The following is a 57671-nucleotide window of genomic DNA, read 5'->3' as shown; positions in this document are numbered from 1 at the left end:
GTAGTTGATCAGGTCCTGGTGGACCTGGGCCACGCCCAGCGGGCCGCTGAAGGCATTGCCCTTGCCACTGCCGTCATCGGCCGGCGGTTTGTCGGAAATGATCCGTGCCGACACGATCTGCGCGCCCGGCGCGATGCCGCCCGGCCAGGACCCTACCGCCGCACCGGCAGCAAGGCTGGCGACGGCAGTGCCATGCCCGACCACGTCGTCGACGCCAAGGTTGTTCTTGGCCGGATCAATGTAATTGAGGTTGGCGAGCACCCGGCCGTTCAGGGCCACCGCATTGCGCTGCACGCCCGAATCGACGATGCCGATGCGTACCCCCTGTCCGGTCAGGCCGGCGGCCTGTGCGGCGCGCGCGTTGGTGACTGACAGATGCGCATCGAAGGCCGGCTCCTGCGGCTTGGCCGGCGGTGGCGTGGTGGGAGGCGGCGTGGTCGGCGGCGGAGGCGTGGTCGGCGGCGGATCGACGCGCACGTTGCTGCCGCCCCCACCGCCACCACAGGCCGTCAGCGCCACCGCCAGCGCGGTTCCCAGGGCAGACCTCACCATCATCGTGCGTTCCATCGATTCCTTCCCATGAACGTTGTCCTGCCTTCATCCCGGCAGGTGCGCGGCCGCGCCCAGCGGCGGCCCTCCCCGACCCTCTATACTTGGGCCGACCCCCACGCAGTCTGCCGGGAAACCGGGGCGCATCCAACGGCCCCTGGTCTCCTTTCCGAACATTGCTTACGCATCAACGAGATTGCCATGTCCAACATCGTCATCGCCGCCGCCAAGCGCACCGCCATCGGCTCCTTCCTCGGTCAGTTCAACGGCGTGCCGACCCCCACCCTCGGCGCGGCCGCCATCGCCGCCGCCCTGGAGCAGTCGGGCGTCCCGGCCAGCGACGTTTCTGAAGTACTGATGGGCTGCGTGCTGCCGGCCAACCTCGGCCAGGCGCCGGCCCGCCAGGCGGCGATCGCCGCCGGCATCCCGCTGTCAACCGGTGCCACCACGCTGAACAAGGTGTGCGGCTCGGGCATGAAGACCATCATGCTTGGCCATGACCTGATCAAGGCCGGTTCGGCCCGCATCGTGGTCGCCGGCGGCATGGAATCGATGTCCAACGCCCCGCACATGCTGCCGAACTCGCGTACCGGCAACCGCTTCGGCAACTTCCAGGCGGTCGACCACATGGCCCACGACGGCCTGGTCAACGCCTACGACGGCAAGGCCATGGGCGAATTCGCCGAGTGCGCCGTGGACAAGTACCAGTTCAGCCGCGAAGAGCAGGACGCCTACGCCATCGAATCGGTCAAGCGTGCCCAGGCCGCGCAGGCCAACGGTGCATTCGCCGATGAAATCGTCGCGGTGAAGGTCGCCACCCGCAAGGGTGAGGTCGAAGTCACCACCGACGAGCAGCCCGGCCGCTCGGACATTGCCAAGATCCCGACCCTGCGCCCGGCCTTCAAGAAGGACGGCAGCGTCACCGCCGCCAGTTCCTCCAGTATCTCCGACGGCGCCGCCGCAGTGGTCCTGCTGACCGAGGAAGATGCGGCCGCACGCGGCATCACCCCGCTGGCGCGCATCGTCGGCCATGCCACCCATTCGCAGGAACCGGAGTGGTTCACCACCGCGCCGATCGGCGCACTGCACACGTTGCTGGAGAAGACCGGCTGGTCGCTGGACCAGGTCGACCTGTTCGAAATCAACGAAGCCTTCGCCGTGGTGGCGATGGCGCCGATGCGCGAACTGGGCATTCCGCATGACAAGCTCAACGTGAATGGCGGTGCCTGCGCACTGGGCCATCCGATCGGCGCCTCCGGTGCACGTCTGGTGGTGACCCTGGTCAACGCCCTGCGCACGCGCGGTGGCAAGCGCGGCATTGCCACCCTGTGCATCGGTGGCGGCGAAGCAACCGCAATCGCCATCGAATTGATTTAAAAAGATTTAACGATGGTTTCGCAAAAATGAATGCGGGATCGCTTGACACCCAATCTTGGCTTGTCATCATGTTGTCGGCGCGCAGCATGCGCGTTGCCTAATTCTAACGACGAGGATTTACACAATGAGCATCAACAAGCTGCTGGTCGCGATGTCCCTGGCTCTGGCCCTGGCCGCCTGCTCGAAGCAGGAAGCTGCCCAGGACGCCGCTGCTTCGGCCAACGAAGCCGCCACCGAAGCCCAGGCTGCTGCCGACCAGGCCGCCGCTGCTGGCGCCCAGACCGCCGACGCTGCCCAGCAGGCCGCTGACACCGCCGCCACCGCTGCTGACGCTTCGGTTGACGCTGCTGCCCAGGCTGGCGCTGCTGCCACCGACGCCGCTGCCGGCGCCGCTGCTGACGCTGCCAAGGCTGCTGAAGGCACCGCTGAGAAGGCCAAGGACGCTGCTGAAGAAGCCAAGAAGTAATAACTTCTTTCTTCACGCTGTTCTGGAAAAGCCGCTGGTTCGCCAGCGGCTTTTTCTTTTGTCGAATGCGCGCGACTGAGTCGCTGCATCGCGACCCCGTCTTCACAACGGCATGAATAGGCTGGCGTCCCCATCCATTGCAGTACCGGAGACCGCCATGAAGATTCGTCCGATCACCACCACCCTGCTGGCCGCCTCCCTGCTGCTGGCCCTAGCCGCCTGCAAGGGCCCGGAAGCCGAACAGGCCAAGCAGGACGCGCAGCAGGCCGCCGACAGCGCTGGCGCTGCCGCCCGTGACGCCGTGGACAAGGCCGCCGAAGCCACCCGCGACGCCGCCGACAAGACCGCTGCCGCCTCCGAGCAGGCCGCTGCCGATACCCAGCAGGCGCTGGACAAGGCTGCAGACGCCACTGCCAACGCTGCCGACAAGGCCAAGGACGCGGCAACCGACGCCGCCGCACATGCCAGCGACGCCACCGCCAACGCCGCACAGAAGGTCGCCGACAAGGCCCGCGATGTCGCCAATGACGCCAAGGCGACCGCCGCCAAGGAAGAAGCCAAGCACTAAGCCCTACCGGCAGCCGAGCATGGCCTCGGCGCTACAGGAAAAGCCGCGGCACTGCCGCGGCTTTTCTGCTTTTCGCTTTTCGCCTTTTCTGTTGATTCCGTGGTGTGCGCCCACGGAAATTGTCCGCGGCCGCGCGGGTGGGTTGCGCAGGGGCGTGAGCCGCATGGATGCGGCGATCGAGCTTACATGGACGTACTTGCAGCGCCCCCTGCGCAACCCACCCGCGCGGCCCGCTCACGACGCAGACTCCGCGCCGCCCACCACGAGGGGCTCCGCCGTTCGCCGCCTCCTACGGCAGCGCGCGCGCCAGCATCGCCGTCAGCTCCAACCCCGCCGGCAGCGTCCCGAACGCCAGGCCGTGCTCCCCTTCCAGCCGGCTACGCACGAACGCCTCCGCCATCGGGCTGCGCGCACGCAGCAGCACTGCCGCCTGCAGCAGCAGCGCAGTACGCTCGCAGAACAGCCGCGCCTGCGATTCTTCCGGTGGCGGCGCCGATGCCCAGCGCTGCAATGCCGCTGCGTAGCGCGCATCACGGTCAGCCACCGCCGCCAGCTCATCGCGCAGCACCGCCAGCGCTTCCGGCTCACGGGCCAGCGCGCGCAGCACGTCCAGGCACTGGATGTTGCCGCTGCCCTCCCAGATCGAATTCAACGGTGCCTGCCGGTACAGCCGCGGCAGCATCGACTCCTCCACGTAGCCCGCCCCACCCAGGCATTCCTGCGCTTCATTGACGAATGCCGGCGCACGCTTGCACAGCCAGTACTTCCCGAGCGCCGTCCCCACCCGTGCCAACGCAGCTTCGTTGGCGTCCACACCGGCATGATCCACCGCGCGTGCGATGCGCATCGACAGCACCGTGGCCGCCTCCGACTCCAGCGCCAGGTCGGCGAGCACGTTGGTCATCAACGGGTGTTCGACCAGCAGCTTGCCGAAGGTGCGGCGATGGCGTGCATGGTGCAGTGCCTGCGCCAATGCCATGCGCATTTCCGCCGCTGCACCCAGCATGCAGTCCAGGCGGGTCATCATCACCATGCCGATGATGGTGGCCACGCCGCGCCCCTCTTCGCCTACGCGCCATGCCTGCGCGCCGCAGAACTCGACCTCGCTGGAGGCGTTGGCCCAATCGCCGAGCTTGTCCTTCAGCCGCATCAGCCGGAACGCATTGCGGTCACCATCGGCCAGCCGGCGCGGCATCAACAGGCAGGTCAGGCCTCCCGGCGCTTGTGCCAACACCAGGAAGCCGTCGCACATCGGTGCGGAGAAAAACCACTTGTGGCCGACCAGCCGATAGCGTTCGCCATCGATCGGTTCGGCACGCGTGCTGTTGGCCCGCACATCGGAACCGCCCTGCTTTTCGGTCATGCCCATACCCAGGGTGATGCCGGCCTTGTCCGCCACCGGTACATCGCGCGGGTCATAGACCGGTGCGGCGGCCTTGCGTGTCCACGCTGCGAGATGCGGTTGAGACTGCAGCACCGCCACCGCGGCATGGGTCATGGTCAATGGGCAGCTGGTACCGGCCTCCGCCTGGTGGTGCAGGTAGCTCAGCGCCGCACGCGCGACGTGTGCGCCGGGCTGCGGCTCGTGCCAGGACAATCCAGCGACACCGTGCGATTTCGCCGTTCCCATCAACTGGTGATAGGCCGGATGGAACTCCACCGTATCGATGCGATGGCCCTGCGCGTCATGCGTGCGCAGGCGCGGGCGATCACGGTTGGCGTCGAAGCCGATCCGGTACAGCTCATCACCGGCCAGCGCGCCGTACACCGCCAGCCGTGGCGCGAAGCTGGCGGCCCCTTCGCGTTGCACGGCGTCCATCAACGCCACGTCGTCGGTCCACAGCTGGTGGCCGGCAAACGGCGGCGGCTGGTTGAGCACCACGTGGGTTTCATAGGGCGCGCTGCTGCTGAAGCTGGGTCCACTCATCCGGTCCATCCTGGCGGCAAGAGGTGTGCGGTTCGATTGTGCCGCATCGCCTGCCAAGCCCGCGTTCAGGCCGGTTCTCACCCCGTGCACGAGCGGCAGGCCACAGTGATCGCATGGCAGTCAACGACGATCTGGTGGTGCTGCGCCCGGAAGGGCTGTACTGCGCCGCCGGCGATTTCCACATCGATCCCTGGCGACCGGTAGCGCGCGCGGTCATCACCCATGGTCATGGCGATCACGCGCGCCCAGGCATGGGCGAATACCACTGCAGCGACGGCAGCCTGCCGATCCTGCGCTGGCGTCTTGGCGATGTGCCGTTGCAGGCGCATGCGGAGGGCGTACCGTTCCGCCTGGGCCAGGTGCAGGTATCCCTGCATCCGGCCGGTCACGTCCTCGGCTCTTCGCAGGTGCGCATCGACGACGGGCGGCAGGTCTGGGTGGCCTCCGGCGACTACAAGCGCCAGCCTGATCCAACCTGTGCGCCATTTGAAGTAGTGCCCTGCGATACCTTCATCACCGAAGCCACCTTCGCCCTGCCGATCTACCGCTGGCCGGACACCCCGGCGGTCGCTGCGGAGATCGTGGCGTGGCGCAGCGAGTGCGAACAACGCGGCGAGGCCGCGATCCTGCTGTGCTACGCACTGGGCAAGGCGCAGCGGGTGCTGGCCGAGCTGCTGCCGCTGGATGATCGCCCGGCGTGGCTGCACGGCGCCATCGCCAATGGCGTCGCGGTCTACCGGCAGGCCGGCGTGCCGATGCTGGAGACGCTCACCGTCGCCGAACAGGGCCGTCAGCCCGATGCCGCCGGCCAGCTGATCCTCGCACCACCCTCGGCCGCCGGCACACCGTGGATGCGCCGCTTCGGCCGCCACCAGCTGGGCTTTGCCTCGGGCTGGATGCAGCTGCGCGGCAACCGGCGTCGCCGCAACGTCGATCGTGGCTTCGTCATTTCCGATCACGCCGATTGGCCTGCGCTGCTGCAGACCATTGAACAGACCGGTGCGCAGCGGGTGATCGCCACCCATGGCAATACCGATGCGTTGATTCCCTTCCTGCGTGAGCGCGGCGTGGCGGCCGAAGCCTTCCGTACCGATTTCGGGAGCGAGGAATGAAGGCCTTCGCAGCGCTCTACCAGCGCTTGGACCGCAGCACCGCCACGCTGGACAAGCGTGCCGCACTGGTCGACTACTTCCGCCAGGCGCGCGCGCACGACGCTGCATGGGCGCTGTACCTGCTCAGCGGTGGCAAGGTGGGCGGCGCACGCCGCAGGATCGCTGCCAGCGGCGAACTGCGCGCCTGGATTGCCGAAGAATCCGGCTTGCCCCCGTGGTTGGTGGAAGACAGCTATGCGCAGGTGGGCGACCTGGCCGAAACGCTGACCCTGCTGCTGGACGATCCATCCCAGCCGGCCGCCGACCGCCCGTTGGCTGATTGGATCGAACAGCATCTGCTGGCCGTGGCCAACCAACCCGAAGCAGTACGCCACGCGGCGATAGTCACCGGCTGGCAGCAGCTGTGCAGCAGCGAACGCCTGGTGTTCAACAAGCTGCTGACCGGCGCCCTGCGCGTTGGCGTCTCGCAGCGACTGGTGCAGCAGGCACTGGCCGAATGGTCCGGCCTGGACATCGCACGCATCGCCCAGCGCATGCTCGGCGAGTGGGTACCCTCGCCCGGGCTGCTGGCTCAGCTGCTGTCACCGGACGAGCTGCCATCCGACCGCCAGCAGCCCTACCCGTTCTTCCTCGCCTCCCCCCTGGAAGGCGGCCCTGCCGAACGCCTCGGCCCGATCGATGACTGGCTTCTGGAATGGAAATGGGATGGCATCCGCCTGCAGCTGCTGCGTCGGCATGGCGAAGTCGCGCTGTGGTCACGCGGCGAGGAACGGCTGGATGGCCGCTTCCCCGAAATCGAGCAGGCAGCGATGGCGCTGCCGGAGGGCTGCGTGCTGGACGGCGAATTGCTGGCCTGGGACGAGAGCACCGAGCTGCCGCGCGCCTTCACCGCGCTGCAGACCCGCATCCAGCGCCGCAAGCCTGGTGCGGCCACCCTGCGCAACACGCCGGTGCGCGTGCTCGCCTATGACCTGCTTGAACTCGATGGCGTGGACCTGCGCGAGCGTCCGTTGCGGGAACGGCGTGTACGGCTCGCCGCGGTCATCGGCGCCCTGGATGATGCGCGGATCCAGCTGTCACCCGACGTTGCCGCCGACGACTGGCTGCAGGCGGCGGCGATGCGCGACGCAGCACGCGAACGCGGTGTGGAAGGACTGATGCTGAAACGGCGCGCCTCGCCCTACCAGGCCGGGCGACGCCGCGGTGACTGGTGGAAATGGAAGGTCGATCCGCTCACGATCGATGCGGTGCTCTTGTATGCACAGGCCGGCCATGGGCGACGCAGCACCCTGTATACCGACTACACCTTCGGCGTCTGGGACGGCGACACGCTGGTACCGGTGGCCAAGGCCTACTCGGGCCTCGACGACAAGGAGATCCTCGCGCTTGATCGCTGGATCCGCGCCAACACCCGCGAGCGCTTCGGTCCGGTGCGCAGCGTACGCGCCGAACAGGTCTTCGAACTGGGCTTCGAGGCGGTCAATCGCAGCAGCCGACACAAGTCCGGCATCGCCGTGCGCTTTCCACGCATCCTGCGCTGGCGCCACGACAAGCCGGCCAGCGAGGCCGACCAGCTGGCCACCCTGCAGGCGCTGGCGCGATGAACCGCAGCCAGGCACTGCGCCGGCTGGAAGACTGGTTCGCGTCGAAAGGCTGGCGCTCACTGCCGTTCCAGCGCGCGATGTGGCGGCACTATCTCGCCGGCGGCTCCGGGTTGCTGCACACACCGACCGGCAGCGGCAAGACACTGGCCATGTTCGGCGGCCCGCTGCTGCAGGCCATGATCGCCCCACCGCCCTCATCCCGCCGCGCCAGCGCGGTACGCCCGCTGCAGGTGCTGTGGGTGACGCCCCTGCGCGCGTTGGCCAGCGACACCGCGCGCGCACTGCAGGCGGTGATCGACGGGCTGGGACTGGGCTGGCGTGTCGGCCTGCGCAGTGGTGATGCCAGCAACCGCGAACGACGACAGGCGCGCGAGGGGCGCATCGACGTACTGGTCACGACGCCGGAATCACTGGCGCTGCTGCTGAGCTATCCGGATACGCTGCCGCGCATGCGCCAGCTGCGTTGCGTGGTGGTGGACGAGTGGCACGAGTTGTTGGGCAACAAGCGCGGCGTCCTGCTGCAGTTGAATCTTGCGGTGTTGCGCGATGCTGCACCTGCATTGCAGTTGTGGGGGCTGTCGGCCACGCTGGGCAATCTGCAGGAGGCGCGCGACGTGCTGCTACCCGGGCAACCGGATGCGCCGATCATGCAGGGCGTACGCCCGCGCGCAATCAGCGTGCGCAGCCTGCTGCCGGCCCCCGGCCAACGTTTCCCATGGGCCGGGCATCTCGGCCTGGCGCAGCTGCCACGCGTGCTGGAAGAACTGATGCAGGCGCGCAGCAGCCTGCTGTTCACCAATACGCGAGCACAGGCCGAGTTGTGGCACCAGGCACTGGCGGCGGTCTGGCCGGAAGACCCGGCTACGCTGGCGCTGCATCACGGCTCGCTGGATCCGGCGCTGCGCCAGCAGGTGGAAGACGGCCTGCGCGCGGGGGCGTTGCGCTGCGTGGTTGCCACCTCCAGCCTCGACCTCGGCGTGGACTTCCCCGAGGTTGAACAGGTGCTGCAGCTGGGCAGCCCGAAGGGCGTGGCGCGCCTGCGCCAACGCGCGGGACGTGCGCGTCACCGCCCGGGTGCCAGCGGTTCCATCCTGTGCGTGCCCAGCCATGCACTGGAGCTGGCCGAGTACGCCGCGGTGCGCCGTGCATTGGCCGAAGGCGTGGTCGAAGCGCGCAGGCCGCCGACGCTGTCACTGGATGTGCTGGCCCAGCATGCGGTCAGCCGCGCGCTGGCCGGTGGCTTCGACAGCGATGCGCTGCTGGCGCAGGTACGGCGTACCCATGCCTTCACGTCGCTCGGCGAAGACCAATGGCAGGCCGTGCTCACGTTCATCGTGCAGGGCGGCGAGGCCCTGGCCCAGTACCCCGATTTCCACAAGGTCGTGCGTGATGCCGATGGCCGGTACCGCATGCACGACCGTCGCCAGGCGCTGCGACATCGGCTGTCGATCGGCACCATCAGCAGCGATGGCAGCGTGCGCGTGCAGTTCCTGCGCGGTGGCGGGCTCGGCGCAGTCGAGGAGCAGTTCGCCAGCCGACTGCGCCGTGGTGATCGCTTCCAGTTTGCCGGGCGCCTGCTGGAACTGGTGCAGCTGCGTGACATGACCGCCTTCGTGCGACTGGCGCGTGGACGCGGCAACGGCGTCGTGCCGCGCTGGCAGGGCGGCCAGCTGCCGTTGTCAACGGCGCTCGGCCGCGAACTGGAGTGGGTCCTGTCCGGTGCCGACGACAGCGCGGAATCACGCTGGCTGGCTCCGCTGTTGGCTCTGCAGGAACAGGTGTCCGCACGCCCCGGGCCGGACCATCTGCTGGTGGAAGACGTGCGGCGCCGCGACGGCCAGTTCCTGTTCGTCTATCCGTTTGCCGGCCGCCACGTTCACGAGGCACTGGCCGCGCTGCTGGCGCTGCGGCTCACGCGCCGGCAGCGCAACAGCATCGGCTATGCAGTGAACGACCACGGCCTGGTGCTGGCCCCGGCGCAGACGGTCGATCTGGAGGCGCAGCAGTGGCGGGGGCTGTTCACTGCTGATCAACTGCTCGACGATCTGCGTGCGGCGGTGAACCTGGGCGAGCTGGCGCGACGCCAGTTCCGAGGCATCGCTCGCGTCGCCGGGCTGCTGGTTCCGAGCCTGCCCGGTGGCATGCCGCGTTCGCTGCGCCAGCTGCAGGCCTCGGCCGGCCTGCTGTACGACGTACTGCGCGAGCATGATCGCGACCATCTGCTGCTGGCGTTGGCCGAGCACGAGGCCCTGCACGACAACCTGGACCTTCCCGGACTGCAGCAGGTACTGGAACGGATCGGCACGCAGTCGCTGTCGGTGCAGCGCCCTGCATCGCTCACGCCGCTGGGCTTTCCACTGTGGGCAGAGCGGCTGCGCGGGCAGTTCAGCAACGAAGACTGGCGCACCCGCGTGCAGCGCGCCGCACTACAGCTGGAACGCCGCCATGGCCGATGAACTGCCGCTGCTGCTGGCCAGCGAGCCGCTGACGCTGCTTGGCTCGCGTGCGCTGTACTGGCCCGCACGGCAGGCACTGCTGATCGCTGACCTGCACCTGGGCAAGGCCGATGTGTTCCGCCGTTCCGGCATCGCGCTGCCCGGTGGCGGCACCCGCGGCGACCTGCAGCGCCTGCAGTCACTGCTGGATGCGCACACCTCTCGCGAACTCTGGATCCTGGGCGACATCCTGCATGGGCCGGTCCATCGCGCCGCGTGGTACCAGCAGTGGCTGGCATGGCGCGAACGCAATGCCACGTTGGATGTGCATGTGCTGCGCGGCAATCACGACCGGCAGCTACCGCATGCGCAGCTGCAGGTACAGATCCACGATGAGGTACGACTGCCGCCGTTCCTGCTTCGCCATGAGCCGATGCCCGATGCGGCATTGCACGTGATCGCAGGTCATCTGCATCCGCAGATCGCCTTGCCACCGTTGCGGCGACGCTTCCCTGCATTCTGGTTGCGCGAGCGCACGATGATCCTGCCGGCGTTCTCCACGTTCACCGCTGGAATCGTGCCTGCACCTGCCCACGGCGAGCGGATGATCGCGTGTGTGGAGGGGGGCCTGGTGGAACTGCCCGTGCGTTGAATCAGGCCGGGCGGACGCCCAGCACCGGCATCAGGCGGAAGTCGGGCGAGTCATCGTCACGCCGCCGCGGCAGGGCCTGGATGGCCACCAGCATTTCCTGCGCACAGGCCCGGATGCGTGCGTGATGCTCGGGCGATGCATGACTGATCAGGCTGCCGACATGGAATTCGAATACGTCCTCCAGTACGTCGGGCTGGTCCTCGTGCAGCATCTGCAGCAGACCGCGCAGCTTGCAGATTTCCGATTCCAGCTCCTCGACCGCGAACAACATGGCGTCCTCCTCTTCAACTTCAGCGGCTCATCCGGGCCGCAGCAGGCCGCAACGGCGGCGCCACCCGGGCCACGCGCGATGTTGATCACGGAAAGGAAAACGGGCGACGCGGCTGTCGCGTGCTCCCCTCTTCTCGCATATCCGCAGTGAGGCAACCGTTAATTCACGTGACGGCGAGCTTCACGCACCGGCAGTTGCGGTGATGATGCGGGTCGGTTCGGCGGTCGTCGCCAACGCGTCGATGAAGGCCGGATCCAGTGCCAGCGAGCCGAACCAGCCGTGCTGCGTGCCACTGAGCACGCGCAGCATGTGGCCACGACCACCCGGCAGGCGCCCCATCGGCCCGAGCAGTACATCACGTGCCTTCGCCCATGCATCACGATCGGACTGGAACAACGGCGTCAGCCAGCGGCTCCAGCGCTGATAGACCGCCACATGCGCGCGTCGCTGCGCCTGGTAGACCTGCAGCGCGACCGTGCTGCCGCCATAGGTGCGCACCGCATCGCGCAGCGCCAGCGCATCCAACAGCGCCATGTTCACCCCCTGCCCCAGCTGCGGGCTCATCGCATGCGCGGCATCACCGGCCAGTACCATGCGGCCCTGATGCCAACGCGTCATCACTGCGTCGCGATAGATCGCGCGCGCCATCTGGCCGGGGTCGCGCAGATGGGCGAAGCGTGCAGCGGCCTGCGGCCACAGCGCGTGCAGCTCCTCCAACCAGGCTGGCATGCCATCGCTCTGCCAACGCTCGAAGTCGGAACGTGGCAGGCTCCAGAAGAAACTCAGGCGCGGCGTGTCATCACCGGGGCGCGTGCCGACGGGCAGCAGCCCGATCATCTTGCGCGCGGCCACGTAACGCTGCCGCAGCTCCTGCACGTGCGGCCAGTCCTCGGCCGGCAGCAGGCACCACAGCGCCCCCCAGGGATACACACGGTCCAGCCCGGCACCACCGGCGATGGTGCCGCGCAGCGTCGATGCGGCGCCATCGGCGGCCACCACCAGGTCGAACGGGCCATGCGTGCGCCCATCGCTGTCGCGCAGACGGCCGTGTTCGGCATCCACCTCGGTAATGGTGGTACCGGCATGCAGCTGGCCCTCGCCTGCGCGCGCCTCGTCCAGCAGCGAGAACAACGCGCCACGCTGCATGCCAAGGCCGTGAAGACGCGCATCCAGGCCGTCGTAGCGCATGTCCATCACCGCGCGCTCGCACGGCGTATCGCCATACAGGCGATGCACCGGCGCGGCATGCGCGCGCACGGAATCAAGCAGTCCCATCTGCCACAGCACCTGCAGGCCGCTGGGCTGCAGCAGAAAGCCGGCGCCCACCGGCCCCGGCGTGGGCACGCGTTCGAAGATCTCCACCTCGTGGCCGTCACGGGTGAGCAGGATGGCCACTGCCTGGCCAGCGGTGCCGTAGCCGATCACGGCGATGCGCAGTCGTTCCGTCATGGCCGCATTGTGCCCGACGCGGGCGGATCGCGAACGGGCCGCGGGCAATCCGCGCAAAAAAAACCCCGCCGGAGCGGGGTTTTCAACGCACTGTCGAGTGGATCACTCGGCCGGCGTGATGTTCGAAGCCTGGGCACCCTTCGGGCCCTGGGTCACGTCATAGGTGACACGCTGGCCTTCCTGCAGGCTGCGGAAGCCCTTGGAGTTGATGGCGGAGAAGTGCGCGAACACGTCGGCGCTGCCATCCTCCGGCGAGATGAAGCCAAATCCCTTGGCGTCGTTGAACCACTTGACGGTACCGTTCGGCATGGTGATGCGAGACCTTATGCAATGAATGGGTGGTGTACGCTGAACCCGCGCACAAGCTGAGTATGCAAAGCTTGCTCGGGGAAGACAATCACCCCCGCGCCAATTCGCCCACCAGTTCCGGAAGTCCGTTGCTTGCCGCCTGCACGTTGGCCAGCACTTCGGCCATCGTAATCTCCTCGCCATCACCGCAGCCGGCGGCCCAGTTGGCAATGATCGCCAGGCAGGCGTAATCCAGCCCCAGCTCCCGCGCCAGCGCGGCTTCCGGCATGCCGGTCATGCCCACCAGATCGCAACCGTCGCGGCGCATGCGGGCGATTTCGGCGATGGTTTCCAGGCGCGGCCCCTGCGTTGCGCCATAGCAGCCACCGTCATGGACCGTGACACCGGTCACTTTGGCTGCCGCCAGGATCTTGCTGCGCAGCATCGGCGTGTACGGATGGCCGAAATCGACGTGGACCACGTCGGTGCCTTCTTCTTCACAGATCGTGCTGATGCGGCCCCAGGTGTAGTCGATGATCTGGTCCGGGCAGGCCAGCACGCGCGGACCGAAGTTCTCGGTGATGCCACCCACCGTGTTCAACGCCAGCACCCGCTGCGCGCCCAGTTGCTGCAGCGCGGCCAGGTTGGCGCGGTAGTTGATCTTGTGCGGCGGCAGCGAATGGCCTTCGCCATGCCGCGCCAGGAACGCCACGCGATGGCCGAGCAGCGTGCCCACGCGCACCGGGCCGGACGGACGGCCGAAGCGGGTGTCGACTTCGTGGGTCTGCACGTCGTCAAGCTTGGCCAGGTTGTAGACACCGGTACCGCCGATCACGGCCAGGGCAATCTGTTGCATTCGAAGCACTCCATGAAAAGACGAACGCCGGCACCCGAGGATGCCGGCGGCAGAGGAAGACGCGCCGCGGACGGCTTCGCCGTTATTCCTTCATCGCGTAGATGGCCGGCACGCAGCGCAGGGTTTCGTTGACGTCCATGCCGAAGCCGAACACGTAACGGTCCGGCAGTTCGATGCCGGCGTAGTCGGCCGTCACGTCCGGCAGCGCGCGGTCATGCTTCTTCACCGTCATCGCGGCGATGCGCACGTCGGTCGCGCCTTGTTCCAGGCACCAGGTGCGCACGCCCTGCAGGGTGTATCCCTCGTCGAGGATATCGTCGACCAGCAGCACGCGGCGGCCGAACAGCGAGGTGGCCGGCTTGTGCTTCCAGACCAGGTCGCCGCCGGTGGTTTCACCGCGGTAGCGGGTGGCGTGCAGGTAATCGAACTGCACGTCCTGGCCGCGCGCGCCCAGCTCCAGCGCCAGCTGGCCGGCGAACGGCAGTGCACCGTGCATGATGGACAGGAACAGCGGCACCTCGCCCTTGTAATCGCGCGCGATGGCGTCGGCGATACCAGCGATGGCCTTGTCGATGGTGGGGCGGTCGACCAGCAGGTCAGCCTGGGCCAGGGCCTGGGAAATGGTGAGGTTGGGCATCAGACGGTTCTTCCAAGGGTTTCAAGCAAATGGGATTGGGTGTCGCCATGGCGGGCATCGGCCAGCAGGCCATCCCAGCCGAGTGCGCCGCGGCCAAGCAGGCCCAGCAGCGCAGCAGTATTGAGGGAGCGCCCCTGCACCGCGTGCAGGGCTTCATCGACCAGTTCCGGGTGGCAGACCAGCACCACGTCGCAGCCGGCATCCAGATGCGCGTGCACGCGCGCCGGCACACCGCCCGCACTGTGCGAGGCGGCCATGCCGATGTCATCGGAGAACACCACGCCGCGGAACCCGAGCTCGCCGCGCAGGATGTCCTGGATCCAGCGCGGTGAATAGCCGGCCGGTTCCGGTGCCACCTGCGGATAGATCACGTGCGCCATCATCACCGCGTCGGCACCGGCGGCGATGCCGGCCTGGAACGGGACCAGGTCCTGCGCGCGCAGCTCGTCCAGCGCACGCGGGTCGATCGCGGTATCCACGTGGGTATCTTCCAGCACGGTGCCATGGCCGGGGAAATGCTTGAGCGTGGCGGCCATGCCGACCGCATGCATGCCGCGCACGTAGGCGGCGGTGAACGCGGCCACCACCTGCGGGTCTTCACTGAAGGCGCGGTTGCCGATGGCGCGGTTGCCACGGCCAAGGTCGACCACCGGCGCGAAGCTCAGGTCCAGGCCACTGGCGCGCACTTCGCTGGCCATCAGCCAGGCGTGCTGCTCGGCCAGCGTCAGCGCCTGCTGTGGGTCGGTGGCGTACATCGCCCCGATGTCCTGCAGCGGCGGCAGCTCGCTGTAGCCCTCGCGGAAACGCTGCACGCGACCGCCTTCCTGGTCCACGCAGATCAGCTGCGGGCGCGGCGCGGCGGCGCGGATCGCCGCGCTCAGATCGGTTACCTGCTGGCGCGAAGCGAAGTTGCGCTTGAACAGCACCACCCCGGCCACGGCATCGTGCTGCAGCCAGTCACGTTCCTGGGCAGTCAGTTCAGTGCCGGCAACGCCGATCAGCAGCATGGTCGATCTCCACAACGCGCGCCCGCATGGCGCAGTGCCGCATTGTCGCAGAACCGGCCGACAGGCGCAGTGGTCAGAAAATGGGGACGGAGGGGATTAAGACGTATCCAGCCCACGGGGCCGATTGCGGCTTAATCCCCTCCGTCCCCTTTTCGGGTGCGATCAGACCTTGCAGCCGTCCGGGCCGCAGGCCTCGTCTCCGTCAGCCGAAGCTGCCGGGGCACCCTGTTCGGCCGCGATCTGGCGCAGGGCGTTGGCGAAGGCCTCGGGGGGCTGCGCCCCGGAAATGGCCCACTTCCCATCGATGACGAAGGTCGGCACCGAAGAAACGCCCAATGCGTGGGCCTGCGCCAGCTTCGCTTCAACCTCGGCCAGGCCGCGGTCGGAGGCCAGCATCTGGGTGATTTCGCCTGCGTCGAGCCCCCCCGTCACGCCCGCCTTGATCAGCACCGCGCTGTCCGCCAGGTTCTGACCAAGCTCGAAGTGGGCGCGGAACAGCGCCTCCCCGACCGCGTCCTGCACGCCGTGCTGGCCGGCCAGCCACAGCACCCGGTGCGCCGGCAGCGTGGTCACCCGCACCTGGCCCCGGCTGAAGTCCATCGGCAGGCCTTCCGCACGCGCCGTGGTCTGGGTCTGGCCGAGGATCTGTTCGGTGCGCTCGACGCCACCGAACTTGCGCACATAAGCCTCGCGCAGCGGCACCGGGGTGTCGTCCGCGTCCGGGTCCAGCTGGAACGGCTGCCAGTGGATATCGAGTTCAGGCGCATTGGCGCCCAGCAACTGCACACCCTGCTGGAAACGATGCTTGCCGATCCAGCACCAGGGGCAGACCACGTCGGAGTAGATGTCGATTCTCATCCACACGACATGGGGCCCCTCCCCCAGGATAAAAGGGGACGGAGGGGATTAAGTCGTTTTCAGCACAGGCGGGGTAAAGACGACTTAATCCCCTCCGTCCCCTTTTTGGAATTTCACCACTGTGAATAGGGGTGACTGGCCAAGGCGACGTTGTAGTAGCGGGCGTCGTCGGTGACTTCCGCGCCGGCCCAGTCTGGCAGGTCGATCGCCTGGTCGGCGCTGTCCAGTTCGACTTCGGCCACGATCAGGCCGGCGTTGTCGCCGAGGAACTCGTCCACTTCCCAGGTCAGGCCGGCGTGCTCGACCAGATGGCGGCGCTTGTCGATCAGGCCACCCACGCACAGCGCCAGCAGCGCGCGCGCGTCCTCCACCGGAATCGGGTAATCGAATTCCTGCCGGGTGTGGCCGATGGTGCGCGACTTCAGGTTCAGCGCCGCATGGTCGCCGTCGATACGCACGCGCACCGAGGCGTTCTGGGTGCCGCGATCCAGCGCGCCCATGTCGTTGATGTAGCCCTGCGCCATCGGGATCACCCGGTGCGCAGCGGATCGCCAGCCATCGTTGATGACCAGGAATTTGCGTTCGATTTCAATGCCCATGGCGCGATTATGCGCCATGGGTGACGACAGACGCTCAGCGCTTCTCGAACACCGCGATGCTTTCCACGTGCGCGGTGTGCGGGAACATGTCCATCGCACCGGTGCTGACCAGGGTGAAGCCCTGCTCATTGACCAGATAGCCGGCATCGCGCGCCAGCGAGCCCGGGTGGCAGCTGACATAGACGATGCGCTTGAACTGCTTCAGCGGCAGCTGCTGCAGCACCTCGATCGCGCCCGAGCGCGGCGGGTCCAGCAGCAGCTTGTCGAAGCCCTGGCGCATCCACGCGGTGCTGCGCTGGTCCTGGGTCAGGTCGGCACTGAAGAACTGGGCATTGACCAGACCATTGCGCTCGGCATTCTCACGGGCACGCGCGACAAGGCCGGCATCACCTTCCACGCCGACCACTTCGCGCACACGGCGGGCCAGCGGCAGGGTGAAATTGCCCAGGCCGCAGAACAGATCCAGCACACGCTCGTCCTCACCCGGCTCAAGCAGGTCCAGGGCGTGGGCAATCATCTTCTCGTTGAGCTTGGCGTTGACCTGGATGAAGTCCAGCGGGCGGAACGCCAGCTCGACGTCCCACGGCGCCAGCCGGAACGACAGCGGCACGCCCTGCCCGTCCAGCGGCTGCACGGTGTCCACGCCACCGGACTGCAGGTAGATCACGAAGCCATGCTGTTGGCCGAAATCGGCCCAGGCCGCACGGTCGGCATCACTCAGCGGCTGCAGATGGCGCACGGTCAGGACCACGGCCTGGTCACCGGCAATGAATTCGATCTGCGGAATGTCACGCTTGCCATCGAGCGACTCGATGAAGGTGGACAGCGCCTCGACCTTGGTGCCGATCTCGGGGATCACGGTCAGGCACTGGCTGAGGTCGGCGACGAAGCGCGGATCCTGTTCACGGAAGCCGACCAGGGTCTTGTCCTTCTTCTCGACCCGGCGCACCGAGAAGCGGCCCTTGCGGCGGTAACCCCAGCTCTCGCCGACCAGCGGCGCCAGCACGGTGCCCGGCTTCACGTGGCCGATCCGCTCCAGGTTGTCCATCAGCACGCGCTGCTTGGCGACAATCTGCTGGTCTTCGTCCAGGTGCTGCAGCACGCAGCCAGCGCAGGTACCGAAGTGCGGACACTTCGGAGTCACGCGCTGCGGCGAGGCCTGCAGCACCTCCACCGTGCGTGCCTCGTCGAAATGTCGACTGCGGGCGGTCTGTTCTGCCATGACCACCTCACCCGGCAGGGCGCCGCTGATGAAGGTGACCTTGCCGCCTTCACCTTCACGGCGGGCGACGCCGCGACCATCATGGCTGAGGTCGAGGATCTCGGTCTGGAACGGGGTACGGTCGATGCGGGAGCGGGATCGGGCCACGTGGCAACAGGCTGCGGGCAAAAATGGGGGCGTATTGTCGCAGATCCTGACTGGCAGGATCGGGACCCGCTTGCGCCCGCCGCCGCTGTGCTTGATGATTGGGCCAGCTGACATGGAGGCAGCCCTGATGCAGATGACCCCGCGGGCCAGCCGGCCTCGCTTCCTGCTTGTCGAGGACGACATCATCAGCCGCGGTTTTTTCAAGGCGGCGTTGGAAACGTTACCGGCGGACGTGGATACCGCAGATTCCCTGGCCAGTGCGCTGGCGAGCGCGGAGCCCGGCGCGCATGACCTGTGGCTGATCGACGTCAACCTACCCGACGGCAATGGCGCGCAGCTGCTGCGCCAACTGCGCCGTTCACACCCCGATACTCCCGCGTTGGCGCATACCGCCGACGGCGACACCTCCATTCATGCCCGGCTGCGCGAAGCCGGGTTCAGCGACACCCTGGTCAAACCCCTCGGCCGCGACCAGCTGCTGAAGGCCGTGCGCCGCGCGCTGGTCAACAGCCCGGCGGGGATCGTCATGGCACAGGCGCCAGCGGCGGTCGAGCTGCAGGTGCAGGACTGGGACGAGACTGCGGCATTGGCCGCGCTCAACGGTCAGCGCAATCACCTGATCGCCCTGCGCGAGCTGTTCCTGGCCGAGCTGCCGGGCGTACGCGATGCGGTCGAGCAGGCGGTGGACCAGCACGACGAGCGCCAGCTGCGCAGCCAATTGCACCGGTTGCAGGCAAGCTGCGGCTTCGTGGGCGCGGCACGTTTGGCCCGTGCGGTGCGCCAGTTGCATCATGCGCCGGAGTCCGGGCAGGCCCAGGCGGGGTTCCGCGACGCGGTGGCTGCCCTGCTGCATTGAGGGGTGTTCGGCAGGGCTGCGCCCTGCACCTGCAGAGGCTTTCAAGCCAGAGCAACACCAAAGGCCAGAGCCAGATCGGCTCTGGCTTTCTGCTTGTTGGGCAGGGCGGTGTGGGTGGGCAGGACACGCCGTAAACCCGTCCATGGGGGCTCGATGGCGCCATCCATGGCGCCAACGGTCCTGCCAACCCACATCGCCCCACCCCCGACAGATTCCCGGTGACGGCTGGTAGATCCACGCCATGCGTGGATGAATTTCTGTCAGATATCGAAATTCAAACTGGGGTCGGATCCGTTTTCCTTCGGAAAACGGATCCGACCCCATGTCGTTCCGACAGCTCGCGGAAAACTGTCGAAGGCGGGGTGGGTCCGGTTGCGGGAGTGTCCGCGGCATGGATGCCGCGGCCAAGCCCCCAGGGACGGGTTTACGGCGACTCCCGCAACCGGACCCACCCCGCCCACCCACGGACAGCCAGCTTCTGCCGTTGACGTTGATTCGGCACGTGCAGGGCTGCAAGCCCTGCCGAAGCCCTCCCTACCTGCGGGGCGCGAGCTGCTCGAGCATTTCCCAGGACTTCAGGCCGCGCGGCCCCAGGTGATGGGCCAACACCCGCCGCATCGGCAGGCGCAGGCTGGCCAGGTCGGCGGCATCGGGCTCTTCGTCGGCGGCCAGCGCCAGCAGCGCAGAACCCGTCGCGGCTGCCCGGCGTTCGCCACCACGCTCGCTGAGCAGGCGTTGCGCGCCTTCCTGCGGATCCAGTTCGTAGCGCGCCGCCGGATCGATCGGCTGGCCGTCGCTGGCGCTGTCCAGATCGAAACCCAGGCCCAGCGCGGACAGCAGCTCGCGTTCAAACCGGCGCAGGGTCCAGGCCAGACCCGCCCCCACTCCCAGCCGCGCGCGTGCCTCGCCGTAGGCCAGGTAAAGCTCCGGCAGCGGGTCCTGGCGCGGGGCCAGGCGCAGGGTCAGCTCACTCAGGTAGAAGCCGGCCAGCATCGCCTGGCCGACCAGGCGCGGGGCCGCGTCCAGTGCCTCGGCGCCGCGCAGCTGGGCAAGCTCGCCACGTTGCTGGGCACTGAAGCGGATCCACTGCAGCGGTTGCAGGGCGGCGCGCAGCACCTGGCCCTTGGCAGTGGACACGCCACGCGCGAGCAGGCCGATACGGCCATGCTGCGCGCTCAACACTTCGACCAGCAGGCTGGTCTCGCGATAGGCCCGTGCATGCAGCACGAAGCCGGTGTCGTCCTCGATCAGCATCGAAGCGACCGTTCCGGGTTACTCGTAACCGAAGGCCTTCAGTGCGGCCTCGTCGTCGGACCAGCCTTCACGCACGCGCACCCAGGTCTCGAGGAACACCTTGGCGCCGAACAGACGCTCCATCTGCAGGCGCGACTTGGCCCCGATTTCCTTCAGGCGGGTGCCGCCCTTGCCGATCACGATCGCCTTCTGGCCTTCGCGCTCGACCCAGATCACCGCACCGATGCGCAGCAGGTTGCCGTCCTCGGTGAAGCGCTCGATCTCCACCGTGGTGGCGTACGGCAGTTCCTCGCCGAGCTGGCGCATCAGCTGCTCGCGCACCAGTTCACCGGCCAGGAAACGCTGGCTGCGGTCGGTGATCTCGTCCTCGCCGAACATCGGCGGGGCTTCCGGCAGCAGCTTGAGCACGTCGCGCACCAGCGCTTCCAGGCCGTTGCGCTTCTGCGCCGAGATCGGGTGCACGGCGGCGAAATCGCGGCCTTCGGTCACCTGCTGCAGGAACGGCAGCAACGCGCCCTTTTCCTTCAGGCGATCGATCTTGTTGACCACCAGCACCACCGGGATGCCGGCGTCGCGCAGCACGTTGAAGGCCAGGCTGTCCTCTTCGTCCCAGCGCCCGGCTTCGATCACCAGCAGGCCGGCATCGACGCCTTCCAGCGAGCCGCGCGCGGCGCGGTTCATCACCCGGTTCATCGCCCGCTTCTGCACCTTGTGCAGGCCCGGGGTGTCGACCAGCACCAGCTGGCCTTCCGGGTAGGTAGCGATGCCCAGCAGGCGATGGCGCGTGGTCTGCGGGCGGTTGGAGACGATGCTGACCTTGGCGCCGACCAGGGCATTGGTCAGGGTCGACTTGCCCACGTTCGGGCGGCCGATGACGGCCACGCTGCCGCAATGATGGGGAGTTTGTTCGCTCACTTGGAATCCAGTTGTTCTAGGACGGCCGCAGCCGCCTGTTGTTCGGCAAGCCGCCGCGAGGCGCCTTCGCCCTCGGTGCTGGCGGCCGGGTCGGCTACGATGCAGCGTACCCGGAAGTGTTTGGCATGGTCGTCACCGGATTCTGACACCAGTTCATACTGCGGCAACGCCTTCTGTCGGGCCTGCAGCCATTCCTGCAGGCGGGTCTTGGGGTCCTTCTCGGGCCGGCCGGAGGCCGGCAGTGCCTCGATTGAAGCGCTGAACCAGGGCAGTACCACCGCCCGGCAGGCCTCGAAGCCGGCATCCAGGTAGATCGCGGCCACCACGGCTTCCACCGCGTCGGCCAGGATCGAGTCGCGACGATGACCGCCGGACTTCATTTCGCCCGGGCCCAGGGTCAGCCGCTCGCCCAGTTCCAGGGTGCGCCCGATCACCGCCAGCGCGCCTTCACGCACCAGCTCGGCACGGGCACGGGTCATCGCCCCTTCGTCAGCCTTGGGCCAGCGCCGGTACAACGCCTCGGCCGCCATCATGTTGACGATGCTGTCGCCGAGGAACTCCAGGCGCTCGTTGTGCGGCGCGCCGGCACTGCGATGGGTCAGCGCCTGCTTGAGCAGGGCCGGATCGCGGAAAGGATGACCGATCAGGTCGCCACGTTGGATGAATTTACTGGGCACCGCTTCGTGTCAGGTCCTGGGAAGAATCGAATTTGCCAACCACATCGAGGTTGCCGATCAGCGGGCGACGCACTTCGTAGTTGACCTTGAGGGTCCAGCCATTGTCGCGACGATCGAACTTCACGTTGGCCGGCTTCACGTTTTCCGAGTAGTTGATGTACAGGCGCTTGAAGAACAGATCCTGGATCCGTGAAGGCTCCATGCTGCCAACGCCCGGCTCGTTGGCCAGGCTCTTCATCGCCGAGCGCACGGCGTAGTACTCCTGGTACATCGGGAACAGCTTCATGCCGATGTAGAGGAAGAACCCGACCACGATCAGGACCGTCAGGAACGAGGTCAGGGTCATGCCGCGCTGCGTGTTCATCGTCTTCATTGCGTTCTCCCCAGATACGCGTTGGATGTGAAAGTGCCCAGTTGATGCCCGATCAGTTGATGCTCGAACCGATCCGCGACGGCTCGAAGCCATCCTTGCAGAACCAGCCCTGGCAGTTCAGCCAGATCAGGAACGCCTTGCCGCGCAGGTTCTCTTCCGGCAGCAGGCCCCAGAAACGGCCATCGTCGCTGTTGTCGCGGTTGTCGCCCATCACCAGGTACTTGCCGGCCGGCACGGTCCATTGCCCCTGGCCACGCGGGTAATCGGTCTCCAGCACGGTGTGGGTACGGCCCGGCAGGTGCTCGACCAGCAGGTTGGCGCCCTCGCCCTGGCCCTTGTGGCCGGCGTAGATACCCTTGTTGTCGTACTTCAGCGGCTCACCGTTGAGGATCACGCCGTCGCCTTCGAAGACCACGGTGTCACCCGGCACGCCGATCACGCGCTTGATGAAGTTCTCGCCCTTGGCCGGGTCGTTGTCGCTGTGGCCGGGGAAGTGGAACACCACCACGTCGCCACGCGACGGTTCGCCGAACGGCACGATCTTGGTGTTGCTGATCGGCAGGCGCAGGCCGTAGGAGAACTTGTTGACCAGGATGAAATCGCCGATCAGCAGGTTCGGCATCATCGAGCTGGACGGGATCTTGTACGGCTCGGCGATGAAACTGCGCACGATCAGCACGATCGCCAGCACCGGGAAGAACGCACGCGAGTAATCCACCAGCACCGGCTCGGAATCGAGCAGGCCCGCGCGCTGGGCGCGACGCTTGGCGAGATACAGCTTGTCCGCGAGCAGGATCAGGCCCGAGGCCAGGGTCAGCACGACCAGGAGGATCTCAAACAGTTTCATTCAGGGTCCTTTGCAACGTCACCAGACGACCGGCCCCGCGGGGCCGGTGCGGGCTTACTTGTTGTCCATCTGCAGGACGGCCAGGAACGCTTCCTGCGGAATCTCCACGCGTCCGACCTGCTTCATGCGCTTCTTGCCTTCCTTCTGCTTTTCCAGAAGCTTCTTCTTGCGCGAAACGTCGCCACCATAGCACTTGGCCAGCACGTTCTTGCGCATGGCCTTGACCGTGGTACGGGCGATGATCTGCGAGCCGACGGCGGCCTGGATGGCCACGTCGAACATCTGCCGCGGGATCAGGTCCTTCATCTTCTCGCACAGCTCACGGCCGCGGCGGTCGGCATGGCTGCGGTGCACGATCAGCGACAGCGCATCGACCTTGTCGCCGTTGATCAGCACGTCCACGCGCACGAACGGGCCCGCGTCGAAGCGCACGAAGTGGTAGTCCAGCGAGGCATAGCCGCGGCTGACCGACTTCAGCTTGTCGAAGAAGTCCAGCACCACTTCCGCCATCGGCAGCTCGTAGCTGATCTGCACCTGGCTGCCCAGGTAGTTGATGCCGATCTGGCTGCCGCGCTTCTCTTCGCACAGCTTGATGATGTTGCCGATGTACTCCTCGGGGGTGAGTACGTTGGCACGGATGATCGGCTCGCGGATCTCCTCGACCTGGTTCACCGGCGGCAGCTTGGCCGGGTTGTCCATGTTGATGATCGAGCCATCGGTCTTCAGGACTTCATACACCACCGTCGGCGCGGTGCTGATCAGGTCCAGGTTGTATTCGCGCTCCAGGCGCTCCTGCACGATTTCCATGTGCAGCATGCCGAGGAAGCCGCAGCGGAAGCCGAAGCCCATCGCTTCGGAGCTTTCCGGCTCGAAACGCAGCGCGGCATCGTTCAGGCGCAGCTTGTCCAGCGCTTCGCGCAGGTCCGGGTAGTCCTCGGCGTCAACCGGGAACAGGCCGGCGAACACGCGCGGCTGCATTTCCTGGAAACCCGGCAGCGGCTTCGGCGCCGGGTCGCCGGCCAGGGTCAGGGTGTCGCCGACCGGCGCACCGTGCACGTCCTTGATGCTGGCGGTGACCCAGCCCACTTCGCCAGCCTTCAGCGCCGGCAGCACCTTGCGCTTCGGGGTGAACACACCGACGTTGTCGACCTGGTGGTTGCGGCCGGTGGACATCACCTGCAGCTTGTCGCCGGCCTTGATCTCGCCCTGCATCACGCGTACCAGCGAGACCACGCCCAGGTAGTTGTCGAACCAGGAGTCGATGATCAGCGCCTGCAGCTTCTCGGTGTCGCGCGGCTTCGGCGGCGGGATGCGATGCACGATCGCTTCCAGCACGTCCTGCACGTTCAGCCCGGTCTTGGCGCTGACCGGCACGGCGTCGGAGGCATCGATGCCGATCACGGCCTCGATCTCGGCCTTGGCGCGCTCGATGTCCGCGGTCGGCAGGTCGATCTTGTTGATCACCGGCACCACTTCCAGGCCCTGCTCCACGGCGGTGTAGCAGTTGGCCACCGACTGCGCTTCCACGCCCTGGGCGGCATCGACCACCAGCAGCGCGCCTTCGCAGGCGGCCAGCGAGCGGCTGACTTCATAGGAGAAGTCGACGTGGCCGGGGGTGTCGATGAAGTTCAGGTGGTAGGTCTGCCCGTCCTTGGCCAGGTACGGCAGCGACACCGACTGCGCCTTGATCGTGATGCCACGCTCGCGCTCGATCGGGTTGGAGTCGAGCACCTGCGCTTCCATCTCGCGGGCCTGCAGGCCACCACAGAGCTGGATGATGCGGTCGGCCAGCGTGGACTTGCCGTGGTCGACATGGGCGATGATGGAGAAGTTGCGGATGTTCCGCATCGAATCAGAAGACATAGGTGGCGGCGGCGCGCGGCGTAGTCAGGGTAACGGTCGATTATCGCACGCCCGGCGCCCCGCCGCGAAAATGGCCTCATCGGCCCGGGCCCGGAACGGCCGAAGCCCCGCCAGAGCGGGGCTTCGGGGAACACGGCGGGGCCGACAGGACGGCCCGGGCGGGCCTTACTGGCCGGCCTTCACCGCCACGAACGCGCTGTTGCCGTTGCCGGTACGCACCAGCAGCATCACCACATCGTCCTTCTTGTAGCTGGACAGCGCGCGGTTCAGGCCATCCACGCTGCCGACCGGGGTGCGGCCGACCTGCAGGATCACCATGCCCGGAGACAGTCCGGCATCCCGCGCCGCCTGGCCCTTGACCCCGGTAATGCGCACGCCCTCGTTGCCATCCAGGCCGAACTGCTTGCGCTGCGGTGCGGTCAGGTCGCTGACATCCAGGCCCAGCAGGGCATTGGCGCCGGCCTGCGGTGCCGCATCGGGCTTGGCCGCAGCCGCCGCGCGGGCATTGCCCTGACCGTCTTCGCTCAGTGCGGTCAGCGTGGCGCTGAGGTCACGCGGCTTGCCGTCGCGGATCACGCCCAGAGTGACCCGGCTGCCCGGTGCCATCGCGCCGATCAGCGGCGGCAGGTCGGACCAGCTGTTGACCGGGCTGCCATTGACCGAGCGGACCACGTCGCCGATCTGCACCCCGGCCTTCTCGGCAGCACTGCCGGGCACGATCTGGTTGACCAGCGCACCACGGCTGTCCGGCAGCCCGAGGCCCTGTGCCTTCAGCGAATCGATCGGTTCGACCACCGCGCCGAGCTGGCCACGGGTGACCTTGCCGCTCTTCTTGATCTGTTCAACCGCACTCATCGCCAGGTCGATCGGGATCGCGAAGCTGATGCCCATGTAGCCGCCCGAGGCGGAGAATATCTGCGAGTTGATGCCGACCACTTCGCCACGGGTGTTCAGCAACGGACCGCCGGAGTTGCCCTGGTTGATCGCCACATCGGTCTGGATGAACGGCACGTAGCGCTGGTCTGCACCGCCGGTGCTCCGGCCCAGCGCACTGACGATACCGGCGGTGACCGAATGATCGAGACCGAACGGCGAGCCGATCGCGACGACCCACTGGCCCGGCTTCAGCGTGTTGGAATCACCCACGCGCACGGTCGGCAGGTTCTTGCCTTCGATCTTCAGCAGGGCTACGTCGTACTGCTGGTCGCTGCCGACCACCTTGGCCTTGAACTCGCGGCTGTCGCCCAGCTTGACCTTCACCTCGCTGGCATCGGCCACCACGTGGTAATTGGTCAGCACGTAGCCGTCGGGTGAAATGATGAAGCCCGAGCCCATGCCGCGGCCCTTGATGCTGGGACCACCGTCCTGGCCACCCGGGCCCTGCCCCGGCATCGGGAAGTCCGGGCCGAAGAAGCGGCGGAAGAATTCAGGCATGTCATCGTCGCCCCCCATCGGGCCTCGCGAGGCCTGCCGGTTGTTGCGCACGATGGTGGTGTCGACGTTGACCACGCCCGGGCCGACCTGTTCGACCAGGTGGGTGAAGTCGGGCAATCCACTGACCAGCGGCTGTGCCGGCGCCCGCGGTGCGGCGGCCGGAGAGGCCTCGGTCTGCGCGGCCGGGGCCGGGGCCTGCGCGCAGGCCATCAGCGGCAGGGTCAGGGCCAGCAGGCCAATGGCCTGCGTGCGGAATCGGGGAGTCATCGGACGGCAACCTCCGGATCGGATGGAAAGAGGAATACGGGCCCCGCCGGCGGCGGGGCGTGAAAGCGCCCGGCTCAGTCGCGCGGACGCGGCGGCACCGGCAGGTCGTCCTGCAGGCGCGGCTCGAACGGGTAGAACGCGGCGCCACCGGCGTGGGCCGGGAAGCTGGCATTGAGCGCGCCGGCGGCGGCAGGTGCCAGGCTGGAGCGCGGCCACGGTCGTGCCTGCAGCCCGCCGACCTCACCGAATGGCAGGTTGCGGCCCGTGTTGGCCGGCACGGTCGGGGTCAACGGCGCCTGCGCGGCGGCCACCGCACGCTGCGGAACATCGTCGCGCTGGGCGGCTCGCGCAGCCTGCTGGCTGCGGGTCGCGCTGGCACGGCGGGTGTCCTGGCGGCGGCTGGCAGCGGCCATCGCCACGGCAGGCGCCGCCGCCACGGCCATCGCCGCAGTATCCACCGAGGCTTCGGTCACCGGGGCCGGGTTGCCCGGGGCCGGCGCAAGCTCGGCCTGGCTGGCGATCACCTGCGGTGCCAACGGCTCGCCCGGCGTGGCGTCCTGCAGCTTCTCGCCGCCCATGAACAGGGCCACGGCTGCCACCGAGGCGGCCAGTGCAGCGCCACCGCCCCACGCTCGCCAGCCGGTACGGCGCACCTGGCGACGCGGCTCGGCCCGTGGCGCCGGTTCGGCGGCAATGGCAGCGGCCACGGTCGCGCTGAAGCCGGCCGGCGCCAGCGCCGAGGCCTGCCCGCGCATCACATCGCCCAGCAACTGCCAGCGTTCCTGGCAACCCGCCAGTTCGGGATCATGTTCCATGCGACGCAGCAGGAAGCGGGCCTCATCGGCACCCAGCTCGCCATCAACCAGGGCCGACAGCTGTTCGCGGTGGCGCTGGTCCAGACGCTGCCCGGCGGGCGAGTGGTGATTCTGCGATTCGTTGAACGGATTACTGGTCATACGCGGCTCTTCTCACGGGTGGCGCTGCCGATGTCCAACAGCGGCCGGAGTTCGGTGTCGATCGCCTCGCGCGCCCGGAAGATCCGTGAACGCACGGTGCCGATCGGGCACCCCATTTTCTGCGCGATATCCTCGTAGCTCAGGCCTTCCACCTCGCGCAGGGTGATCGCCAGCCGGAGTTCTTCCGGAAGCGCGTTGACGGCCTTCATCACCGTCTGTTCCAGCTCCTGGCGCATCAACTCTCGTTCGGGCGTATCGGTGTCGCGCAGGCGCGTCCCGCTGTCGAACTGTTCGGCGTCACCGATGTCGATGTCATCGGTCGGCGGCCGTCGATTGTGTGAAGCCAGGTAGTTTTTGGCGGTATTCACGGCGATTCGATGCAACCAGGTTGAGAACTGGGCGTCGCCACGGAAACTCCCGATCGCGCGGTACGCACGGATGAAAGTGTCCTGGGCGACGTCCTGACATTCGCTCCAGTCGGCGATGTAGCGACCGACCAGGGCCACCACGCGATGCTGGTACTTGCGCACCAGGACATCGAACGCGGCGCTCTCGCCGTGCTGCACGCGCCGGACCAGTTCCAGATCCAGCTCCTGAGGTGTATCAACATCGGCCATGAGGGGCCGCACTCCTGTCAGCCCAACCGACGTCGGGCAATGAGACTGCCAATCCCGGGAAAAGTTCAGTCGCCGATCACCCGGCGCCGCACCAGCTTTTAACCACCGTTCCGTTAGCGTCCCGGTCCACGGCCATGGATCCGGGGTCGCCACTCCCCTGCTATTGGGATTTGACGCGGGGGAAACAACCTCTGGATCATAGCCGCTTCTCCATACACAACCGGATGGAACGTCCATGCTCTCAGGCTTCGATGGTCTCCGCTTCAGCCACTGGCACCCCGAGATCCGCGACGACGGCGTGGTGGTTCTCTCCCTGAATCGTCAGGACAGCAGCGTCAACGCCATGTCGCAGGACGTGCTGCTGGAACTGGGCGACCTGCTCGAGCGCATTGCACTGGACCCGCCCAAGGGCGTGGTGATCCAGTCGCTGAAGAAAGCCGGCTTCATCGCTGGTGCGGACCTGAAGGAGTTCCAGGAGTTCGACCGCCGCGGCACCGTCAACGACGCCATCCGTCGCGGCCAGGCCACCTACCAGAAGCTGGCTGAACTGCCCTGCCCGACCGTGGCAGCCATCCACGGCCACTGCCTGGGCGGCGGTACCGAGCTGGCGCTGGCCTGCCGCTACCGCGTGGCCTCCAATGACAGCAGCACCCGCATCGGCCTGCCGGAGACCCAGCTGGGCATCTTCCCGGGCTGGGGTGGCAGCGCGCGCCTGCCGCAGCTGGTCGGCGCACCGGCGGCGATGGACATGATGCTGACCGGCCGCACCCTGTCAGCCTCGGCCGCGCGTGGGATCGGCCTGGTCGACAAGGTGGTGGCACCGGCGGTGGTACTCGACACCGCCGTCGCGCTGGCGCTGTCCGGCACCACCCGCCCGTTCAAGCAGCGCGCGACGGCCTGGGCCACCAACACCTGGCTGGCCCGCACGCTGCTCGCACCGCAGATGGTCAAGCAGGTCGCACGCAAGGCCAAGAAGGACCAGTATCCGGCGCCCTACGCGCTGATCAGCACCTGGCAGCGCAGCGGCGGCAAGCCGATCCAGGCGCGCCTGGATGCCGAACGTCGCGCGGTGGTGAAGCTGGCCAGCACGCCGACCGCGCGTAACCTGATCCGCATCTTCTTCCTGACCGAGCGCCTGAAGGGCCTCGGCGGTGGTGATTCCGGCATCCGCCACGTGCACGTGGTCGGCGCCGGCGTGATGGGCGGTGATATCGCTGCGTGGGCCGCCTACAAGGGCTTCGACGTGACCCTGCAGGACCGCGAGCAGCGCTTCATCGACCCGGCCATGGAGCGCGCGCAGGCCCTGTTCGCCAAGAAGATACGCGACGAGAGCAAGCGCCCCGCCGTGGCCGCACGCCTGCGTGCCGACCTGGAAGGCAACGGCGTGGCCGAGGCCGACCTGGTGATCGAGGCAATCATCGAGAACCCGGAGGCCAAGCGTGCGCTGTACCAGACGCTCGAACCGAAGATGAAGCACGACGCGCTGCTGACCACCAACACCTCGTCGATTCCGCTGGTGGAACTGCGCGACCACATCCAGCGCCCGGCGCAGTTCGCCGGCCTGCACTACTTCAACCCGGTGGCGCAGATGCCGCTGGTGGAAATCATCCACCACGACGGCATGGCGCCTGAGACCGAGCGTCGCCTGGCCGCGTTCTGCAAGGCACTGGGCAAGTTCCCGGTGCCGGTGGCCGGCAGCCCGGGCTTCCTGGTCAACCGCGTGCTGTTCCCGTACATGCTGGAAGCCGCCACCGCGTATGCCGAGGGCATTCCGGGCCCGGTGATCGACAAGGCCGCAGTGAAGTTCGGCATGCCGATGGGCCCGATCGAACTGATCGATACCGTGGGCCTGGATGTGGCCGCCGGCGTCGGCCGCGAACTGGCCCCGTTCCTTGGCCTGCAGATTCCGGCCGCACTGCAGACGGTGGAACCAGACAAGCGTGGCAAGAAGGATGGCCAGGGCATCTACACCTGGGAAAACGGCAAGCCGAAGAAGCCGGACGTGGCCAGCGATTACCAGGCCTCGGCCGATCTGGAGGACCGCCTGATCCTGCCGCTGTTGAACGAGGCAGTGGCCTGCCTGCACGAAGGCGTGGTGGCGGATGCGGACCTGCTGGATGCCGGCGTGATCTTCGGTACTGGTTTTGCACCGTTCCGCGGTGGTCCGATCCAGCACATCCGTGCGGTGGGTGCCGATGCGATCGTCGAGCGGTTGAAGGCGCTGCAGCAGCGCCACGGCGACCGTTTCGCACCGCGCCCGGGCTGGGACAACCCCGCCCTGCGCGAACCGGTGGTGTGAGTTGATCGGCCGGGCCTGCGGCCCGGCACCCGCAGAGGCAACCAAAGCAAAAGCCAGAGCCAGAGCCAGAGCCAGAGCAACAGCCGGCTCTGGCTTTTCTGTTTGTTGGGCGGGGCGGTGTGGGCAGGCAGGACACGCCGTAAACCCATCCATGGGGGCTCGATGGCGCCATCCATGGCGCCAACGGTCCTGCCTGCCCACACCGCCCCACCCCTGACAGTTTCCCGGTGACGGTTGGTGAACTGCGAATCTGGTTGATGGCTACTGCGAACTGGTGGGTGGCGACCTTGGTCGCCACCAGGAGCGAAGCGACCGGCGTTTGATTTTGACTTTGATTTTCTTTTTTCTTCTCCGTGGCTGGATGCACACGGAAACTGTCAGAGGCCGGGCGGTTGGGTGGCGCAGGGGCGTGAGCCGCATGGATGCGGCGACCGAGCTTACATGGACGTACTTGCAGCGGCCCCTGCGCCACCCACCCGCCCGGCCAAGCGCGGCTTCTGCTTCTGCCTTCAGCGACCAACCCCACAGCCACGAGGGGCTGCGCCGTTGGCTGGAACAACCTGTTACCCATACGGGGCATGTCCCCGTCACAGCCGCATGCGATGCTGACCACCTGATCCCTGCCAGCGAGAACGCCCGCATGACCACCATCATCGCCCCGCGCGTGCACGACATCGGCGGACTCGAAGTCCGTCGCGCCGTCCCCACCCTGCAGGCGCGCAGCATCGGCTCGTTCGTGTTCGTCGACCAGATGGGCCCGGCACTCATGCATCCCGGCACCGCCATCGACGTGCGCCCGCATCCGCATATCGGCCTGGCCACCGTCACCTATCTGTGGTCGGGCGCGATCGGCCACCGCGACACGCTGGGGTCGGACCAGGTGATCCGTCCCGGTGACGTCAACTGGATGACCGCCGGCCGCGGCATCGCCCATTCCGAGCGCACGCCGCAACCGGACCGCGACCATGACAACCCGATCCACGGCATGCAGACCTGGGTGGCACTGCCGAAATCGCATGAGGAAATCGAACCGGCGTTCTACCACCATGCCGCGGCCACCCTGCCCGAGCAGCGCCGCAATGGTGCCTGGGTGCGGGTGATCGCCGGCCGCGCCTATGGCGAGGAATCGCCGGTGAAGGTGTTCGCCGACACCCTCAACGTGGCCATCGATCTCGACCCGGATGCGGAAATCGATATCGACAATGGCCACCGCGAGCGCGCGCTGTACATCCTCGAAGGCGACGCGCAGCTGGATGGCGTCGACATCCCCGCCCAGCATCTGGTAATCCCGGAAGCCGGTGCGGTGGGCCGCCTTCGCGCGAAGACGCCGGTGAAGGCCATGCTGTTTGGCGGCGAACCGCTGGATGGCCCGCGTCACCTGTGGTGGAACTTCGTGTCCAGCTCGAAGGAGCGTATCGAGCAGGCCAAGCACGACTGGGAAGCCGGCCGCTTCGGCACCATTCCGGGCGACGACAAGGAGTTCATTCCCCTGCCCCAGTACTGAACATCGCGTGTTGCACACACCGGAAGGTGTATCCCTGCACCCGGCGTTGACGCTATCGTCACTCGCCGGTCACTGAAATGTGACCGACCGCACAGTTCGGACATCTTTCAAAGGAGTGCAACACATGAGCATGGGTAAACGCTTGTCCGCCGAATTCCTCGGCACTTTCTGGCTGGTTCTGGGTGGCTGCGGCAGCGCGGTGCTGGCCGCCAAGTTCGGGGGCGACGGCAATCCGCTGGGTATCGGTTTCCTCGGCGTAGCGCTCGCCTTCGGCCTGACCGTGGTGACCGGCGCCTATGCGTTCGGCCATATCTCCGGCGCGCACTTCAATCCGGCGGTCAGTGTCGGCCTGTGGGCCGGCGGTCGTTTCCCGACCAAGGACCTGATCCCGTACATCATCGCCCAGGTCGCCGGCGGCCTGCTGGCCGGCTTCATCCTGCTGCAGATCGCATCGGGCGCCAGCGGCTTCGCCATTGATGGCAGCCAGGCCGGTGCATTCGCCAGCAACGGCTACGGCGCGTTGTCCCCCGGCGGCTACAGCGTGGCCGCGGCCTTCCTGTGCGAAGTGGTGCTGACCGCCGTGTTCCTGATCGTGATCATGGGCGCCACCCACGGCAAGGCACCGGCCGGGTTCGCCCCGCTGGCGATCGGTCTGTCGCTGACCCTGATCCACCTGATCAGCATCCCGGTCACCAACACCTCGGTGAACCCGGCCCGTTCCACGGCGGTGGCCTTCTTCGCCGGCAGCGGCGCGGTCAGCCAGCTGTGGCTGTTCTGGGTCGCCCCGCTGCTGGGCGGCGCGATCGGCGGCATCATCTACAAGTGGATCGGCAACGACCGCTGAGGCCTGTGCGGACCATTGCGGCCGACCTTCGGCCGCAATGGTTACGCCTGTAACCGCGATTTGTGCGATCGCTCACGTTCCGTTAAGGTTGAGTTGACCGTCCGTGCACATGCCGGCCGGGGTGGCATCCGGGGATGGGATGCCAACGCTGCCCGCCCATCCGGCAGCGCCAAACGACACACCACCTTGGGGGATGCATGAAGTTCGCGCCTGTAGTGTTGTCGAGCCTGCTGTTCGCGGTGGCCCAGGCCGCCGCTGCACAGGCTCCCACCGAATGTCCTTCGCTGCCGGCCAGCAGTGGCCTGCAATGGCAGCAATTGGTGCAGACGGACTTCCTGGTCTGCCGCGCCAGTACCGGAGATGGCCGTGAAGTGTTGAGCCTGATGCTCAGCGCACGTGACCCGTCCATTCCACTGAACCGCTCATTGCGCCAGGAAAAGGGCAGCTTCGGCGGTGAATCACTGTACTGGTACCAGCCCGACCTCGGTGGCCAGCAGCCGCCGGGCTATGCCGAGCGCCGGATCAGCGTGGTCAAGCTCGACAAAGGGCGTTACGCGCAGATTTCACTGTATCCGGACAGCCCGCAGGAACTGGGCTCGCTGCAGCAGCTGGCGCAGGGCATGAGCCTGACGCCGTCGGCCGTGGCCGCCGGGCGCTGACCATGACGGGGATGCCTGCCTGGCAGCATCCCCACAATGTGGCCCGATCACAGGGTAGTGCCGGCCGCTGGCCGGCACCTCGATCCGCCGTGACCGCAGGCAGTTGCCGGCCAGCGACCGGCACCGCCTCAGAACTTGCCTTCCTGGAAATCGACGAAGGCCTGCATCAGTTCCTGCCGCGTGTTCATCACGAACGGGCCATGCCGCATCACCGGCTCGCGCAGCGGACGGCCAGCCACCAGGATCAACCGCGCGCCTTCGTTGCCGGCCGAAAGGTGCAGCTGTTCGCCGCCGCCCAGCACCGCCAGTTCCTGGCGCGCCACGTCACGCGCAGCGTCCTGCTCACCTACGGTCACCGCACCTTCGAACACATAGGCAAACGCGTTGTGCCCTTCCGGCAACGCATAGGTCCACGCCCGATCCGGCGCCAGCGTGATGTCCAGGTAGAGCGGATCGGTGGCCGGCTGCACGATCGGGCCGTGGGTGCCGTCGACCGTGCCGGCGATCACCTTCACTTCCACGCCGGCATCCGGCTGCACCACGGGAATGCGCTCGGGTGCGAACTCCTGGTACTTCGGCTCGGTCATCTTCTCCTTCGCCGGCAGGTTCACCCACAACTGGAAACCGCGCATCTGCCCGCTTTCCTGCTCGGGCATCTCCGAATGCACCAGGCCGCGGCCGGCAGTCATCCACTGCACGCTGCCCGGAGTAAGGAGGCCCTCGTTGCCATGGTTGTCGCGATGCCGCATGCGCCCGTCGAGCATGTAGGTGACGGTCTCGAAGCCACGGTGCGGATGCTCCGGAAAGCCTGCGATGTAGTCTTCGGCACGGTCGGTGCCGAACTCATCCAGCAGCAGGAACGGATCCAGGTCGGGCAGCGTCGGGCCACCGATGACGCGGGTCAGGCGCACGCCGGCACCGTCGGAGGTGGGCATGCCACGGATGGTGCGCAGTACGCGGACCGGTTCGGGAAAGCTCATGGCGACTCCTGTTGGATGGATGCCACTGAAGATGGACGCCACACGACCGTAGGCCAATGGATGGCTCCGCAACCGATTGTTCCATCCCTGATGTTCGCTGCACGTCAGCACGCCCTGCGTACGACCAAAGTACTACCGCAGATTCGTCCTGTGCCAATTGACCCTGTCGTGGGCAAGCAGGACTCTTTGACTGTCTTTCCGGGAGAGAGCACCTCATGAAAGGGTTTTCCAAACTGGGCTGGGCGGTACTCGCGCTGCTCGGCGCATTCTGTCTGGGCACCGTGGCACTACGCCGCGGCGAACACATCAACGCCCTGTGGATCGTCGTCGCGGCGGTGTCGCTGTACCTCGTCGCCTATCGCTTCTACAGCCTGTTCATCGCCAACAAGGTGATGCAGCTCGATCCGACCCGGGCCACCCCGGCGGTGATCAACAACGATGGCCTGGACTACGTGCCGACCAACAAGCACGTGCTGTTCGGCCACCACTTCGCCGCCATTGCCGGCGCCGGTCCGCTGGTCGGCCCGGTGCTGGCCGCACAGATGGGCTACCTGCCCGGCCTGCTGTGGCTGGTGGTGGGCGTGGTACTGGCCGGCGCGGTGCAGGACTTCATGGTCCTGTTCCTGTCCAGCCGCCGCAATGGCCGCTCGCTGGGTGACCTGGTCCGCGAGGAGATGGGCCAGGTGCCCGGCACCATTGCCCTGTTCGGTGCGTTCCTGATCATGATCATCATCCTGGCAGTGCTGGCGATGGTGGTGGTCAAGGCGCTGGCCGAAAGCCCGTGGGGCATGTTCACGGTGATCGCAACGATGCCCATCGCGATCCTGATGGGCGTGTACATGCGCTACATCCGCCCCGGCAAGATCGGCGAGATCTCCGTGGTCGGCCTGATCCTGCTGCTGGCCGCGATCTGGTACGGCGGCAAGGTCGCCGCCGATCCGGTCTGGGGCCCGGCGTTCACCTTCACCGGCACCCAGATCACCTGGATGCTGATCGGCTACGGCTTCGTCGCCTCGGTGCTGCCGGTGTGGCTGCTGCTGGCACCACGCGATTACCTGTCGACCTTCCTCAAGATCGGCACCATCATCGCGCTGGCCATCGGCATCCTGGTGGTGATGCCGGAGCTGAAGATGCCGGCACTGACCCAGTTCGCCGCCAGCGGTGATGGCCCGGTGTGGAAGGGCGGCATGTTCCCGTTCCTGTTCATCACCATCGCCTGTGGCGCGGTCTCCGGTTTCCATGCACTGATTTCCTCCGGCACCACGCCGAAGCTGCTCGCCAATGAAGCGCACATGCGTTACATCGGCTACGGCGGCATGCTGATGGAATCGTTCGTGGCGGTGATGGCGCTGGTGGCGGCCTCGATCATCGATCCGGGCATCTACTTCGCGATGAACAGCCCGGCGGCGGTGATCGGTGCCGATGCCGCGTCGGCGGCGCACTACATCACCAACACCTGGGGCTTCACCATCACGCCCGAACAGCTGACCGCGACTGCGGCGGCGATCGGTGAACCGACCATCCTGCACCGCGCCGGTGGCGCGCCCACGTTGGCGGTGGGCATCGCACAGATCCTGCACGAGGCGATTCCCAGTGGCAGCGACGCGATGATGGCGTTCTGGTACCACTTCGCGATCCTGTTCGAAGCGCTGTTCATCCTCACCGCGGTGGACGCCGGCACCCGCGCCGGTCGCTTCATGCTGCAGGACCTGCTGGGCAACTTCGTGCCGGCCCTGAAGAAGACCGAATCGTGGACCGCCAACATCATCGGTACCGCCGGCTGCGTGGCGCTGTGGGGCTACCTGCTGTACACCGGCGTGGTGGATCCGTTCGGCGGCATCCAGACGCTGTGGCCGCTGTTCGGCATCTCCAACCAGATGCTGGCCGGTATCGCGCTGATGCTGGGCACGGTGGTGCTGTTCAAGATGAAGCGTGACCGCTATGCGTGGGTCACCGCGGTTCCGGCCATATGGCTGCTGATCTGCACCACCTATGCCGGCTTCATCAAGATCTTCGACAGCAACCCGGCGCAGGGCTTCCTGGCACAGGCACACAAGTTCCAGGCCGCGCTTGCCAGCGACACGATCACCGCACCGGCCAAGTCGGTGGCGCAGATGAAGCAGATCGTAGTCAACGCCTACGTCAACACCGGCCTGACCGCACTGTTCCTGCTGGTGGTGGGTGCAGTGCTGGTGTATTCGATCAAGACCATCCTGGCGGCCCGCCGCAACCCGCAGCGTTCCGACCGCGAGACTCCGTACGTGGCGCTGAAGCCGCATGAAATGGTGGATCTGTGATGAGTACGCAACTGGTTCCCGCCGGCCAGTACCAGGCGCACCGCCGCATCTGGCGACGCCTGGTGCAGACCGCACGGCTGTGCTGTGGCATTCCTGATTACGACAACTACGTCCGGCACATGCTGGAGAAGCACCCGGACCAGGAGCCGATGGACTACAAGACGTTCTTCCGCGAACGCCAGGAAGCGCGCTACGGCGGACGTAACGGGGGACGCTGCTGTTGAGGGTTGGGTGCCGGGCTTGCAGCCCGGCGCCCGCAGTGGCCGGAGCAACTGCAACTACAACTGCCGGAGCGTCGGCTCTGGGTTTCTGTTTGGCTGGCGGGCCGATGTGGATTGCCGGTGACGGCGAGACACAACCGGGGTCAGATCCGTTTTCCTTCGGAAAACGGATCTGACCCCATGTTGATTGTCGACCTCTGACAGATTTCATCCACGCATGGCGCGGATCTACTGGACGCCCGCCATCCCGCGGAATGCCGCTCTTGATTTGACCGTTGCCGTTGCATCGAGCGGGTGCAGGGCTGCAAGCCCGGCTGGACTACTCCACCAGCGTGATCGGCGTCAGCGTGACCCTGGCGTTGTTCGCCGCGCCCATGCGATCGGTGTACGCCTGACCACGCTGCACCAGGTAGAAGCTGTCCAGATAATCGATGTCGTTGGAGAACCACGATGTCGGCATCGCCTTCAGGATCGCACCGGCAATATCGGCGATCACCGCATACTCCGGTGCGAACGCGCCCAGTGCCGCCTTCACACCATTGCTCAGCGCCACCAGCAGGTCCTGGTAGTTGGTGTCACCGTCATCCTCGAACAACTGCACGTTGGCGGCGTTGAAGCGGTAGTTCCCCCACAGGATCAGTGCCTGCTGCGGTGTGTAATCGGTCTTGTCGTAGTCCAGGTACGGCATGTCGACCGTCGCCATTTCCGGCTCGGCCTTGCCGATCTGCAGCCCGGACACCACCGCGAACACCTCCGCCGCGCCAAGTGCCCATGGCTCCTGATCGTCAGCCAGGCGGATGCGGTCGAGCCGGGTGATGTCCAGCGCGGCCCGCGTGCCATCGGCCGACAGCTGGATGCGCTCCGGCGATTGCAGGCCGCGTGCACGCAGGCCGGCGTTGACCAGCGCCATGCCCTCCTGCACCGAACGGCGGGTATCGACATCAACGATCAGCACCGGGAATGCCGGAGCCCGCTTTGCATCCAGCACATGCGCACGGCCCTGCGCGTCGTAGGCGGTCAACGTGGTCCAGTCGCGATCATTGCCGCGCGGCAGGCTGGCCACCCACAACTGGCGTGGAGCGATGTCCGCCAATGATTGGCCCTCAGGCACATAGGCGCGCAGCTGCAGCAGCCCTTCACCCTGCTCCGGCAGGCCCTTGGCCTGGCGCAGCTGCTGGTCGTTGCGGGCCAGGGAGACACTGGCCCGGGTGCGGACACCCGGGTCGAAACGCTCCATCACTGCATCCAGCGCCACACCCTGCTCTGGTGAGGCCACCAGCGTGCCGCGCACGACGTCCGCAAAGCCGGGTTGCGCGATCAATGCCGCCACCTCACGCGCACTGGCCTCGGTCACCGCCTGCACCTGTGCGCCACGCGCAATAGCCGCGCCTTGCGCAGCCGCTCCCGCACTGGCCAGCAACAGTGCCAGCAGCGTGGCTCCCCGAATCATCCGTCGATGCGTCATTCCAGCCCCCGGCAACGTCGCTGCAGTCGAGCGACAGGAGCTGCCTACGCTACGACGCGGGCACCATACGTTCCGGTATGCGCCGCACAGTTCTGGGTGCGGCAGGCAAAAAAGAGCCGAGCATGAGCTCGGCTCCATGTGGGACCCTGGTGCCGGAGAGGGTTCCCCACCCGGGACTCAGCCGTTGGCCATCCACTTCAGGATCAAGCCGGTGACGTAGGCCAGGCCGGTGCCGGTGGCATAGCCCACCGTGCCCAGCAGCACACCCACCGGGGCCAGCGTCGGATGGAACGCCGCCGCCACCACCGGGGCCGAGGCGGCCGCACCGATGTTGCCCTGCGAACCGATCGCAAAGAAGAACAGCGGCGCGCGCAGCAGCTTGGCCACCACCCACAGCACCAGCACGTGCGTGGCCATCCAGATCGCGCCGAGCAGGAACAGCCACGGCCGATCCAGCAGCGACAGCAGGTTCATCTGCATGCCGATGCAGGCGATCAGGAAGTACAGGAACACCGTGCCCAAGCGCGACGCACCAGCCGCTTCCAGCCGGCGTGCGCGGGTGAAGCTCAGGCCCAGGCCCATCGCGGTGGACAGCAGGATGACCCAGACGAACTGGCTGTCCAGGCTGAACTGGCTGGCCCAGCTGACATTGGCCTTGAACCAGCCCGACAGCGGCGCCGCGATGGCGTGGGCCAGACCGACACCGCCCAGTGCCACGCCGACGATCACCATCAGGTCGGTCATGCTGGGAATGCGCGCGTTCTGTGCCTCATAGGCACTGATGCGTGCCTTCATCTCGTCGATGGCACGGGTATCGGCACCGTTGCGGGTATCGATCTGCTGCGCGCGGTTGGCCAGGAACAGCAGGATCGCCATCCACAGGCTGGCGCAGGCCACGTCGACCACCGCGAACTGGCCGAAGGTGGTGGCATCGGTGCCGAACACTTCGCGCATGGCGACCATGTTGGCACCGCCGCCGATCCAGCTGCCGGCCAGCGCGGCCATGCCAGCCCAGGTATCACCGGCCACGGTTTCCGGATGGATCAGCTTCATCAGCTGGAACGAGACGATGGCGCCGAGCATGATGCCGGCGGTACCGGCGCAGAACACGATCAGCAGCTTCGGGCCGAGCTTGGCGATGCCTTTCAGGTCGATCGACAGGGTCAGCAGGACCAGCGCGGCCGGCAGCAGCACGTCGCGCGCGACCGGGTTGTACAGCGAGGTGTTGTGGCCATCGATGACACCGGCGGTGTTGTAGATGGCGGGGATGAAGTAGCACAGCAGCAGTGCCGGCACCCAGGCGAAGATTTTCTTCAGCAACGGGGTCGGACCACTGGCGGCCCAGAAGATCAGGGCCAGGGTGGCGGCAATCAGGCCCAGTCCAACGATGTCGTTGCTGATCAGGGCAGTAGCGGGTTCGGTCGGCATGGGATCCTCTGTCGATCGAAAGAGCGGAGAAAAAAAAGCGCCGCATAAAGCGGCGCAGGTCGAGATTAACACTGTCTTCACGCCGGGTCATGCCGCAGCGCGGAGCAGGACTGGGAGACCGGTCAGGCGGGGCGCGAGGCGCCGAAGTCCAGAGTGACGCGCGTTCCGCGCGGCTCGCAGGGCTGCAGCTGCAGGGTCCAGCCCAGGTGCTCGCACAGCCGTGCGATCAGGTCCAGGCCGATGCCGCCGCCACGATCGGCGCGCCCGCCACGGGCCATGCGGGCGTGGATGGCGGCAATCTCCTCCGGGCTCATGCCGTGCCCCGGGTCCTGCAGGGTCAGCACCGCCGACGCGCTCAGCTGCAGTTCGATATGGCCGCGGCCACTGTTCTCGATGGCGTTGCGCAGCAGGTTGCCGATCGCTGCCTGCACCACCGCCAGCGGCGCGACGATGTCCACCGGTGCGGCCTGGATGCCGATGCTCAGGTCCTTGTCGCCCAGCAGGTGGCGATGGTCGTCGACGATTTCCGGAAGCAGCTGGTCCAGCGCAATGCGCTCGGCACGAGCCGCCAGTCGCGCCGGATCACGGGCCAGCACCAGCAGCAGTTCGATCAGCTGCTCCACGCTCTGCGCCGTGCGCAGCACCCGCTGCATCTGCTGGCGCGCGCGATCGGGCAGGCCCGGCTGTTCCAGCGCCAGCTCGGCGGCACCGGTCATCACCGCGATTGGCGTGCGCAGCTCGTGGCTGGCGGTGCTGATGAAGACCCGCTCGCGCTCGACGAACTGCTCGTTGCGGTCCAGGTAGTCGTTCAGCGCATCGGCGATGGTATGCAGCTCGGAGCTGCCACGCGGGTCGACCTCGATGCGCTGGCCCTGCACCCCAGGTCGCAACCCGGCAATGCGCTGCGCCAGCAGGCTCAACGGACGCACCATCCGCTCCATGCCGAACGAAGCCATCAGCACGGTGACGAAGATCATGATCACGCCGGCCAGCATCACCCAGCGCGTGGCGAACTGTTCCAGGTCGTGGAAGTCGGAAATGTCCAGCGCCAGTGCCACCCGCCCCATCGAGCCGGTATCACGCACCATCACCGCAGTCTGCCGCCCCTTGATCGGGACCCCGTCATGCAGTCCCGGGTGCAGCGTACGCACGCTTTCCGGCATGTTGCCTTCGTCAAAGCGGAACAGGCTGAGCGTGTCCGAGTCCTGCCAGCGGTAGTGCGGCTCGTGCTCGGTGTGCTCGACGATGCTGTCCAGTTCGGAATTGAGCAGCGCACGCCAGGCGGCGTGCTCGGCATGCTCGTGCACGTAGTTGCCAACGCTGAACACCGCGACCGACAGCAGCGCCAGGTAGCCCAGCAACCACCACACCACCCGCCGGTACAGCGGCCCCGGCTTACGCGCCTTCATCATCATCCTTGCCGGCATCGCTGGCCGTGGCCACCGCCAAGCGGTAGCCAACCCGCGGCAGGGTATGGATCAGCTTCTCGGCGAACGGCCCATCCACACTGCGGCGCAGCTCATAGACATGCGAACGCAGCAGGTCGCCATCCGGTGGCTCGTCGCCCCAGAGCGCGAACTCCAGCTGCTGGCGGGTCACCGCGCCCGGGCTGGCCCGCATCAGCACTTCCAGCAGCTTGCGGCAGGCCGGGTACAGATGCAGCACCTGGCTGCCGCGCTGGGCCTCGAGGGTCGCCAGATCCAGCACCAGGTCGCCCACCTGCAGGCGCTTGCGCGGGTTGCGACCCTGCGCGCGCAGCAACAGGGCCTCCAGCCGCACCTCCAGCTCGGGCAGCGCGAAGGGCTTGGTCAGGTAGTCGTCGGCGCCGGCGCGGAAGCCGGCGATCTTGTCCGGCAGTTCGTCGCGCGCGGTCAGCATGATCACCGGCACCTCCGACGCATGCTCGGCGCGCAGCCGGCGCAGCACCTCGGGGCCTTCCATGCGCGGCAGCATCCAGTCCAGGATCACCGCGTCGTAGGGATGGCTGCCGGCCAGGTGCAGGCCGGTGATGCCATCCGGAGCCACGTCCAGCACATGCCCGCGCGACTCGAAATAGTCGAACAGGTTGGCCACCAGCTGGCGGTTGTCCTCGATCACCAACAGACGCATGCACGAAACATCCACGGAAGTTCGTAACATGGTAGCGCTGCCCATGTCGGAATGCGGTCGCCTTGGCCACCTCTGACGCTTTTCCCACCCCCGCCACCTCAGAATGGCTGTTTTGCTCCCGGAGCCTGCCGTGCCCGTAGCCCTGCCCCGCCGTTGGCGCCTGCCCCTGTTGTGGCTGCTGATCATTGCTGCGTTGGCGGCCGGTATCGGCCTGCGTCAGCCGCAGCCGCCGGACGAACCGCGCTTCGTGCTGGCGGCGCGGACCATGGTCGAGAGCGGGCAATGGCTGCTGCCGCACCGCGGCGTGGAGCTCTACGCGGAAAAGCCGCCGGTCTTCATGTGGCTGCAGGCCGCGGCCTACGAGATCGTCGGCAGCTGGCAGTGGTCGTTCCTGCTGCCGTCGTTGCTGGGCGCCCTGCTCAGCCTGTGGCTGATCTCGGACCTGGCCCGCAGGCTGTGGTCGCCCCGGCATTCCGTCTATGCCCTCGCGGCGCTGTTCTGCACCCTGCAGTTCGGGCTGATGGCCAAGCGCGCGCAGATCGACATGGTGCTGGTGGGGATGACCACCGTGGCCCTGTGGGGGCTGATGCGCCACCTGTGTGAACGCCGCAACCTGCCCGCCCTGTGGCTGGCCGGCTTCGCCGCAGGCGTCGGCACGGTGACCAAGGGCGTGGGCTTCCTGCCGCTGCTGATGGCGCTGCCCTGGTTCGGCTGGTGGCTGTACCAGCGCCGCCGTGGGCACCGCGTCGAGGGGCCGCACCCGGCAACGCTGCTGTGGCTGATTCCAGCCTTCCTGCTGGGCGTGGGGGTGTGGTTGGCGCCGTTGGGGTGGGCTCTGCTGCACACCCCCAGCGCCGAACTGCAGGCCTACGCGCATGAGCTGTTGTTCAAACAGACCGGCACCCGCTACGCCAATGCCTGGCACCACCGCCAGCCCGTCTGGTACTACCTGCAGGTGATCCTGCCCCTGTGGCTGCCGGGCAGCCTGCTGCTGCCGATGCTGTTCAAGCCCTGGTGGCGCCGCCTGCGCCGGGGCGACCGCCGGCAGTGGTTGCTGCTGGGCTGGGCCGTGCTGGTGCTGGTGTTCTTCAGCGCCAGCCCCGGCAAGCGGGAGGTGTATCTGCTGCCGATGCTGCCGGCAATGGCGCTGGCCGTAGCACCGCTGCTGCCGGGCCTGCTGCGTCGGTTGTGCGTGCGCCGCTACCTGTTCGGCTACAGCGTGGTACTGATGCTGGCGACGGGCGTGCTCGGCGTGATGCTGATGACCGAGCACCCGTGGGCCGTGGCCCAGCTGGAGCGCCGGGCCATGCCCGACACCCTGCTTCCGGTGCTGGGTGACGGCCTGCTGACCTTCGCCATCGCCCTGGCCACGTTGATCGTCTGGCTGCGGGTACGCCGCGCCGCAACGCTGGTACTGCTGACCCACGGCATGCTTTGGATGCTCTACGGTCTGGTGCTGATCCCGGCACTGGACCCCTACGCATCGGCGTCGGCACTGATGCGCCGGGTAGGTGCGCGGATCGGCCCAGACGCGGAGCTGGCACTGGTCGCCTGGCGCGAGCAGAACCTGCTGCAGGCAGACCGGCCGGTGCGCGAATTCGGCTTCAAGCGCCCCTGGGCAGAGCAATGGCACGACGCCGGCCCGTGGCTGGCCGAGGCACCGGACAAGCGCTGGCTGCTGGTACTGGATGATGCGATGAGTCCCTGCGTGGACCCAGCCAAGGTGATCGATATCGGTGTTGCCAATCGCAATCGTTGGCAACTGCTTCCCGGTACGGCCTGGGACCCGGAGTGCCACGCCGAGCGGACAGGATCGACCGCCGAAGAAGACTGAACGTTGACACGTGCCGGGCAAACATTAACCCGGCACGAACGAGCGTCCGACCCTTCTCCGACATCCAGGTGACGAGCATGACCGCGGATTCCCGAACCGCCCTTTCCCAGCATGCCCGTCCAACCCATTGACTCGGTAGCACCGCTTGCAACATCGCCACTGGCGTCAAGATTTGCCGTAACTCACCTTTGGCTACCTGTCGCAATCGGTCTGCCCTTGTTTACGCTGCTGATGGGTTTCGGCGGCGATCAATGGGTAGCCGACCACCTGTTCCGTCTTGAAGGCGGCCATTGGGCGTTGCAGGACGCCTGGGTCACCCGCACGCTTGTGCACAAGGTGGGCAAATGGCTGAGCACGGCTGCAGCGCTCGTGGCGATCCTGTTGTGCTTCCATCACTGGCGCAAGGGTCGCGATCGCACCCTGCGGTGGGCGCTGCTTTATGTCGTTATTGCCATGGCCCTGGGTACCGGCGTGATCTCCCTGCTGAAGTCGCTGGTGCCGATGGAATGCCCGTGGGACCTGCTGCGCTACGGCGGCCACCAGCCTTTCATCGGGCTTTTCACCGTGCGCCCGGCCGGCATGGCGCCGCAGGCCTGCTTCCCGGCCGGTCACGCCAGCGCTGGCTATGCATGGTTGTCTCTGTACTATTTCGCCCTGCTGTGGCGCCCGTCGTGGCGCTGGGCCGGACTGTGGATCGGCCTTGGCACTGGCCTGGTGTTCGGCATCAGCCAGCAGCTGCGGGGCGCGCATTTCCTTTCGCATGACGTTGCCACTGCGTTGATATGTTGGCTGCTTTCGCTCGGCCTGTATGTCCTGATCCGCCGTCAGCTGGACCGTCCCAACCGCCAGGAGGCAAACGCATGAGTGCATCGGTCCAACGCCCCGCCCGCCTTCCCGCATTGGCGAGTCTTCGCCGCTGGCGGCCGCAGCTGTCCACCGAAGCACTGATCGCCCTGACCAGCCTGTTCTTCGCGGTGGCCGGCAACGGCCTGTTCTGGCACAGCGCAATGGCCAGCCATCCGGGCAGCCTGCGCTACGCGCTCTCGCTGCTGCTGTTGCTGCTGGGTGCGCACGGCGTGCTGCTGGGCATCCTGGTCTGGCGCTGGAACGCCAAGGTGGTGATCAGCCTGCTGTTGCTGGTAACCGCCTTCGCTGCGCACTACATGAGCCGCTACCACATCTACCTGGATGCGGACATGCTGCGCAACGTGCTGGCGACCGACCCCAAGGAAAGCCGCGAGCTGATGACCGTGTCACTGCTGTGGCCGGTACTGCTGCTGGCGGTGCTGCCGATGATCGTGCTGTGGCGCGTGCAGCTGCGCCGTCGCAGCTGGGGCCGCAGCCTGCTGTGGCGCCTCGGCTTCCTGGTGGTGGCGGCGGTGACTGCCGTCGGCGGCGCGTTGATCTCGTTCCAGGACGTCTCCGCACTGATGCGCAACCAGCGCGAAGTGCGTTACCTCGCGACACCGGCCAACGTACTGCTGGGCATGCCGCGTGCACTGCGTGGCGACAATCCGGTGCAGCGCGCGCCGAAACTGCCGATCGGCACCGATGCCAAGGCCACCCCGCGCGCGCCGGCCAGCAAGCCGCGCCTGCTGGTGATCGTCATGGGCGAGACCGTGCGCGCGCAGAACTGGGGGCTCAACGGTGGCCGCAACACCACCCCGGAACTGGCCCAGGCCAGCGTGGTCAATTTCCCGGACATGCATTCGTGCGGCACCAGCACCGAGGTTTCGCTGCCGTGCCTGTTCTCGCCATGGGGTCGCCACGAATACGACGAAAAGAAGATCCGCGCGCACCAGTCGTTGCTGCATGTGTTGAACCGCGCTGGCATCGCACCGCTGTGGCGTGACAACCAGTCCGGCTGCAAGGGCGTGTGCGAGGGCCTGGATTTCCAGTCGCTGTCCGATGCGACCACCCCGGGGCTATGTGCTGATGGCCGTTGCATGGACGAGATCCTGCTGCAGGACCTGGCCACCCAGGTGCGTGCGAAGCCCGGCGACCGCGTGGTGGTGCTGCACCAGCTGGGCAACCACGGCCCGGCCTACTTCGAGCGCTATCCGCCCGCGTTCCGCCGCTTCACCCCCACCTGCGACACCCGTGACATCGGCCGCTGCACGCGCGAGGAGATCACCAACAGTTACGACAACGCCGTGCTGTACACCGATCACTTCCTGACCAAGACCATCGGCACGCTGCAGGGCATGCAGGATTACGACACAGCGATGATCTACCTGTCCGACCACGGCGAGTCACTGGGCGAGAAGGGCCTGTTCCTGCATGGCGTGCCCTACGCCATCGCCCCGGCCGAGCAGACCCGGGTACCGATGACGATGTGGTTCTCGCCGGGCTTCGCCAGCAGCCGCGGGCTGGACCTGCAGTGCGTGCGCAAGCGTTCGGCGGCCTACACCGACCACGACAACCTGTTCCCGTCGGTGCTGGGCCTGATGCAGGTGAAGACCTCGCTGTACGAGCGAGACCGCGACGTGTTCGCCAACTGCGAGAGTTGAGGGTTGTTCGGCAGGGCCTGCAGCCCTGCACCTGCAGAGGCAACCGCAACCGCAACGGCCGAAGCAACAGCAACAGCGTGCATTCCGTGGGATGGCGGGGTGGGTCCGGTGGCGGGAGACGCCGTAAACCCATCCCTGGGGGCTTGGCCGCGGCATCCATGCCGCGGACACTCCCGCCACCGGACCCACCCCGCCTTCGACAGTTTTCCGCGATCTGTTGGAACGACCGTGGGGTCAGATCCGTTTTCCGGAGGAAAACGGATCTGACCCCATTCTTGTTTGTCGATACCTGACAGATGTGTCGACCAAGGTCGACACCCACCAACAGCCGCCGCGATCTGTCAGAGGTGGGGCGGTGTGGGCTTGCAGGACCGTTGGCGCCATGGATGGCGCCATCGAGCCCCCATGGATGGGTTTACGGCGTGTCCTGCAAGCCCACACCGCCGCGCCATCCCACGGATACCCTGCTTTTGCGGTTGCTTCGGCGTTTGCTGTTGCTTGTGCTCTGGCCTCTGCGGGTGCCGGGCGCCGCCCGGCCGACTTCCGCCACTTGCGGTGGCAGCAACTGCCCACTAGCCTTCGGCCGTCGTTCACCACCCAAGGACCGCCCGTGAAACACCGTCATCTCCTGCTGGCCTCGGCAATCGCCGCCGCCACGCTGGCCCTGGCCGCCTGCAAGAAGGAAGCTGCCCCAGGCACCGATACCGCCAGCAGCAGCGCCCCGGCCGGCGAAACCGCCGACCAGTTCGTGGCCCGCATCAATGCCGAATTCAAGGCCGCCTACCCGGAGATGACCTCGGCGCAGTGGCTGTCCTCCACCTACATCAACAGTGATTCGGAACGCATCGCGGCCAAGGCCAACGAGCGTTCGCTGACCCAGCTCAACAGCTGGATCGAACAGGCCGCCACGTTCGACGGCAAGCCGATGAGCGAGGACAGCAAGCGCGCGATCCACCTGCTGAAACTGATGTCCTCGATGCCGGCGCCGCGCGACCCGGCCAAGCTGGCCGAGCTGACCCAGATCGCCACCCGCATGGAAGGCAGCTACGGTGCCGGCAAGTACTGCACCGACGCCAACGATCCGAACTCCTGCCGCCAGCTGGGCGAGCTGGAGCAGGTGCTCGCGCGCAGCCGCGACTACGACAAGCAGCTCGATGCCTGGCAGGGCTGGCACAGCACCACCAAGAGCATGCGCGGCGACTACCAGAAGTTCGTCGGCCTGGTGAACGAAGGCGCCAAGGGCATGGGCTTCACCGATGCCGGCCAGATGTGGCGCAGCGGCTACGACATGCCGCCGGAGCAGATCGGCCCGGAAACCGACCGCCTGTGGGAACAGGTCAAGCCGATGTATGAGCAGCTGCACTGCTATGCGCGCGGCAAGCTGGACAAGACCTATGGCAAGGACAAGGCGGAAGTGGGCAACGGCCTGATCGCCGCACACCTGCTCGGCAACATGTGGCAGCAGGACTGGTCGAACCTGTGGGACCAGCTGGAACCGTACCCGGGTGCCGGCAGCCTGGACATCACTGCAGCGCTGGAAAAGCAGTACCAGACCAACCTGAGCGCAGCGCTGGCCAAGGCCGGCAAGGACGCCAACGTGGCCGCGCAGTACAAGGCGCAGCGCGAGGCCGAACTGCGTACCGCCAAGCAGATGACCGAGCGCGCGCAGAACTTCTACGTGTCGTTGGGCATGCCGTCGCTGCCGCAGTCGTACTGGGAGAAGACCCAGTTCATCAAGCCCGACGATCGCGACGTGGTCTGCCACGCCAGCGCCTGGGACATGAACATGGAAGGCGACGTGCGCACCAAGATGTGCATCAAGCCGAACGAAGAGAACTTCACCACCATCTACCACGAGCTGGGCCACATCTATTACGACCTGGCCTACAACCCACTGCCGCCGCTGTTCCAGGGCGGTGCCAACGATGGCTTCCATGAAGCGATCGGCGACACCATCGTGCTGGCGATGACGCCCAAGTACCTCAGCTCGATCGGCCTGGTCGATGCACCGACCGAGAGCCGCGAGGCAGTCATCAACAACCAGATGCGCATGGCGCTGTCGGGCGTATCGTTCCTGCCGTTCGGGCTGATGATCGACCGCTGGCGCTGGGGCGTGTTCGATGGTTCGATCACCGCCGACAACTACAACAAGGCGTGGTGGGACCTGAAGGCAAAGTACCAGGGCGTGGCACCGGCCAGCACCCGTGGCGAAGAGTTCTTCGATCCGGGCGCGAAATACCACGTGCCGGGCAACACCCCGTACACCCGCTACTTCCTGGCGCGCATCCTGCAGTTCCAGTTCTACAAGGGCCTGTGCGACGCGGCCGGCTACAAGGGCCCGTTGCATGAGTGCACCTTCTACGGCAACAAGGAAGCCGGCCAGAAGTACTGGGCGATGCTGAGCAAGGGCGCCAGCCAGCCGTGGCAGGCCACGCTGAAGGAGTTGACCGGCACCGACAAGCTCGATGCCGGCCCGATGATCGAGTACTTCACCCCGGTCAACGAGTGGCTGAAGCAGCAGAACGAAGGCCAGATGTGCGGCTGGCAGGCCAACGCGGCACCGGCGGCGAAATGAAAAAAGGGGCGGATCCGCGAGGATCCGCCCCTTTCCGGTAGTGCCGGCCGCTGGCCGGCAACCACGCGATGAAGACCCAACGGGCAGCCGGCCAGCGGCCGGCTCTACCGAAATGCCTGTCAGCTGTCCTTCTTCGCCGCCATCGCGGCAGCCAGTTCGGCCTTGAATTCTTCGAAGGTCTGGCCCTTCTCTTTCGCTTCGGCCTGCGCGGCATCGCGCAGCGCATCGGAATACATCAGGCGCACCGGCGTACCGTTGCGCTCGTGCAGTTCACCGGCCTGCATGATCAGCGCCAGCACCTGCGCGGCCGAGTCACTGTGCCCGGCGATGCGGCCATCCATGCCCAGCACCCATTCGCCATCACGGCGCACGACACCGGCCAGCAGGGTGCGCTGCGCATCGCGCAGCTCGGCATGCGGCTCCACCGGCGAGGCCTGGGCAGCGGCCTTGTTGGCGGCCTGCTTTTCCTGGCGACGGCGCTGGTCGCGGCGGGTCTTGGAGCTGGTGGACATGGTGCGGTACCGCTGCGAGGGGGGCGCAAGGATAGCGCACCCCGCCCGCAGCGCCGCTTCACGTCGCCTCAGTCCAGTACTTTGCCGTGCCTCCAGTAGCCCATGAAGGTGATCGCGCGGCGGTCCAGCCCACAGTCGCGGACCAGATGGCGGCGGATCGCCATCACGGCCCCTGCCTCGCCTGCCACCCAGGCATACAGCGGTCCGCCCACACTGGCATCGGCCTGCTCCCAGAGGATCTGCGCGTCGACGTCGATCTCTTCCAGCGCATCGTCGGCAGCCACGCTCGACGACGCCGCCAAGCGCGCCTGCACTGCCTGCAGCAGGGGCTGCCCGTACGTCGCCTGCCCGCGCGGCAACCACACCAGCTCGGCCGTGGCCGGCGCCTTCAGCGGTACCGCGTCGCCGGCCTGGGCCACCTCCAGCAGGGCCAGCGTGCGTGGCGGATCCGCCATGGTTGCCAGTTCCTCGAGGATGCCGGCCACTGCCGGCAAGGCGGTCTCGTCAGCCACCAGCAGTACCTGGCCAATCCCGACCGGCGGTTTCCACTCCCAGCCTTCGCTGCTCTCGGCGCAGTCGGCGTCCGGGGCCAGCAGCACCACGCGGTCTCCCGGCCTTGCATGCATGGCCCAGCGCGAAGCGGGCCCGGTCACGCCGTGGATGACGAAATCGACGTCGACCTCGCCCTGCTCGGCGCGTAGCTGGCGGATCGTGTAGGTGCGCATCGGCGGGCGCTGATCATCCGGCAGCGCCCGGTAGCGCGGGTACCAGTCCTCGCCGCTGGGGACCTGCGGCAGGTCCTGGCCGGGCAAGGGGAAGAACACCTTGATCCGCTGGTCCGGGCCTTCGGTCTTCATCCGCGCCACGTCGGCACCAGTGAACACCATGCGGTCCAGGGAAGGGGAGAGAACGCGGCGCTCCTTCAGCGCCACCTCGAACAGGCGGTAGGTCTGCTGCGCAGCCATGGGGGAACCTCATGCAACGACATCGGATTGGCTGGCTGTCGTGCACCTGTGCACCGGCTGGCTGGAGTGCCCAGCCTAGTCCCGTGGTTTCCCGTCGCAAGCGCTGCGGGCGTCGCGGCCTGCCCTACCCCTGCACGCTGCTCAGTGACCCGTGCAGACTGCCTGCGCCGCGCGTTCACGTTGGTGTTCCCAGTACCAGAACACGAAACCAGCACCGAAGAAGGCGGCCTGGCCCAACGCCAGGTGCAGCGGGCTGGCGCTGAGCAGCGGCGACACCACGCCGGCCACCACCGTGCTGATCATCAGCTGCACGAAGGCCTGCAGCGACGAGGCCAGGCCGCGCTGGTGCGGGTACATGTCCAGCACCGCCAGCGCCAGGATCGGGAAAATCAGCGCCATGCCCATGCCGCCCAGGAAGATCGGCAGCACCGCCCACGGCAGCACGAACTGCGGGGCCAGCGCCACGTAGCCGACGTTCAGCAGCACCGACAGCGCGCACAGGACGAAACCGATGGCGACCTGGCGGGTGGGCGTGGTGTGCCCGGCCATGCGCCCCGACAGGAACGAGCCGGTGGTCATGCCGCCGATGGTGGGGATGAACAGCCAGGCAAAACCACCCTCGCCCAGATGCAGGTGCTGCATCACGAACACCGGCGCCGAGGAGATGTACAGGAAGATGCCGCCGAAACCGATGCTGCCGGCCAGCGCCAGGCGCAGGAACCGCGGGTTGAAACCAATGCGCACGTAGTCGCGCATCAGCACGCGCGGCGACAACGGCACCCGTGCCTCCACCGGATGGGTTTCCGGCAGGTAGCGTGCGGTCGCCGCCAGCAGCACCAGCGCGAACACCACCAGGAACCAGAAGATCAGTGGCCAGCCGGCGCCGCTGAGCAGGATCCAGCCGCCGATGATCGGTGCGATCGCCGGAGCGATGCCGAACAGCATCGACACCTGGCTCATCAGTCGCTGCGCGTCGTGGCCGTGGTACAGGTCACGGATCACCGCACGACCGACGATCATGCCGACGCCTGCCGACAGGCCCTGCAGCGCGCGGAACGCCAGCAGCGTGGTCAGGTCGGTGGACAGCGCGCAGCCAACCGAAGCGCCGACGAACACCACCAGGCCGCCCAGGATCACTCGCTTGCGGCCCCAGGCATCGGACAGCGGGCCGTGTGCCAGGCTCATCAGGCCGTAGAACAGGAGGTACACGCTGATGGTCTGCTGCACTGCCACCTCGTCCACCGCCAGGCGCTGGGCCAGCTGCGGGAACGCCGGGAAGATGGTGTCGATCGAGAACGGACCGAACATGGCCAGGCCGGCGAGCAGCAGGGCCATGCGGCGGGTGGAAGGAGCAACAGCGGCGGTCATGGAGAAGGCGTCCGGCAGGGCCATGCGCGGCACGCACGGCGGGCGCCGGTCCCCCTGCAGCAGGGACGGCGCCAGATGAATTCGGGTATCCGCCCATCATAGGTGGGGATTGCGCCTGATGCCATGCAGCAGTGCACAAAACGCACGGACGGGCCATCGGCCATTCAGGCGCGGCGGCCAGGTCCGAAGGCGGCCGGCGCGCCCGCAACGGGCTATAATCGGCGGGCAACACGGTGGGAGAAGCGGAACACCGCTGCCGAAGGCGCAACGCCCGTAATCGCTCAGGCCCGATACCACCCGTAACACAACTCTGGAGAGACCGGTTCGATCCGGCGCCGAAGGGGCACGAAGCTGCGGTTCGCCGCGCTTCCAAACTCTCAGGCAAAAGGACAGAGGGGCGCCCCGCAGACCGCCGACCGGCGGCTTGTGCCCGTGCGTGTGCCCTTTCCTGACGGATCCTTCGCCATGTCCCAGAACACCCCTTCCCTGCGTGAGCTCGAGCATCATTCCGCGTTCGTCGAGCGCCACATCGGTCCCAACGATGCCGAGATCGCGCAGATGCTCGACGTCGTCGGCCACGCGTCGCTGGATGCGATGACCGATGCCATCGTGCCGGCCAAGATCAAGTCGCCGGCGCCGCTGGCGCTGCCGGAGTCGATGACCGAAGTGCAGGCACTGGCGAAGATCCGTGCGATCGCCGACAAGAACACCGTGCTGCGCAGCTTCATCGGCCAGGGCTACTACGGTACCCACACGCCGAACGTGATCCTGCGCAACATCCTGGAAAATCCGGCCTGGTACACCGCCTACACCCCGTACCAGGCGGAAATCTCGCAGGGCCGCATGGAAGCGCTGATCAACTTCCAGACCCTGTGCGCCGACCTCACCGGCATGGAAATCGCCAACGCCTCGCTGCTGGACGAAGCCACCGCCGCTGCTGAAGCGATGACCCTGGCCAAGCGTTCGGCCAAGTCGAAGTCGGACACCTTCTTCGTGCACGACGCCGTGCACCCGCAGACCCTGGAGCTGCTGCGCACCCGCGCCGAGCCCATGGGCATCGTGCTGCGCGTCGGCACTCCGGCCGAAGCGCTGGAAGCGGAAGCCTTCGGCCTGCTGCTGCAGTACCCGGACACCTTTGGCCAGGTCGGCGACTACAAGGCGCTGGTCGATGCCGTGCACGCACGCGGTGGCCTGGTGGCCGTGGCCACCGACCTGCTGGCGCTGACCCTGCTGGCCGCCCCGGGCGAATGGGGTGCGGACATCGTGGTCGGCAACAGCCAGCGTTTCGGCGTGCCGTTCGGCTTCGGTGGCCCGCACGCGGCCTTCATGGCCTGCCGCGATGCCTACAAGCGCTCGATGCCGGGCCGCCTGATCGGCGTCTCGGTCGATGCCCAGGGCAACCCGGCCTACCGCCTGACCCTGCAGACCCGCGAGCAGCACATCCGCCGCGAGAAGGCCACCTCCAACATCTGTACCGCACAGGTGCTGCTGGCGGTGATGGCGTCGATGTATGCCGTCTACCACGGCCCGGAAGGCCTGACCCGCATCGCCCGCCGCACCCATCGCCTGGCCTCGATCCTGGCTGCGGCGCTGCGCAAGGCCGGCGTGCAGGTTGGTGGCGACTTCTTCGACACCCTGCATGTCACTGGCGTGCACGCCGATGAGATCCACGCCAAGGCCCGCGCCGCCGGCTACAACCTGCGCGCGATCGACAGCGACTCGGTCGGCATCAGCCTGGACGAGACCACCACCCGCGCCGACATCGTTGCCGTGGCTGCCGTATTCGGTGCCGCACTGGATGTCGACGCGCTGGATGCCAGCACCGCCGATGCCCTGCCGGCCGGCCTGCTGCGCCAGTCCGCATTCCTGACCCACCCGGTGTTCAACACCCACCACAGCGAGCACGAACTGCTGCGCTACCTGCGTTCGCTGGCCGACAAGGACCTGGCGATGGACCGCACGATGATCCCGCTGGGCTCGTGCACCATGAAGCTCAACGCCACCGCCGAGATGATCCCGGTGACCTGGCCGGAGTTCTCGCAGATCCACCCGCTGGTGCCGGCCGACCAGGCGCTGGGCTACAAGGAACTGATCGATACGCTGGAAGCGATGCTGGTCGAGTGCACCGGCTACGATGCGGTCAGCCTGCAGCCGAACTCCGGCGCGCAGGGCGAGTACGCCGGCCTGCTGGCGATCCGCGCCTACCACCGCTCGCGCGGTGAGGAACATCGCGACATCTGCCTGATTCCGGACTCGGCGCACGGCACCAACCCGGCCTCGGCACAGATGTGCGGCATGAAGGTGGTGGTCACCAAGACCGATGCCAACGGCAACGTCGACGTCGAGGACATCCGCCTCAATGCCGAAAAGTACAGCGACCGCCTGGCCGCGATCATGATGACCTACCCGTCCACGCACGGCGTGTTCGAGGAAGAGGTGGTGGAGATCTGCGAGATCATCCACAAGCACGGCGGCCAGGTGTACACCGACGGTGCCAACATGAACGCCCTGGTCGGCGTGGCCAAGCCGGGCAAGTGGGGTTCGGACGTTTCGCACCTGAACCTGCACAAGACCTTCTGCATCCCCCACGGCGGTGGCGGCCCGGGCGTCGGCCCGTGCGCGGTCAAGGAGCACCTGGTGCCGTTCCTGCCGGGCAAGCTGGGTGACCACGGCCCGGTCGGCATGGTCAGCGCAGCCAGCTTCGGCAGCGCCTCGATCCTGCCGATCAGCTGGATGTACATCGCGATGATGGGCACCGAAGGCCTGCGCAAGGCCACCCAGGTCGCGCAGCTCAATGCCAACTACATCGCCAAGCGCCTGGCCCCGCACTTCAAGACCCTGTACACCGGCCGCAACGGCCTGGTGGCGCATGAGTGCATCCTGGACGTGCGCCCGCTGGAGAAGACCAGCGGCATCGGTGCCGAGGACGTGGCCAAGCGCCTGATCGACTTCGGCTTCCACGCCCCGACCCTGAGCTTCCCGGTGGCCGGCACGCTGATGGTCGAACCGACCGAGAGCGAGTCGCTGCACGAGCTGGATCGCTTCATCAACGCGATGATCCAGATCCGCGAGGAAATCACCGCGATCGAAGACGGCCGCCTGGACCGCGAGGACAACCCGCTGAAGAACGCACCGCACACTGCCACCGCAGTGACCGCGAGCGAGTGGACCCACGCCTACCCGCGCGAACTTGCCGCCTTCCCGCTGGCCAGCCTGAAGCAGAGCAAGTACTGGCCGCCGGTGGCCCGTGTCGACAACGTGTACGGCGACAAGAACGTGATGTGCGCCTGCATCCCGGTCGATGCCTACAAGGATGATGAAGTCGAGGCGTGATTCCTCGCTGCATCGGTAAAGAAAACGGCCCGCGCAAGCGGGCCGTTTTCATAGGGGCGTATGGACCAGGGCCCACACCCACAAACATCCGATCACGGGTCCGGCATCTGCCCCAGGCTCAACTGCCACGACATGCCGAAGCGGTCCTGCACCCAGCCGTAGCGGTTGCTGAAGTCATAGTCGCCCACCGGCATCAACCAATGGCCGCCCTCACCCAGTACCCGCGCCGCGCGCTCGAACTGCTCGGCACCGGAACACTCGACGAACAACGAGATCGACGGGGTGAAGGTGAATTCGTGCACGTCCAGGCTGTCGAAGCACAGGTAGTGGGTGCCACCGAGCAGGAAGATCGCCTGGCGGACCTGCCCAGGCACACCGGCGCCGGCCCCCTCGGGGTGGCGTTGCAGCGCCAGCAGGCGGAAATCGGCAAAGGCTTCGGCGTACAGGGCCAAGGCGGCCTCGGCCTGGCCGGTGAACATCAGGAAGGGACGGCTGCGCAGCATGCGGTGCTCCTGGTCGACGGGCCGGTGACGGCCCACGCGATCAGGATGGCACGGCAGATGTGCAGCCCCCGTGGTAGTGCCGGCCGCTGGCCGGCAGCTTCAGTCACGCCTCGCGCATGCGCCGCGCGATGGCGCTGCTGGCGGCGATCGTGGCGGTCAGTGCCACCATCGACAGGAACTGCAGCCGGGTGTGCGACTCGCTCAGCAGCAGGCCGAAGATCAGTGCCAGAATCGCCAGCGCGCAGCAGGTCAGCCACGGGAAGCCGGCCATGCGGAACGGCAGCCGGGTACCCAGGCGATCCGCGCGACGACGCAGTACCAGCTGCGACACCAGCGACAGCGTCCACACCAGCAGGCAGGTGGAACCGACGATGTTCAGCAGCACCGGCAGCACCCTGTCCGGGAACAGCAGCTCCATCACCGTGGCGGCGAAACCGAACAGCACGCTGGCCAGCACAGCGATCACCGGCACCTGGCGCGGATCGGTCCAGCCCAACACGGCCGGCGCCTCACGACGCTGCGCCAGCGAATACATCATGCGCGAGGCACCGTAGAGGTTGGCATTGAGCGCCGACAGCAGCGCGATCACGGCAATCAGGGTGATGGCGGTACCGGCGCCCGGGATGCGGGCGATGTCCAGCACGGCGGCGAACGGCGACTTCAGCGCCTCGCTGGTCCACGGCACCACGGCGATGATCACGCTCAGCGAGCCGATGTAGAACACCAGGATGCGCCAGGCCACGGTGCGGATGGCACGGGCAATGCTGCGCTCGGGATCTTCGGTTTCGGCCGCCGCCACAGCCACGATCTCGGTGCCACCGAAGGCAAAAACGACAACCAGCAGTGCCGCGCCGATCCCGGCCAGCCCCTTCGGCGCGAAGCCGCCATGCTCGGTGAAGTTGCTCAGACCCGGCGAAGTCACCTGCGGCAGCCAGCCCATCAGCAGCGCCACACCGATGGCGATGAAGGCCAGGATCGCCGCCACCTTGAGGATGGCGAACCAGAATTCGAACTCGCCGAAGTTCTTCACCCCGAGCAGATTGATCGCGGTGAAGAACAGCATGAAGGCCAGCGCCGCCATCGGTACCGGTATCGCCGGCCAGACCGTGGCAAGAAGCCCGGCCGCGCCGACGGCTTCGGCGGCGATCACGATCACCAGCTGCACCCACCACAGCCAGCCCACGGTGGCGCCGGCGGTGGCCCCCATGGCATCAGCGGCGTAGACCGAGAACGCGCCACTGGTCGGCTTGGCCGCCGCCATCTCGCCCAGTGCGTTCATCACGATGATCACCAGCGCACCAGCGACCAGATACGACACCAGAACCGCCGGGCCGGCCGCCTGTACACCCACGCCCGAGCCGAGGAACAGGCCGGCGCCGATGGCGCTGCCCAGACCCATCATGATCAGCTGGCGGGGCTTGAGCGAATGTCCGAGACGGGACGGCGAAGCGGTCGGAATCGAGTTGGGCATCGGCGGGGCTGGCGGCGGGCTACAGGGGCGACACCTTACCCTGTCCCGTGCCCACGGGGATAGGCACAGCGCAGCAGGCGGCTCAGGCCAGCGCCGGCTCGCCGACGTTGCCACCAATACGGGCCCGGTAGGCGCGCGGCGAGAAACCGGTTTCAGCCTTGAACTTGCGGGTAAAGGCGCTCTGGTCGCTGAAACCGCAGGCCTGGCCGATGCAGGCGATGCTGTCGTCACCGTGCAGCAGGTGCATGGCCATCTGGATCCGCAGCCGGGTCAGCACCTGCTGCGGGGTCATCTGGAACACCTTGCGGAAGCTGCGCTCCAGCTTGGACAGCGAGAAGCCGGTGATGTCCAGCAGGGTCTGCATGCGCACGTTTTCGGCGTAGTGCGCATTGAGGTGGGCCAGGGCCAGCCGCAGCTGCTCGTACTGGGTGCCCAGGCTGTCCTTCTGGCCAAGGTCGCGGGATATGCCGATCAGGCCCTCGATGGCCCCATCGACCACCAGCGGGCGCTTGCAGGTCAGGCACCAGCCCGGTTCGCGGTTGGCGAACAGGTGCAGCTCCATCAGGTTCTCGATCACCTCGCCGGACAGCACGCGGGCGTCCTGGTCGACGTAGTCCGCACTGAGGCCGGTCGGGTAGATTTCAGCCGCGGTACGCCCGATGACGTCCTTGCGCGCGCGCAGGCCCAGCCGCCGCAGCATGGTCTGGTTGA

General features: G+C 67.1%; 50 protein-coding genes and 1 riboswitch (2 of these 51 only partly in view). Of the genes, 19 read left to right on the top strand and 31 right to left on the bottom strand.

The genetic code is table 11. The features are described from left to right. Positions 1-567, bottom strand: the start of a protein-coding gene (locus tag VPH47_RS05435; protein ID WP_368850283.1) for a S8 family serine peptidase. 2277 nt of this gene lie to the left of the window's left edge; 567 of the gene's 2844 nt are visible here — the first part of the coding sequence; it begins with the start codon at positions 565-567; the stop codon falls past the left edge of the window. A 183-nt stretch (positions 568-750) separates the two neighbouring features. Here VPH47_RS05435 and VPH47_RS05430 point away from each other — a divergent pair, with 183 nt between their 5' ends. From VPH47_RS05430 to VPH47_RS05420, 3 genes are all read left to right on the top strand, one after another. After that, positions 751-1926 (top strand): thiolase family protein, encoded by a 1176-nt coding sequence (locus VPH47_RS05430; RefSeq protein ID WP_197612705.1) that lies wholly within the window; start codon positions 751-753, stop codon positions 1924-1926. Between the two features lie 124 nt (positions 1927-2050). Then, complete coding sequence (locus VPH47_RS05425) at positions 2051-2392, top strand: hypothetical protein (protein WP_004153024.1); 342 nt, start codon at positions 2051-2053, stop codon at positions 2390-2392. A 157-nt stretch (positions 2393-2549) separates the two neighbouring features. Further along, positions 2550-2960 (top strand): hypothetical protein, encoded by a 411-nt coding sequence (locus VPH47_RS05420; protein WP_153855777.1) that lies wholly within the window; start codon positions 2550-2552, stop codon positions 2958-2960. A gap of 289 nt (positions 2961-3249) precedes the next feature. Here the strand turns inward: VPH47_RS05420 and VPH47_RS05415 are convergent, their stop codons facing one another. Continuing rightward, a complete protein-coding gene (locus tag VPH47_RS05415; RefSeq protein WP_368850282.1) occupies positions 3250-4887 on the bottom strand; it encodes an acyl-CoA dehydrogenase family protein in 1638 nt (545 codons plus the stop codon). Between the two features lie 113 nt (positions 4888-5000). Here VPH47_RS05415 and VPH47_RS05410 point away from each other — a divergent pair, with 113 nt between their 5' ends. Genes VPH47_RS05410 through pdeM form a run of 4 tightly spaced genes read left to right on the top strand, consistent with a single transcriptional unit; the run spans position 5001 to position 10690 of the window. Further along, entirely contained in the window at positions 5001-5999 is a 999-nt protein-coding gene (locus VPH47_RS05410) for a ligase-associated DNA damage response exonuclease (protein ID WP_368850281.1), read from the top strand. After that, positions 5996-7603, top strand: a complete 1608-nt coding sequence (locus VPH47_RS05405) for an ATP-dependent DNA ligase (RefSeq protein WP_368850280.1) — start codon at positions 5996-5998, stop codon at positions 7601-7603. The genes VPH47_RS05410 and VPH47_RS05405 overlap by 4 nt, the downstream gene beginning before the upstream one ends. Beyond that, positions 7600-10059 (top strand): ligase-associated DNA damage response DEXH box helicase, encoded by a 2460-nt coding sequence (locus tag VPH47_RS05400; protein ID WP_368850279.1) that lies wholly within the window; start codon positions 7600-7602, stop codon positions 10057-10059. The genes VPH47_RS05405 and VPH47_RS05400 overlap by 4 nt, the downstream gene beginning before the upstream one ends. Continuing rightward, positions 10049-10690, top strand: coding sequence for a ligase-associated DNA damage response endonuclease PdeM (gene pdeM, locus VPH47_RS05395; RefSeq protein WP_153855772.1), 642 nt, complete (start codon positions 10049-10051; stop codon positions 10688-10690). Before VPH47_RS05400 ends, pdeM begins: the two co-directional genes overlap by 11 nt. 1 nt (position 10691) lies before the next feature. On the opposite strand, the gene VPH47_RS05390 is transcribed toward pdeM, so the two are convergent. The 9 genes from VPH47_RS05390 to rlmD form a co-directional block, all read right to left on the bottom strand. Beyond that, entirely contained in the window at positions 10692-10961 is a 270-nt protein-coding gene (locus VPH47_RS05390) for a hypothetical protein (protein ID WP_110713117.1), read from the bottom strand. Positions 10962-11141: 180 nt separating this feature from the next. Next, a complete protein-coding gene (locus VPH47_RS05385; protein ID WP_368850278.1) occupies positions 11142-12410 on the bottom strand; it encodes an FAD-dependent oxidoreductase in 1269 nt (422 codons plus the stop codon). A 102-nt stretch (positions 12411-12512) separates the two neighbouring features. After that, positions 12513-12719 carry a cold-shock protein gene (locus tag VPH47_RS05380; protein WP_005410590.1) on the bottom strand — a complete coding sequence of 69 codons (207 nt, stop codon included), beginning with the start codon at positions 12717-12719 and terminating at the stop codon, positions 12513-12515. 88 nt (positions 12720-12807) lie between these two features. Next, positions 12808-13554, bottom strand: coding sequence for an S-methyl-5'-thioinosine phosphorylase (locus VPH47_RS05375; RefSeq protein ID WP_005410591.1), 747 nt, complete (start codon positions 13552-13554; stop codon positions 12808-12810). An 82-nt stretch (positions 13555-13636) separates the two neighbouring features. Continuing rightward, positions 13637-14191 (bottom strand): hypoxanthine-guanine phosphoribosyltransferase, encoded by a 555-nt coding sequence (locus VPH47_RS05370; RefSeq protein ID WP_005410592.1) that lies wholly within the window; start codon positions 14189-14191, stop codon positions 13637-13639. Then, positions 14191-15198, bottom strand: coding sequence for a beta-N-acetylhexosaminidase (nagZ, locus tag VPH47_RS05365; RefSeq protein WP_110713120.1), 1008 nt, complete (start codon positions 15196-15198; stop codon positions 14191-14193). Before nagZ ends, VPH47_RS05370 begins: the two co-directional genes overlap by 1 nt. Positions 15199-15360: 162 nt before the next feature. Beyond that, positions 15361-16056 carry a DsbA family oxidoreductase gene (locus VPH47_RS05360; RefSeq protein ID WP_153855769.1) on the bottom strand — a complete coding sequence of 232 codons (696 nt, stop codon included), beginning with the start codon at positions 16054-16056 and terminating at the stop codon, positions 15361-15363. A gap of 113 nt (positions 16057-16169) precedes the next feature. Next, complete coding sequence (locus VPH47_RS05355; protein WP_368850277.1) at positions 16170-16655, bottom strand: CYTH domain-containing protein; 486 nt, start codon at positions 16653-16655, stop codon at positions 16170-16172. Positions 16656-16689: 34 nt separating this feature from the next. Beyond that, a complete protein-coding gene (gene rlmD / locus VPH47_RS05350; protein ID WP_368850276.1) occupies positions 16690-18024 on the bottom strand; it encodes a 23S rRNA (uracil(1939)-C(5))-methyltransferase RlmD in 1335 nt (444 codons plus the stop codon). Between the two features lie 127 nt (positions 18025-18151). Between rlmD and VPH47_RS05345 the strand changes: the two genes are divergently transcribed. Next, complete coding sequence (locus VPH47_RS05345) at positions 18152-18880, top strand: response regulator (protein WP_110714364.1); 729 nt, start codon at positions 18152-18154, stop codon at positions 18878-18880. A 534-nt stretch (positions 18881-19414) separates the two neighbouring features. Here VPH47_RS05345 and recO read toward each other — a convergent pair. The 9 genes from recO to rpoE form a co-directional block, all read right to left on the bottom strand. Continuing rightward, positions 19415-20134: a DNA repair protein RecO gene (gene recO, locus VPH47_RS05340; RefSeq protein WP_110713126.1), complete on the bottom strand. Its 720-nt coding sequence runs from the start codon at positions 20132-20134 to the stop codon at positions 19415-19417. 18 nt (positions 20135-20152) lie between these two features. After that, positions 20153-21049 (bottom strand): GTPase Era, encoded by an 897-nt coding sequence (gene era / locus VPH47_RS05335; RefSeq protein ID WP_093999747.1) that lies wholly within the window; start codon positions 21047-21049, stop codon positions 20153-20155. Continuing rightward, positions 21046-21726 carry a ribonuclease III gene (gene rnc, locus VPH47_RS05330; RefSeq protein ID WP_088026761.1) on the bottom strand — a complete coding sequence of 227 codons (681 nt, stop codon included), beginning with the start codon at positions 21724-21726 and terminating at the stop codon, positions 21046-21048. The genes era and rnc overlap by 4 nt, the downstream gene beginning before the upstream one ends. Then, positions 21716-22099: a DUF4845 domain-containing protein gene (locus VPH47_RS05325; protein WP_110713127.1), complete on the bottom strand. Its 384-nt coding sequence runs from the start codon at positions 22097-22099 to the stop codon at positions 21716-21718. The genes rnc and VPH47_RS05325 overlap by 11 nt, the downstream gene beginning before the upstream one ends. Positions 22100-22151: 52 nt before the next feature. Next, complete coding sequence (gene lepB / locus VPH47_RS05320) at positions 22152-22946, bottom strand: signal peptidase I (protein WP_014038087.1); 795 nt, start codon at positions 22944-22946, stop codon at positions 22152-22154. A 54-nt stretch (positions 22947-23000) separates the two neighbouring features. Continuing rightward, positions 23001-24794 carry a translation elongation factor 4 gene (gene lepA, locus VPH47_RS05315; RefSeq protein ID WP_049463329.1) on the bottom strand — a complete coding sequence of 598 codons (1794 nt, stop codon included), beginning with the start codon at positions 24792-24794 and terminating at the stop codon, positions 23001-23003. Between the two features lie 180 nt (positions 24795-24974). Continuing rightward, complete coding sequence (locus tag VPH47_RS05310) at positions 24975-26510, bottom strand: DegQ family serine endoprotease (protein ID WP_197612697.1); 1536 nt, start codon at positions 26508-26510, stop codon at positions 24975-24977. A gap of 74 nt (positions 26511-26584) precedes the next feature. After that, complete coding sequence (locus VPH47_RS05305; RefSeq protein WP_110713130.1) at positions 26585-27466, bottom strand: sigma-E factor negative regulatory protein; 882 nt, start codon at positions 27464-27466, stop codon at positions 26585-26587. Next, positions 27463-28083 carry an RNA polymerase sigma factor RpoE gene (gene rpoE, locus VPH47_RS05300; RefSeq protein WP_010482816.1) on the bottom strand — a complete coding sequence of 207 codons (621 nt, stop codon included), beginning with the start codon at positions 28081-28083 and terminating at the stop codon, positions 27463-27465. Before rpoE ends, VPH47_RS05305 begins: the two co-directional genes overlap by 4 nt. A 235-nt stretch (positions 28084-28318) precedes the next feature. Between rpoE and VPH47_RS05295 the strand changes: the two genes are divergently transcribed. From VPH47_RS05295 to VPH47_RS05280, 4 genes are all read left to right on the top strand, one after another. Next, positions 28319-30382 (top strand): 3-hydroxyacyl-CoA dehydrogenase NAD-binding domain-containing protein, encoded by a 2064-nt coding sequence (locus VPH47_RS05295; RefSeq protein WP_368850275.1) that lies wholly within the window; start codon positions 28319-28321, stop codon positions 30380-30382. A 640-nt stretch (positions 30383-31022) separates the two neighbouring features. Then, the gene (locus tag VPH47_RS05290; RefSeq protein WP_153855765.1) at positions 31023-31886 is read left to right on the top strand and encodes a pirin family protein; all 864 of its coding nucleotides are present in this window, start codon (positions 31023-31025) and stop codon (positions 31884-31886) included. Between the two features lie 124 nt (positions 31887-32010). Continuing rightward, entirely contained in the window at positions 32011-32730 is a 720-nt protein-coding gene (aqpZ, locus tag VPH47_RS05285; RefSeq protein ID WP_032129854.1) for an aquaporin Z, read from the top strand. A gap of 197 nt (positions 32731-32927) precedes the next feature. Beyond that, the gene (locus tag VPH47_RS05280) at positions 32928-33389 is read left to right on the top strand and encodes a hypothetical protein (protein ID WP_110713135.1); all 462 of its coding nucleotides are present in this window, start codon (positions 32928-32930) and stop codon (positions 33387-33389) included. Positions 33390-33517: 128 nt separating this feature from the next. Here the strand turns inward: VPH47_RS05280 and VPH47_RS05275 are convergent, their stop codons facing one another. Then, a complete protein-coding gene (locus VPH47_RS05275; RefSeq protein ID WP_110713136.1) occupies positions 33518-34369 on the bottom strand; it encodes a pirin family protein in 852 nt (283 codons plus the stop codon). A gap of 215 nt (positions 34370-34584) precedes the next feature. On the opposite strand from VPH47_RS05275, the gene VPH47_RS05270 reads away from it, so the two are divergent. Together VPH47_RS05270 and VPH47_RS05265 are read left to right on the top strand one after the other, a co-directional pair. Further along, on the top strand, positions 34585-36666 hold the full coding sequence (locus VPH47_RS05270; protein WP_180848151.1) for a carbon starvation CstA family protein: 2082 nt from the start codon (positions 34585-34587) through the stop codon (positions 36664-36666). Continuing rightward, complete coding sequence (locus VPH47_RS05265; RefSeq protein WP_005410613.1) at positions 36666-36890, top strand: YbdD/YjiX family protein; 225 nt, start codon at positions 36666-36668, stop codon at positions 36888-36890. The genes VPH47_RS05270 and VPH47_RS05265 overlap by 1 nt, the downstream gene beginning before the upstream one ends. 316 nt (positions 36891-37206) lie before the next feature. Here VPH47_RS05265 and VPH47_RS05260 read toward each other — a convergent pair whose 3' ends face one another. The 4 genes from VPH47_RS05260 to VPH47_RS05245 form a co-directional block, all read right to left on the bottom strand. Continuing rightward, a complete protein-coding gene (locus VPH47_RS05260) occupies positions 37207-38337 on the bottom strand; it encodes a DUF3103 family protein (RefSeq protein WP_368850274.1) in 1131 nt (376 codons plus the stop codon). A gap of 192 nt (positions 38338-38529) precedes the next feature. Beyond that, positions 38530-39780, bottom strand: coding sequence for a DUF819 domain-containing protein (locus VPH47_RS05255; protein WP_106551172.1), 1251 nt, complete (start codon positions 39778-39780; stop codon positions 38530-38532). 122 nt (positions 39781-39902) lie between these two features. After that, positions 39903-41189, bottom strand: coding sequence for a HAMP domain-containing sensor histidine kinase (locus VPH47_RS05250; RefSeq protein ID WP_110713144.1), 1287 nt, complete (start codon positions 41187-41189; stop codon positions 39903-39905). Next, the gene (locus VPH47_RS05245; protein ID WP_110713146.1) at positions 41176-41889 is read right to left on the bottom strand and encodes a response regulator transcription factor; all 714 of its coding nucleotides are present in this window, start codon (positions 41887-41889) and stop codon (positions 41176-41178) included. Before VPH47_RS05245 ends, VPH47_RS05250 begins: the two co-directional genes overlap by 14 nt. Before the next feature lie 130 nt (positions 41890-42019). Between VPH47_RS05245 and VPH47_RS05240 the strand changes: the two genes are divergently transcribed. From VPH47_RS05240 to VPH47_RS05225, 4 genes are all read left to right on the top strand, one after another. After that, the gene (locus tag VPH47_RS05240; RefSeq protein WP_368850273.1) at positions 42020-43723 is read left to right on the top strand and encodes an ArnT family glycosyltransferase; all 1704 of its coding nucleotides are present in this window, start codon (positions 42020-42022) and stop codon (positions 43721-43723) included. A gap of 111 nt (positions 43724-43834) precedes the next feature. Next, positions 43835-44587, top strand: a complete 753-nt coding sequence (locus VPH47_RS05235) for a phosphatase PAP2 family protein (RefSeq protein ID WP_368850272.1) — start codon at positions 43835-43837, stop codon at positions 44585-44587. Then, the gene (locus VPH47_RS05230; protein WP_368850271.1) at positions 44584-46233 is read left to right on the top strand and encodes a phosphoethanolamine transferase; all 1650 of its coding nucleotides are present in this window, start codon (positions 44584-44586) and stop codon (positions 46231-46233) included. Before VPH47_RS05235 ends, VPH47_RS05230 begins: the two co-directional genes overlap by 4 nt. 610 nt (positions 46234-46843) lie before the next feature. Continuing rightward, on the top strand, positions 46844-48808 hold the full coding sequence (locus VPH47_RS05225) for a M2 family metallopeptidase (protein WP_368850270.1): 1965 nt from the start codon (positions 46844-46846) through the stop codon (positions 48806-48808). 119 nt (positions 48809-48927) lie between these two features. On the opposite strand, the gene VPH47_RS05220 is transcribed toward VPH47_RS05225, so the two are convergent. The 3 genes from VPH47_RS05220 to VPH47_RS05210 all read right to left on the bottom strand — a co-directional run bounded on the left by VPH47_RS05220 (position 48928) and on the right by VPH47_RS05210 (position 51653). Beyond that, positions 48928-49320: a hypothetical protein gene (locus tag VPH47_RS05220; RefSeq protein WP_069116224.1), complete on the bottom strand. Its 393-nt coding sequence runs from the start codon at positions 49318-49320 to the stop codon at positions 48928-48930. Positions 49321-49388: 68 nt separating this feature from the next. After that, complete coding sequence (locus VPH47_RS05215; RefSeq protein WP_368850269.1) at positions 49389-50285, bottom strand: siderophore-interacting protein; 897 nt, start codon at positions 50283-50285, stop codon at positions 49389-49391. A 141-nt stretch (positions 50286-50426) separates the two neighbouring features. Beyond that, on the bottom strand, positions 50427-51653 hold the full coding sequence (locus VPH47_RS05210) for a multidrug effflux MFS transporter (RefSeq protein WP_106469715.1): 1227 nt from the start codon (positions 51651-51653) through the stop codon (positions 50427-50429). A 300-nt stretch (positions 51654-51953) separates the two neighbouring features. Beyond that, positions 51954-52056, top strand: a riboswitch (glycine riboswitch). 62 nt (positions 52057-52118) lie between these two features. Here VPH47_RS05210 and gcvP point away from each other — a divergent pair. Next, positions 52119-54986: an aminomethyl-transferring glycine dehydrogenase gene (gene gcvP / locus VPH47_RS05205; protein WP_368850268.1), complete on the top strand. Its 2868-nt coding sequence runs from the start codon at positions 52119-52121 to the stop codon at positions 54984-54986. Between the two features lie 92 nt (positions 54987-55078). Here the strand turns inward: gcvP and VPH47_RS05200 are convergent, their stop codons facing one another. The 3 genes from VPH47_RS05200 to VPH47_RS05190 all read right to left on the bottom strand — a co-directional run. After that, positions 55079-55489 (bottom strand): VOC family protein, encoded by a 411-nt coding sequence (locus VPH47_RS05200; protein ID WP_368850267.1) that lies wholly within the window; start codon positions 55487-55489, stop codon positions 55079-55081. 103 nt (positions 55490-55592) lie between these two features. After that, positions 55593-56960, bottom strand: a complete 1368-nt coding sequence (locus tag VPH47_RS05195; RefSeq protein WP_014038111.1) for an amino acid permease — start codon at positions 56958-56960, stop codon at positions 55593-55595. An 82-nt stretch (positions 56961-57042) separates the two neighbouring features. Beyond that, on the bottom strand, positions 57043-57671 hold the 3' portion of the coding sequence (locus VPH47_RS05190; RefSeq protein WP_032127825.1) for an AraC family transcriptional regulator. Its footprint extends 94 nt past the window's final position; the window shows 629 of its 723 coding nt (coding positions 95-723); its start codon lies beyond the right edge, outside the window; the stop codon is at positions 57043-57045.

It is taken from the genome of Stenotrophomonas sp. WED208, assembly GCF_040984485.1.
In the GTDB taxonomy this organism is placed as follows: Bacteria; Pseudomonadota; Gammaproteobacteria; order Xanthomonadales; family Xanthomonadaceae; genus Stenotrophomonas; species Stenotrophomonas riyadhensis.
Note: the sequence above shows the minus strand (reverse complement) of the source record. Positions and strands in the feature narration are given on the sequence as shown.

Bases quoted from the DNA above. Each gene is read 5' to 3' on its own strand.
- VPH47_RS05430 (WP_197612705.1), top strand. From the start codon at position 751: ATGTCCAACATCGTCATCGCCGCCGCCAAGCGCACCGCCATCGGCTCC.
- VPH47_RS05425 (WP_004153024.1), top strand. From the start codon at position 2,051: ATGAGCATCAACAAGCTGCTGGTCGCGATGTCCCTGGCTCTGGCCCTG.
- VPH47_RS05420 (WP_153855777.1), top strand. From the start codon at position 2,550: ATGAAGATTCGTCCGATCACCACCACCCTGCTGGCCGCCTCCCTGCTG.
- VPH47_RS05415 (WP_368850282.1), bottom strand. From the start codon at position 4,887: ATGAGTGGACCCAGCTTCAGCAGCAGCGCGCCCTATGAAACCCACGTG.
- VPH47_RS05410 (WP_368850281.1), top strand. From the start codon at position 5,001: ATGGCAGTCAACGACGATCTGGTGGTGCTGCGCCCGGAAGGGCTGTAC.
- VPH47_RS05405 (WP_368850280.1), top strand. From the start codon at position 5,996: ATGAAGGCCTTCGCAGCGCTCTACCAGCGCTTGGACCGCAGCACCGCC.
- VPH47_RS05400 (WP_368850279.1), top strand. From the start codon at position 7,600: ATGAACCGCAGCCAGGCACTGCGCCGGCTGGAAGACTGGTTCGCGTCG.
- pdeM (WP_153855772.1), top strand. From the start codon at position 10,049: ATGGCCGATGAACTGCCGCTGCTGCTGGCCAGCGAGCCGCTGACGCTG.
- VPH47_RS05390 (WP_110713117.1), bottom strand. From the start codon at position 10,961: ATGTTGTTCGCGGTCGAGGAGCTGGAATCGGAAATCTGCAAGCTGCGC.
- VPH47_RS05385 (WP_368850278.1), bottom strand. From the start codon at position 12,410: ATGACGGAACGACTGCGCATCGCCGTGATCGGCTACGGCACCGCTGGC.
- VPH47_RS05380 (WP_005410590.1), bottom strand. From the start codon at position 12,719: ATGCCGAACGGTACCGTCAAGTGGTTCAACGACGCCAAGGGATTTGGC.
- VPH47_RS05375 (WP_005410591.1), bottom strand. From the start codon at position 13,554: ATGCAACAGATTGCCCTGGCCGTGATCGGCGGTACCGGTGTCTACAAC.
- VPH47_RS05370 (WP_005410592.1), bottom strand. From the start codon at position 14,191: ATGCCCAACCTCACCATTTCCCAGGCCCTGGCCCAGGCTGACCTGCTG.
- nagZ (WP_110713120.1), bottom strand. From the start codon at position 15,198: ATGCTGCTGATCGGCGTTGCCGGCACTGAACTGACTGCCCAGGAACGT.
- VPH47_RS05360 (WP_153855769.1), bottom strand. From the start codon at position 16,056: ATGAGAATCGACATCTACTCCGACGTGGTCTGCCCCTGGTGCTGGATC.
- VPH47_RS05355 (WP_368850277.1), bottom strand. From the start codon at position 16,655: ATGGGCATTGAAATCGAACGCAAATTCCTGGTCATCAACGATGGCTGG.
- VPH47_RS05345 (WP_110714364.1), top strand. From the start codon at position 18,152: ATGCAGATGACCCCGCGGGCCAGCCGGCCTCGCTTCCTGCTTGTCGAG.
- recO (WP_110713126.1), bottom strand. From the start codon at position 20,134: ATGCTGATCGAGGACGACACCGGCTTCGTGCTGCATGCACGGGCCTAT.
- VPH47_RS05325 (WP_110713127.1), bottom strand. From the start codon at position 22,099: ATGAAGACGATGAACACGCAGCGCGGCATGACCCTGACCTCGTTCCTG.
- lepB (WP_014038087.1), bottom strand. From the start codon at position 22,946: ATGAAACTGTTTGAGATCCTCCTGGTCGTGCTGACCCTGGCCTCGGGC.
- lepA (WP_049463329.1), bottom strand. From the start codon at position 24,794: ATGCGGAACATCCGCAACTTCTCCATCATCGCCCATGTCGACCACGGC.
- VPH47_RS05310 (WP_197612697.1), bottom strand. From the start codon at position 26,510: ATGACTCCCCGATTCCGCACGCAGGCCATTGGCCTGCTGGCCCTGACC.
- VPH47_RS05305 (WP_110713130.1), bottom strand. From the start codon at position 27,466: ATGACCAGTAATCCGTTCAACGAATCGCAGAATCACCACTCGCCCGCC.
- rpoE (WP_010482816.1), bottom strand. From the start codon at position 28,083: ATGGCCGATGTTGATACACCTCAGGAGCTGGATCTGGAACTGGTCCGG.
- VPH47_RS05295 (WP_368850275.1), top strand. From the start codon at position 28,319: ATGCTCTCAGGCTTCGATGGTCTCCGCTTCAGCCACTGGCACCCCGAG.
- VPH47_RS05290 (WP_153855765.1), top strand. From the start codon at position 31,023: ATGACCACCATCATCGCCCCGCGCGTGCACGACATCGGCGGACTCGAA.
- aqpZ (WP_032129854.1), top strand. From the start codon at position 32,011: ATGAGCATGGGTAAACGCTTGTCCGCCGAATTCCTCGGCACTTTCTGG.
- VPH47_RS05280 (WP_110713135.1), top strand. From the start codon at position 32,928: ATGAAGTTCGCGCCTGTAGTGTTGTCGAGCCTGCTGTTCGCGGTGGCC.
- VPH47_RS05275 (WP_110713136.1), bottom strand. From the start codon at position 34,369: ATGAGCTTTCCCGAACCGGTCCGCGTACTGCGCACCATCCGTGGCATG.
- VPH47_RS05270 (WP_180848151.1), top strand. From the start codon at position 34,585: ATGAAAGGGTTTTCCAAACTGGGCTGGGCGGTACTCGCGCTGCTCGGC.
- VPH47_RS05265 (WP_005410613.1), top strand. From the start codon at position 36,666: ATGAGTACGCAACTGGTTCCCGCCGGCCAGTACCAGGCGCACCGCCGC.
- VPH47_RS05260 (WP_368850274.1), bottom strand. From the start codon at position 38,337: ATGATTCGGGGAGCCACGCTGCTGGCACTGTTGCTGGCCAGTGCGGGA.
- VPH47_RS05255 (WP_106551172.1), bottom strand. From the start codon at position 39,780: ATGCCGACCGAACCCGCTACTGCCCTGATCAGCAACGACATCGTTGGA.
- VPH47_RS05250 (WP_110713144.1), bottom strand. From the start codon at position 41,189: ATGAAGGCGCGTAAGCCGGGGCCGCTGTACCGGCGGGTGGTGTGGTGG.
- VPH47_RS05245 (WP_110713146.1), bottom strand. From the start codon at position 41,889: ATGCGTCTGTTGGTGATCGAGGACAACCGCCAGCTGGTGGCCAACCTG.
- VPH47_RS05235 (WP_368850272.1), top strand. From the start codon at position 43,835: ATGCCCGTCCAACCCATTGACTCGGTAGCACCGCTTGCAACATCGCCA.
- VPH47_RS05230 (WP_368850271.1), top strand. From the start codon at position 44,584: ATGAGTGCATCGGTCCAACGCCCCGCCCGCCTTCCCGCATTGGCGAGT.
- VPH47_RS05220 (WP_069116224.1), bottom strand. From the start codon at position 49,320: ATGTCCACCAGCTCCAAGACCCGCCGCGACCAGCGCCGTCGCCAGGAA.
- VPH47_RS05215 (WP_368850269.1), bottom strand. From the start codon at position 50,285: ATGGCTGCGCAGCAGACCTACCGCCTGTTCGAGGTGGCGCTGAAGGAG.
- VPH47_RS05210 (WP_106469715.1), bottom strand. From the start codon at position 51,653: ATGACCGCCGCTGTTGCTCCTTCCACCCGCCGCATGGCCCTGCTGCTC.
- gcvP (WP_368850268.1), top strand. From the start codon at position 52,119: ATGTCCCAGAACACCCCTTCCCTGCGTGAGCTCGAGCATCATTCCGCG.
- VPH47_RS05200 (WP_368850267.1), bottom strand. From the start codon at position 55,489: ATGCTGCGCAGCCGTCCCTTCCTGATGTTCACCGGCCAGGCCGAGGCC.
- VPH47_RS05195 (WP_014038111.1), bottom strand. From the start codon at position 56,960: ATGCCCAACTCGATTCCGACCGCTTCGCCGTCCCGTCTCGGACATTCG.